The 57671-nt window shown below is 68.5% G+C and carries 46 protein-coding genes and 2 pseudogenes (2 of these 48 only partly in view); 25 read left to right on the top strand and 23 right to left on the bottom strand.

The features are described from left to right. From IPG50_14660 to IPG50_14640, 5 genes are all read left to right on the top strand, one after another. A protein-coding gene (locus IPG50_14660; protein MBK6693430.1) for a hypothetical protein crosses the window boundary here: on the top strand, positions 1-211 show its end. 1502 nt of this gene lie to the left of the window's left edge; the window shows 211 of its 1713 coding nt (coding positions 1503-1713); the start codon falls outside the window, past its left edge; its stop codon occupies positions 209-211. A 7-nt stretch (positions 212-218) separates the two neighbouring features. Continuing rightward, positions 219-1673, top strand: a complete 1455-nt coding sequence (locus tag IPG50_14655) for a hypothetical protein (protein MBK6693429.1) — start codon at positions 219-221, stop codon at positions 1671-1673. 154 nt (positions 1674-1827) lie between these two features. Beyond that, entirely contained in the window at positions 1828-2904 is a 1077-nt protein-coding gene (locus tag IPG50_14650) for a chemotaxis response regulator protein-glutamate methylesterase (GenBank protein ID MBK6693428.1), read from the top strand. Between the two features lie 106 nt (positions 2905-3010). Next, complete coding sequence (locus tag IPG50_14645) at positions 3011-4366, top strand: TldD/PmbA family protein (protein MBK6693427.1); 1356 nt, start codon at positions 3011-3013, stop codon at positions 4364-4366. Beyond that, a complete protein-coding gene (locus tag IPG50_14640) occupies positions 4363-4695 on the top strand; it encodes a helix-turn-helix transcriptional regulator (GenBank protein ID MBK6693426.1) in 333 nt (110 codons plus the stop codon). Before IPG50_14645 ends, IPG50_14640 begins: the two co-directional genes overlap by 4 nt. A gap of 20 nt (positions 4696-4715) precedes the next feature. On the opposite strand, the gene IPG50_14635 is transcribed toward IPG50_14640, so the two are convergent. The 5 genes from IPG50_14635 to IPG50_14615 form a co-directional block, all read right to left on the bottom strand. Next, the gene (locus IPG50_14635) at positions 4716-5690 is read right to left on the bottom strand and encodes a hypothetical protein (protein ID MBK6693425.1); all 975 of its coding nucleotides are present in this window, start codon (positions 5688-5690) and stop codon (positions 4716-4718) included. Continuing rightward, on the bottom strand, positions 5687-7312 hold the full coding sequence (locus tag IPG50_14630; GenBank protein ID MBK6693424.1) for a serine/threonine protein kinase: 1626 nt from the start codon (positions 7310-7312) through the stop codon (positions 5687-5689). Before IPG50_14630 ends, IPG50_14635 begins: the two co-directional genes overlap by 4 nt. Before the next feature lie 14 nt (positions 7313-7326). Beyond that, a complete protein-coding gene (locus tag IPG50_14625; GenBank protein MBK6693423.1) occupies positions 7327-8247 on the bottom strand; it encodes a hypothetical protein in 921 nt (306 codons plus the stop codon). A gap of 111 nt (positions 8248-8358) precedes the next feature. Next, positions 8359-9705 carry an SMC-Scp complex subunit ScpB gene (scpB, locus tag IPG50_14620; protein MBK6693422.1) on the bottom strand — a complete coding sequence of 449 codons (1347 nt, stop codon included), beginning with the start codon at positions 9703-9705 and terminating at the stop codon, positions 8359-8361. Next, complete coding sequence (locus IPG50_14615; protein ID MBK6693421.1) at positions 9702-10685, bottom strand: segregation/condensation protein A; 984 nt, start codon at positions 10683-10685, stop codon at positions 9702-9704. Before IPG50_14615 ends, scpB begins: the two co-directional genes overlap by 4 nt. Positions 10686-10911: 226 nt before the next feature. On the opposite strand from IPG50_14615, the gene IPG50_14610 reads away from it, so the two are divergent. After that, a complete protein-coding gene (locus tag IPG50_14610) occupies positions 10912-13344 on the top strand; it encodes a protein kinase (GenBank protein ID MBK6693420.1) in 2433 nt (810 codons plus the stop codon). Further along, positions 13335-14183, top strand: coding sequence for a hypothetical protein (locus IPG50_14605; protein MBK6693419.1), 849 nt, complete (start codon positions 13335-13337; stop codon positions 14181-14183). The genes IPG50_14610 and IPG50_14605 overlap by 10 nt, the downstream gene beginning before the upstream one ends. Here IPG50_14605 and IPG50_14600 read toward each other — a convergent pair. Both IPG50_14600 and IPG50_14595 read right to left on the bottom strand, forming a co-directional pair. Beyond that, entirely contained in the window at positions 14180-15058 is an 879-nt protein-coding gene (locus IPG50_14600) for a flagellar biosynthetic protein FliR (protein MBK6693418.1), read from the bottom strand. The genes IPG50_14605 and IPG50_14600 overlap by 4 nt on opposite strands. A 68-nt stretch (positions 15059-15126) precedes the next feature. After that, positions 15127-17313, bottom strand: a complete 2187-nt coding sequence (locus tag IPG50_14595; GenBank protein MBK6693417.1) for a hypothetical protein — start codon at positions 17311-17313, stop codon at positions 15127-15129. Between the two features lie 244 nt (positions 17314-17557). On the opposite strand from IPG50_14595, the gene IPG50_14590 reads away from it, so the two are divergent. After that, on the top strand, positions 17558-18496 hold the full coding sequence (locus IPG50_14590; protein MBK6693416.1) for a hypothetical protein: 939 nt from the start codon (positions 17558-17560) through the stop codon (positions 18494-18496). Positions 18497-18530: 34 nt separating this feature from the next. Here IPG50_14590 and IPG50_14585 read toward each other — a convergent pair whose 3' ends face one another. Together IPG50_14585 and IPG50_14580 are read right to left on the bottom strand one after the other, a co-directional pair. After that, entirely contained in the window at positions 18531-19787 is a 1257-nt protein-coding gene (locus tag IPG50_14585; GenBank protein ID MBK6693415.1) for a multicopper oxidase family protein, read from the bottom strand. A 243-nt stretch (positions 19788-20030) separates the two neighbouring features. Continuing rightward, positions 20031-20447 carry a CBS domain-containing protein gene (locus tag IPG50_14580; protein MBK6693414.1) on the bottom strand — a complete coding sequence of 139 codons (417 nt, stop codon included), beginning with the start codon at positions 20445-20447 and terminating at the stop codon, positions 20031-20033. Positions 20448-20740: 293 nt separating this feature from the next. Here IPG50_14580 and IPG50_14575 point away from each other — a divergent pair. Beyond that, positions 20741-21934 (top strand): annotated as a pseudogene (locus tag IPG50_14575) (acetyl-CoA C-acetyltransferase). A 276-nt stretch (positions 21935-22210) separates the two neighbouring features. Beyond that, positions 22211-22918: a hypothetical protein gene (locus IPG50_14570; GenBank protein MBK6693413.1), complete on the top strand. Its 708-nt coding sequence runs from the start codon at positions 22211-22213 to the stop codon at positions 22916-22918. Positions 22919-22930: 12 nt separating this feature from the next. Here the strand turns inward: IPG50_14570 and IPG50_14565 are convergent, their stop codons facing one another. After that, a complete protein-coding gene (locus IPG50_14565) occupies positions 22931-23233 on the bottom strand; it encodes a hypothetical protein (GenBank protein ID MBK6693412.1) in 303 nt (100 codons plus the stop codon). Between the two features lie 216 nt (positions 23234-23449). Here IPG50_14565 and IPG50_14560 point away from each other — a divergent pair, with 216 nt between their 5' ends. The 3 genes from IPG50_14560 (at position 23450) to IPG50_14550 (ending at position 28412) form a co-directional block, all read left to right on the top strand. Beyond that, a complete protein-coding gene (locus IPG50_14560; GenBank protein ID MBK6693411.1) occupies positions 23450-24958 on the top strand; it encodes a HAMP domain-containing histidine kinase in 1509 nt (502 codons plus the stop codon). After that, a complete protein-coding gene (locus IPG50_14555) occupies positions 24955-26820 on the top strand; it encodes a hypothetical protein (protein ID MBK6693410.1) in 1866 nt (621 codons plus the stop codon). The genes IPG50_14560 and IPG50_14555 overlap by 4 nt, the downstream gene beginning before the upstream one ends. Positions 26821-27038: 218 nt before the next feature. Continuing rightward, complete coding sequence (locus IPG50_14550) at positions 27039-28412, top strand: ABC transporter substrate-binding protein (protein MBK6693409.1); 1374 nt, start codon at positions 27039-27041, stop codon at positions 28410-28412. Between the two features lie 10 nt (positions 28413-28422). Here the strand turns inward: IPG50_14550 and IPG50_14545 are convergent, their stop codons facing one another. Together IPG50_14545 and IPG50_14540 are read right to left on the bottom strand one after the other, a co-directional pair. Further along, on the bottom strand, positions 28423-28986 hold the full coding sequence (locus tag IPG50_14545; protein MBK6693408.1) for a hypothetical protein: 564 nt from the start codon (positions 28984-28986) through the stop codon (positions 28423-28425). Between the two features lie 512 nt (positions 28987-29498). Continuing rightward, a complete protein-coding gene (locus tag IPG50_14540; protein ID MBK6693407.1) occupies positions 29499-30767 on the bottom strand; it encodes a 3-keto-5-aminohexanoate cleavage protein in 1269 nt (422 codons plus the stop codon). Between the two features lie 182 nt (positions 30768-30949). Here IPG50_14540 and IPG50_14535 point away from each other — a divergent pair, with 182 nt between their 5' ends. From IPG50_14535 to IPG50_14515, 5 genes and pseudogenes are all read left to right on the top strand, one after another. Continuing rightward, positions 30950-31429, top strand: a complete 480-nt coding sequence (locus tag IPG50_14535) for a DUF2914 domain-containing protein (protein ID MBK6693406.1) — start codon at positions 30950-30952, stop codon at positions 31427-31429. 42 nt (positions 31430-31471) lie between these two features. Beyond that, positions 31472-32251 carry a di-trans,poly-cis-decaprenylcistransferase gene (uppS, locus tag IPG50_14530; protein ID MBK6693405.1) on the top strand — a complete coding sequence of 260 codons (780 nt, stop codon included), beginning with the start codon at positions 31472-31474 and terminating at the stop codon, positions 32249-32251. A gap of 49 nt (positions 32252-32300) precedes the next feature. Continuing rightward, positions 32301-33128 (top strand): phosphatidate cytidylyltransferase, encoded by an 828-nt coding sequence (locus IPG50_14525; protein ID MBK6693404.1) that lies wholly within the window; start codon positions 32301-32303, stop codon positions 33126-33128. Beyond that, positions 33116-33862 carry a single-stranded DNA-binding protein gene (locus tag IPG50_14520; GenBank protein ID MBK6693403.1) on the top strand — a complete coding sequence of 249 codons (747 nt, stop codon included), beginning with the start codon at positions 33116-33118 and terminating at the stop codon, positions 33860-33862. Before IPG50_14525 ends, IPG50_14520 begins: the two co-directional genes overlap by 13 nt. Positions 33863-34191: 329 nt before the next feature. Next, positions 34192-35479: pseudogene (locus tag IPG50_14515) on the top strand (Glu/Leu/Phe/Val dehydrogenase). Between the two features lie 97 nt (positions 35480-35576). Here the strand turns inward: IPG50_14515 and IPG50_14510 are convergent. Beyond that, positions 35577-36356, bottom strand: coding sequence for a glutathione S-transferase (locus IPG50_14510; GenBank protein ID MBK6693402.1), 780 nt, complete (start codon positions 36354-36356; stop codon positions 35577-35579). A 322-nt stretch (positions 36357-36678) separates the two neighbouring features. On the opposite strand from IPG50_14510, the gene IPG50_14505 reads away from it, so the two are divergent. Then, complete coding sequence (locus tag IPG50_14505; protein ID MBK6693401.1) at positions 36679-38211, top strand: DUF1566 domain-containing protein; 1533 nt, start codon at positions 36679-36681, stop codon at positions 38209-38211. 232 nt (positions 38212-38443) lie between these two features. Further along, entirely contained in the window at positions 38444-39208 is a 765-nt protein-coding gene (locus IPG50_14500; GenBank protein ID MBK6693400.1) for a hypothetical protein, read from the top strand. A gap of 21 nt (positions 39209-39229) precedes the next feature. On the opposite strand, the gene IPG50_14495 is transcribed toward IPG50_14500, so the two are convergent. Together IPG50_14495 and IPG50_14490 are read right to left on the bottom strand one after the other, a co-directional pair. Then, entirely contained in the window at positions 39230-40969 is a 1740-nt protein-coding gene (locus tag IPG50_14495; GenBank protein MBK6693399.1) for a hypothetical protein, read from the bottom strand. 86 nt (positions 40970-41055) lie between these two features. Further along, on the bottom strand, positions 41056-41451 hold the full coding sequence (locus IPG50_14490; GenBank protein ID MBK6693398.1) for a DUF393 domain-containing protein: 396 nt from the start codon (positions 41449-41451) through the stop codon (positions 41056-41058). A gap of 127 nt (positions 41452-41578) precedes the next feature. Here IPG50_14490 and IPG50_14485 point away from each other — a divergent pair, with 127 nt between their 5' ends. The 5 genes from IPG50_14485 to IPG50_14465 all read left to right on the top strand — a co-directional run bounded on the left by IPG50_14485 (position 41579) and on the right by IPG50_14465 (position 48320). Further along, a complete protein-coding gene (locus IPG50_14485) occupies positions 41579-42979 on the top strand; it encodes a sigma-54-dependent Fis family transcriptional regulator (GenBank protein ID MBK6693397.1) in 1401 nt (466 codons plus the stop codon). Positions 42980-43168: 189 nt separating this feature from the next. Then, the gene (locus tag IPG50_14480; GenBank protein ID MBK6693396.1) at positions 43169-45025 is read left to right on the top strand and encodes a hypothetical protein; all 1857 of its coding nucleotides are present in this window, start codon (positions 43169-43171) and stop codon (positions 45023-45025) included. Further along, positions 45022-45720 (top strand): hypothetical protein, encoded by a 699-nt coding sequence (locus IPG50_14475; GenBank protein ID MBK6693395.1) that lies wholly within the window; start codon positions 45022-45024, stop codon positions 45718-45720. The genes IPG50_14480 and IPG50_14475 overlap by 4 nt, the downstream gene beginning before the upstream one ends. Before the next feature lie 75 nt (positions 45721-45795). Continuing rightward, positions 45796-47139 carry a DUF1501 domain-containing protein gene (locus IPG50_14470; protein ID MBK6693394.1) on the top strand — a complete coding sequence of 448 codons (1344 nt, stop codon included), beginning with the start codon at positions 45796-45798 and terminating at the stop codon, positions 47137-47139. After that, positions 47136-48320, top strand: a complete 1185-nt coding sequence (locus tag IPG50_14465; GenBank protein ID MBK6693393.1) for a hypothetical protein — start codon at positions 47136-47138, stop codon at positions 48318-48320. Before IPG50_14470 ends, IPG50_14465 begins: the two co-directional genes overlap by 4 nt. Before the next feature lie 360 nt (positions 48321-48680). Here the strand turns inward: IPG50_14465 and IPG50_14460 are convergent, their stop codons facing one another. From IPG50_14460 to IPG50_14425, 8 genes are all read right to left on the bottom strand, one after another. Beyond that, positions 48681-49826: a hypothetical protein gene (locus IPG50_14460; protein ID MBK6693392.1), complete on the bottom strand. Its 1146-nt coding sequence runs from the start codon at positions 49824-49826 to the stop codon at positions 48681-48683. Then, entirely contained in the window at positions 49823-50590 is a 768-nt protein-coding gene (locus IPG50_14455; GenBank protein ID MBK6693391.1) for a hypothetical protein, read from the bottom strand. Before IPG50_14455 ends, IPG50_14460 begins: the two co-directional genes overlap by 4 nt. 26 nt (positions 50591-50616) lie before the next feature. Continuing rightward, positions 50617-51969 carry a serine/threonine protein kinase gene (locus tag IPG50_14450; protein ID MBK6693390.1) on the bottom strand — a complete coding sequence of 451 codons (1353 nt, stop codon included), beginning with the start codon at positions 51967-51969 and terminating at the stop codon, positions 50617-50619. A 107-nt stretch (positions 51970-52076) separates the two neighbouring features. Further along, positions 52077-53141, bottom strand: a complete 1065-nt coding sequence (locus tag IPG50_14445; protein ID MBK6693389.1) for a sterol desaturase family protein — start codon at positions 53139-53141, stop codon at positions 52077-52079. After that, positions 53138-54082, bottom strand: a complete 945-nt coding sequence (locus tag IPG50_14440; protein ID MBK6693388.1) for a hypothetical protein — start codon at positions 54080-54082, stop codon at positions 53138-53140. Before IPG50_14440 ends, IPG50_14445 begins: the two co-directional genes overlap by 4 nt. Positions 54083-54308: 226 nt before the next feature. Beyond that, positions 54309-55724: a hypothetical protein gene (locus tag IPG50_14435; GenBank protein ID MBK6693387.1), complete on the bottom strand. Its 1416-nt coding sequence runs from the start codon at positions 55722-55724 to the stop codon at positions 54309-54311. A 62-nt stretch (positions 55725-55786) separates the two neighbouring features. After that, positions 55787-57175, bottom strand: coding sequence for a hypothetical protein (locus IPG50_14430; protein ID MBK6693386.1), 1389 nt, complete (start codon positions 57173-57175; stop codon positions 55787-55789). A 113-nt stretch (positions 57176-57288) separates the two neighbouring features. After that, on the bottom strand, positions 57289-57671 hold the end of the coding sequence (locus tag IPG50_14425; GenBank protein ID MBK6693385.1) for a hypothetical protein. 601 nt of this gene lie beyond the right edge of the window; the window shows 383 of its 984 coding nt (coding positions 602-984); the start codon falls outside the window, past its right edge; the stop codon is at positions 57289-57291.

Here is a 57671-nt window from a genome sequence, read left to right as displayed (position 1 = left end):
TCCAGCTGCCGCCTCGGGCGCCGCCATCACGGGAGCATCGCATCCTCCGGAGCAGCCAGCGGGCGACGCTTCGGTCCCGCGCCCCACCGTGCCGCGTCGCAGTGGCTGCGCGTGCGCGACGGCGGGCACCTCGACGGAGGGACCTGCCCCAGCGCCCATCGTGGCGGCGCTGCTCGCGTTGCTCCGCCGCCGGCGCGGTCATCGCGTATAGTCCCGCGATGCAGCATCGCGTTGGCGTCTCGCTCCTCAGCCTCGGCGCCCTTGGCCTCACCTATCACCTCGGCTGCGTGGCCGACGACGGCGCTTCCCCGTCGCTGTCTTTCGACGGCGGCACCCTGGACGTCGCCGCGCCGGACGGGACGGCATTGCAACCGGAGGCTGCCGTCGACGCTCCTGCGCCCGACGTGGCGGCGGCGGTCACCGTGGTCGCCCTTCGTGGCGGCGCGCCCGCGGCCAACGTGAACGTGGTCTTCGGCGACCTCCTGACGGGGGCCGTTGTCGAGGCGAAGCAAACCGATGCCGCGGGACGAGCGTCGAGCGCGGTCATCGGCGGCGCCGACGTCACGGTGGTCTTTGGGACGACCGAGCAACCTGAACTGGTGACCATCAAGGCCGTCGAGCCCGGCGACGTGGTCGCCGTGGTCGACCCGACCTTTGTGGCGGCACCGACGCGCATCATGGTGAGCGCCCCCGATGCGGCGCCGCCGACCACGACCAACTACGAGGTCAAGGTTGGGAGCTGTCGCACGTACGCGACGGCGTTGCCGGTCGAGCTGTCGCTCGCTCCAGAATGCGCCCTGGCCGGCTCCTTCCCGGTGCTCGTCGAGGCGCAGCAGTCGTATGTCGGCGTCGCCTTTGTAGCCGAAAAGAACCACGTGCTGAGCGATGCTGGTGCGCCCGACGCCGCTTCGCCGGTCGCCGTCGGTGGTTCCTGGGCGAGCACCGACACGCGCACGATCCAGGTCGTTGGCGCCGGCCCAACGACCAACGGCTCGGCGTCGTTCTCAGAGGTCGTCGGTGGGCAAGCGTTCACCAACACGACCAGCTTCTTCGGGTTGAGCGATGGCGGTCCTTTGACCACGTCGTTCGCAGGGCACCCGGGATTTGCGACGACCTTTCAGCACGAGGTCTCGGTCCGGGCAGTCCAGAACGGCGCGCGCCTGTATCGCTCTTTCGCGACGCGCGGCTCGACGCCGAACAACGTCGCGGTGGACTTGGGGGCCATGCTGCCGGCGATCTCCGAGGTCGGCATCGATGCAGCAGCGTCGCCTTCGCGACCGGTCGTCCAGTGGAAGGCCGAGTCTCCCATCGTCGAAGGCGATGGCATTGTCGTGCGGGTCTCGTGGTCCGAATACCCCGCCGATGGAGGCGCCTCGGTCCTCGGACACTGGACCATCCTCGCGCCGCCGCTGTCTTCCTTGATCGAAGCGCCGGCGCTGCCGCCGGCACTCGCTAGCAAGTTTGCTCCCAACGCCTCCTCCATGTTCCAGACCACGCCGACCGTCATCCTCGTCGAGCTGAGCGCGGTTCCTGGCTACCGCGAATTGCGACAAGCTTCCCACCAAGTGCAACCGACGGAGGCGCTGCTCAACAACTTCGCGGCCGCCGTCGCACCATCACTCCCGGTCGACGGCACGTTGCGGCTGACGGCGGCGACGGAAGCCACGGACTAGAAGTCGCTCACGACGACGCGCTCCGGGGGGAGGCCGCCAACCCCGCGCTCGGACATCGAGCGCACCATTTTCGTCTTCCAAACAAGACCGGCGCGACGCGTCCACCCAAAACCAGATAGCCTGATGTCGCGCTCTGTGGCGCTCGCGGTCTCCCTTGGAAGCTCCCATCCGTCTCCTCATCGTCGACGACTCGGCGTTCAATCGTCGGCTCATCGCGGAGATCTTCGCCGATGATCCGGCGGTGGAGGTCGTCGGAAAGGCCGCCGATGGCGAGGAGGCGTTGCGCCTCGCTTCGACGCTCAAGCCGGACGTCATCACCTGCGATCTCGAGATGCCTCGCATGGACGGGTTCACCTTCCTGCGCATCTTGATGGCCAAGCAGCCGACCCCCGTGCTCGTGGTCTCGTCGTATTCGCAGAAGGAGAACGTCTTCAAGGCGCTCGAGCTCGGCGCGCTCGACTTCATCGCCAAGCCCGATCGACAAATCAGCCCCGACGCGGCCGATCTACGAGAGCAGATCCTGCTCAAGGTGAAGATGATTCGGTCGCTTCGGCCGGGCGCCGTCGGCGGTGCCCCGTCGAGCTTGCCGGGGGCGGGGCAGAGGCCCCTCACGGGCCAATCGATTCGCCCCTCCGAGCCCGCCAAGCCGCCGCTCGCGTCGATTCCGCCGCGACACGTCATCGCCATCGCTAGCTCAACGGGCGGGCCCACCGCGCTCTTGGAGATCTTTGGCAGGCTTCGCGAACGCTCCGCGTCGGCGGTGCTCGTGGCGCAACACATGCCTGACAAGTTCACCAGGAGCTTCGCGGAGCGCCTCGATCGGAAAGGGCCGCTGCGCACCGCCGAGGCGCAAGACGGCGATCGAGTCGTTGCGGCCACCGGCTTCGTGTGTCCCGGTCGTCGGTGCATGGAGCTCGTCGCCAACGGCAATGACCTCTCTCTCCGGGTCGGCACGGCCTCCAGCGAAGACCGCTACGTGCCCAGCGCAGACAAGTTGCTGACGAGCGTGGCCAAAGCCGTCGGACGTCGTGCCGTCGCGGTGATCCTCACGGGCATGGGTGACGACGGCGTCGAGGGGGCCCGCGCCATTCGTGCGGCGGGCGGTTTGGTCATTGCCGAGTCGCAAGAGAGCGCCGTGGTCTTCGGGATGCCCGGCGCCGCGGTCCGCGCGGGCATCGTCGATCGGGTGCTCTCGCTCTCCGACATTGCCGCCACCTTGGCGCACTACTGAGCGGGTCGGGGCCGGCGCTCGCGTCGCCGGCAGGTCTTCGCTCGCTTCCCATCGCCTCCATCGAGTACGCTCGCCGACCATCATGGAAAGCGATCTCAAAGAGCTCGTGGCGTTGGGTGAGCGCGTCGTGGCCATGGCCACCAAAGGGGGCGCCACCGTCGCCGAGGCGCTGATGCGTCGGGGGGCGGAGCTCAGCACGAAGGTTCGCCTCGGCGAGCCGGAGCTTGTGGAGGAGGCGGGCCATCGCTCTATCGGCATGCGCCTCATGAAGGACAAGCGCGTCGCCACGACGTCGACGAGCGATCTCTCCGACGCGGGTCTCGAGCGATTCGTCAAAGATGGCCTCGAGCTCTTGGACCTCGCGCAGGAAGACGCCTTCGCAGGCCCCGCCGACCCTAAGCTCCTGTGCGATCCCGAAAAGCAGCCTGACCTCGATCTCTTCGATCCCGCGGGCAGCCAAGTCAATGCGGCCCAGGCCATCTCCCTCGCCAAGCGCGGCGAGGCCGCTGCCCGCGCCTTTGATGCGCGCATCACCAACAGCGACGGGGCCACCTTTGGGCGAAGCGTCTCCGCCGTCGCCGTCGTCCTCTCAAGCGGCTTTCGCGCCGCATACCGCGGCTCCTACCAGTCGCTCAGCATCGTCTCAGTGGCAGAGGATGAGGGCGGCAAGAAGCGCCGCGGCTACGAATGGACCGCGAGGCGTCACCTCGCGGAGCTCGACGAGCCAGAGCACGTGGGCCGCGAAGCGGCGAAGCGCACCCTTCGGATGCTCGGCGCCAAGACCGTAGCGACCGCTGAGGTCCCCGTCGTCTTCGACAAGGAGGCGGCACGTTCCATGCTGTCGCTCATGGCCGGCTGCATCATGGGCAGCTCCATTTGGCGCAAGTCGAGCTACCTCGTGGGTCGCGAAGGCACGCGCATCGCGAGCGATCTCATCACCGTCGTCGATGATCCGCTCATCTTGCGTGCGCCCGGCTCGCGCCCCTTCGACGGTGAGGGGCTCGCCAGTCGCAAGAACCTCGTCGTCGAGAACGGCATCCTTCGAACCTACCTCTGCGACAGCTACTCGGCGCGCAAGCTCGGACGCGAGAGCACGGCGAGCGCCTCGCGCGGGTCGTCGGCGGGCGTGGGCCCGAGCACCACGAACTTCGTGCTGCAGCCCGGGAAAGATTCCCCCGAATCCATCATCAAGGGCACCAAGCGAGGCCTCTACGTGACGGAGATGATGGGCTACGGCTTCAGCGCCGTGACGGGCGATTTCTCGCGCGGGGCCAGCGGTTTCTGGATCGAAAACGGCGAGCTTACCTACCCCGTCAGCGAGATCACCATCTCGCTCAACGTTGACGACCTGTGGCAGCGCGTCGATGCCGTCGCCAGCGATCTCGATCTGCGAACCTCGACGGCGGCACCCACGTTCCGCGTGTCAAAGATGACGGTCGCCGGTGGAGGAGCCACCACGTGAGCCCGGCGGAGCTCAAGGCGCTTCGCAAAGAGCTCGCGTGCACGGCCAAGGAGCTCGCCGCGGCGCTCGACCTCGAACAAAAGGTCGTGCTCGCGTGGGAGACCGGTGAGCTCTTTCCGACCAAGCAGTATTGCGAGCGCATGGAGGCGCTTCGCGCGAAGGGGCCGTCTGCGATCCCGAAGAAGAGCAAGGGGGGCGACCCCATGAAGACGCTGGCTGATCCGGCGCTGTGGGAGCTCTTGCGCAAGCTCGCCGCCCACAAGAAGCTGCGGGACGAAGTCGCGAAGCTCGCGGCCGCGTATCCTGATCCGGCCGCTTCCGACGAGTGAGTGAGCCGCGCGGGCGTTGCTCAGAAGGAAGCGCGCACGGTCACGGTGCGGCCGCTGCCGAAAACCTCGAGACGTTGCGCACTGGCCTTCGCGGCCGAGGCCTTCGGCGATGAAACGAAGAGGTAGATAGACACTCCCGCCGCCACGAGCGCCGCGCCCGCGAGCACGTCGGCCACGACGGACGCAGTCTGCATGCGCGAGTGCGCGGCATCGAGATCGTCCCGCGAGCCGGGAAACCGCCGCAGTTCGGCGTCGGCGTCGGACTTGGCGCTCAGGGCGACGAGGCCCGTGACGCCGGCGCCTACGGCCAGGACCGCGCTGGTCCCGAGCGCGATCCAAGGGCCCGACGACGCGCGCGTCTCCGGCGGTGGTGACTCGACCACGACCGGCGGCGGAGGCGCCTCGGTTTTGGCTGGGGCGGGAGGCGCTGCTTCGAGTTGGAGCTTCACGGGTTGACCACCGACGACCTCGATGACGCGCGTCACCGCGGCGCCGCCCTCCGGCGCGACGGTGATCTTGCGGCGTCCCGCGGAAACGATGAAGGGATCGCGGAGCGGAAGCCGCGCGACGACGGCGTCGTCCACGAGGACCTCGCCGGCCGTCGCCGAAGTATCGAGGGTGATCTCGGCGACGCGCGTCCGAAGCTTCGCGAGCTCGGTCTCGACGAGCGCGCGGCGCTCTGCGGGGACCTCGGTGCCGCCGTCGCGCAGGTAGCGCTGATAGGCATCGAGCGCTCCCGCATAGTCTTGGAGGCGCATGGAGGCCTGCCCGATGTTGTAGAGGACTGCGAAATGCGGGCGGGTCGCGTAGGCCTGTCGGAATTGAACGCGCGCCGCGTCCACCGCACCTTCGCGAAAGAGGTCGACGCCGCGATTGAAGAAGGCCCGCGCCTCCGTCGTGGACCGATCCTTATCCTTCTCGCCGTCTTGCGCCGTCGCGGAGCCCCCCGCCGCGAGCGCTGCAGCGATGAGGAGAGTGCCCAAAAACGCCTTCATCGGTACGGGTCCTTCTCGTCGATGCCGAGCGCTGCCGGCCTCGTGTTCACGTTGGGCTTTCGGCTGCCGCGCGTCGGCGAGCGGGAGGCGTCGCCCTCTCCGTCGGACCGCGCTTGTGTGGGCGTCGGCGTCGCAGGCCGCAGGGCGAGCTCCATGACGAGGTCTGCCTCGACGCTGAGCGAGCGCTCTTCGACCTCGTAGCCGGGAGCGCTCGCGCGGAGCATGTGCGCTCCCCGCGCAACGGGCCCGTCAAAGGGATTGGCAATGGGCCTCTCATCCAAGACCAGGCTCGCCGAGGGAGGGCTCGTGCTGAGCCGCACGCGTGCGCCCGGCACCTCGGCCGCGGTCGTCGCTGCGATCGACGGCGCCGCCGGCTGCGCCGCTGCTTCCACCGCGCCCTTGGCAGCGGGCGCGCGACTCACCGCAACAGCGCCAGCTACGACGCACAGCACGGCGCCGATTGCGACGACGCCTCGGAGCCGGTGCCGCTTCGGGGTGTCGGCGCGCGTGTGGTCGACCGGCTCGCTTTCGGCCGGTGCCGGTGCCGGGACCGTTGCCGCCGCCGCCGCCGCCGCCGTCGCCGCCGCCGTCGCGACGGCCGCGTCCCTCGACGACCCCGACGCGCTGGCCGGCGCTTCGATCTCGATGAGGGAGACTTCGCGCGCCGTCCCCGCCTGCGCGAGCTGCACCTCCACGAGCTTCTTGAGCTGGCTCCGTTCGCGCTCAAAGGCGCCCTCCACGAGGCGAGCGAGCTTGCGCTCAAGCGCCTGCGCCGGGCGGCCGAGCCACTCGTCGAGGGCCTCACGCATGGCGTCGGCCGTGTCGAACCGCCCCGACGACGATGCGGCCATTGCGCGCTTGCATATCTCGACGAGGACGGTGTCTTCGCTACGGACGCTCGAGGGCGGCGGATCGTTGCCCGCGAGGCGCCGCTGGATCGCCAATGAATCGTCGTCTGTCGGGAGCACCAAGCGCCGCTTCATGAGCGCCTCCCACAGCATGACGCCCGCGGCGAACACGTCCGCTCGACGATCGAGCGGTGAGCCGAACGCCTGCTCCGGCGCCATGTACCCCACTTTGCCTTTGACGACGCCTTGCTTCGTAAAGCTCGCCGAGCTCGACAGCTTCGCGATGCCGAAGTCGAGCAGCTTGACCTGCCCCGCATAGGTCACAAAGACATTCTGCGGGCTCACGTCGCGGTGCACGATCGCGAGCGGTCGACCGTTCAGGTCCGTGGCTTCGTGGGCGTAGTGCAAGGCTCCGAGCATCTGCGCCAGCACGTGGACGTGCAGGTCGACGGGGAATTCGGCGCGCCCCACGCGCACGAGGATCGCGCTCAGCGGCTGCCCCTCGAGGTATTCCATGGCGATGAAGGGACGACCGTTGTCGGAGCCGACCTCGTAGGTCTGCACGATGTTCGGGTGGTTGAGGAGCGCCGCGACGCGAGCTTCCGCGAGAAACATCTCGATGAACTCAGGGTCGGCGGAGAGCTCGGGCTTCAGGGTCTTTAGGACCATGAGCTTCTGGAACCCCTGCATGCCGGAAGCGAGGCCGAGGAACACCTCGGCCATTCCTCCGTGGCCGACCCGCGCGATGAGTTGGTAGTTGCCGAGCTGGCTCATGCTCAGTTGGTCACTCAGTTGGTCAAGGGGGTCGGGCCGAGGACCGCGGCGGTGATCGCTCCCTTTCGGACAGGGACCGTCAAGGAGCCGACGGCCTGACCGGCCTCTCTGGAATAGCGGAGCGTGACCGGCCCCACGGGGAGGTTGATGAAGCCGCCCTCGCCGCGGCTGCTGGTCGAGGTTTGTGTCGTCGCGGGGAGGCGACTCTCGTCGGTGTAGAAGGCGAGGCTCTGCGCCAAGACGGGCGCCGCTTGCAAGACGACGCCGCTCGTAGCCTTCCCCTGGCAATTAACGGCCAAACCAAAGACGTGGCCGGCTTCGGGAACGAGCTCTCGTCCGATGACTTGCAGCAGGCCCTGAAGCTCGCTCTCCGTGGGGACGTGGACCGGTTCGGCGTCGACCGCCTGATCGGCCACTGGCGGCGCCGTGTAGGGCAAGAGGAGCGGCATCACGGAAGCTCCCGCTGCGTGGGTCACCTCCAAGAAGCCGCGGAACGCGAACGGGACCTTGATCGAGTAGATGCCGCGCGCGTCCGTGGTCGCCGTCGCTATGGGCCTCGTGCACAAGAAGTCGATGCCCGCGCAAGCGCGGACCGTGCTGCCGACGATGGGGGCTTCGGAGAAGAGCCCCAGCATCCGGCCTTCGGTTGTCACTTGGCGGGTGTCGTCTTGGGGTGGCCAGCTGACCGAGCCAACGCAGCCCCACGCGGGATCGGACGAACCATCCGAGCCCGCGTCAGTGGCAAGCGCTTGGACGCACATGCCATCGGAGCAAACGGCCGACGCAAAGCCCTTCTGGGTGCAATCGGACGTCGCCGCGCACTGGTCGGCGTCGGCTCGGAGGAGTGCTGAACAGGACGCCACGCCCATAGACAGGCCGACGACGCGCGCGAGGGCCGCGACGGCGCGAACTCTAGAGAAACGTCCCCGGTGCACGGCGCTAGCCTACCATCACGGCTGCTACCAACCCCAAGCGGTCGCGGCAGCGCTCCTTGCGGCGGTTCCAAGCGTCGAAGGGAGCGTTTCTAGGCGGCGAGCCTCTCCGGCTCACTCGTCGCTCTTCTTGTCGCCGTCGTCGCCGTCGTCGTCGTCATCGTCGTCGTCGTCGTCGTCGTCATCGTCGTCGTCGTCGTCGTCATCGTCATCGTCGTCGTCGTCGTCGTCATCGTCGTCGTCGTCGTCGTCGTCATCGTCGTCGTCATCGTCGTCGTCGTCATCGTCGTCGTCATCGTCGTCATCGTCATCGCCGTCGCCGCCGTCGTCGCTTCGCTCGCCGCTCTCGGGAGCGTCCGACTCGTCGTTCGCGGGCGCCGCCTTCCCAACGTCACCGGCCTCCTCTTCGGCCGTCGACTCAAGCTCTTCGCGCAGGGCCTCCGACTCGACGGTTGCGCCATGGATGCCGCCTTCGGGCGCCACGTCATCCAGCTTTGATTCGAGCACGTCGCCGAGCTCGGTCTCTACGACGCGCCGCGAGTCCTCGTTGAGCTCGGTGAACTCTCGCAACGTGGGCAGGTCGCGGAGCGACTTTAGCCCGAAGAACTCCAAGAACGCGTTCGTTGTGCCGTAAAGAATGGGCCGCCCGGGTTCGTCCTTCTTGCCCAAAATGCGTACGAGATCACGCTCCAAGAGCAGCTTCAGAACCGGACCGCAGTCGACGCCGCGAATGTCGTCGATCTCCGGCCGCGTGATCGGTTGCCGATACGCCAAGATCGCCAAGGTCTCCACCTGCGCGCGCGAGAGCCTCACCGGCTTTTGCGTCGACATGTCGCGCACGAAGGGCGCGTAGACAGCGCTTGTGCGGAAGAGGAAGCCGCCGGCGACCTCGTCGAGGTGGATGCCACGCTTCGCGTAGTCGCCCCGTAGCTCCTCGAGGATCGGCCGAACCTCCTTAACCGGTGCCGACGCGGCGCGGGCCAGCTCGCCCGCCTTTTGCGGCTTATCGCTGGCGAAAATGAGCGCCTCGAGGAGCCCCTTCAGGTGGTCGCGCGCGACGTTGCTGTCCGGCAGGGGGCGCGTCGCGGGCGATGGTTCGCCGTCGTCGGTCGCGTCGCCGTCGTCCTCGGCATCGAGGACGGCCGCGAGCGGATCGCTGCTGTCGGCGATGTGTGCTTCCATTTCCTCGCCGCTCAGCGCCACGGTGGCCTCCGCGTCGAAGGCGACTTCGCCCCGCACGGTCTTTGCCGTCGATTCGGCCGGCAAAGGCTCGTCGATCTCGTTGGTCTCCGTCGGCCGCCCCGCGAGGCCGGCATCCTCCGTCGCCTCCGCCGTCGGCTGTTCGGCCGTCGTCGCCGCGACGAGGTCGTCTTGCGGCTCCGCCGCGGGTGCCTTTCGCCCCTTGCCTCCGCGCGACCGGGGCTTCTTCTCCGCGTCGGGCGTCTTGCCTTCCTCGCTCATGACTGAACCTCGACGGCGTCGACGTCGTCGAGGGAGCCGCTGGGAATCTCGATGTAGATGGGGGAGAGCGAATCGGATTGATGGAGGCGGGTCATGCGAAGTCGGGTCATCTCGAGAAGCGCGAGGAAGGTGATGACGAGATCAAATTTGGTCTGAAGGTCGGCGAAGAGATCCGTGAACTCGACGCGCGTTCGGCTCTTCAACATGCCCACGAGCTCGTGGATGCGATCGGTGATCGAGATCCGGTCGGTGACGATGTCGTGGGAGAGCTTCACCTTGGCGCGCGAAAGCACGGCCTGAAACGCCTCCAGCAGCGAATAGAGCGGCACCTCCGCCAGCGGCGGGAGGCCGTTCGACTCGGCGACGTCCATCTCCGCGCCGCGCAAGAATACGTCGCGGCCGGTGACGCCGCGGGCGGCGAGCTCGGCGCCCGCTTGCTTGTACTTCTGGTACTCGAGGAGGCGGCGAATGAGCGCCTCGCGAGGGTCTTCTTCTTCGCCTTGCAGCTCGTCGTCCTCCTGACCCGGCGGCGGTGCCGGCAGGAGCATCTTCGACTTGATGTGCGCGAGCGTGGCCGCCATGACGAGGTACTCGGCGGCGATATCGAGGTTCACCAGCTGCATGAGCGCGAGGTACTCGAGGTACTTCTCGGTCACGAAGCTGATGGGGATGTCGAGGATGTCGAGCTCGTGCTTCTGACAAAGGTGCAAGAGCAGGTCGAGCGGGCCTTCGAAGGTCGGCAGCGAGACCGCCAGACCGCCCTCGTCGCCGGGGCCTGGATCGAGGGTCTTCGTGGGCACCGCCGTGCTCTGAGGCGCCGTATCCTCGGGCGCGAGAGAGCGCCCTTTGGCCGCGTGAAGGCCGGGCCCGCGCTCTTCGTTCTCCGGGACACCCCCAGCCAAGGCCGGGTCTGCCGCGCCTTCGATGGACGGGGGCACGCCTCCGCGTTCCTCCTCGTCCGTTGGGCGTTGTCCGGTCATCGCAAAAGATCCTGTTCGCCCACCTGCGCGGGCGAAAGAGGAACATCGCTAATACGCAAATCGGCCTGGGGGAACAACCCTCGCGGCCGCCTTCTCGCACCTTACGCTTGCCGAGCCGTTGCCGTTGGAGCGGGCGCCATCGGCGGAGCCGTGCCGCGCCCCATATTTCGCTTGCGGGGGCGGGCGCGGGCACGCGGAGGGCGACGGCCTGCGATACCATCGGCCCGTGACGCCGGTCGCCGCTCCGACCATGAAGATCTGTCCCTCCTGTCAGGGGCATTTCCCCGCCGACGGACTTTTCTGTCCCAACGACGGCAGCCGCTTGTTGCCTATCACCGAGATGGGCTCGGTCCCCGGCAGCGGCAACCACGGCCAGGCAAAGGACCCGTACCTCGGGCGCGAGATCCTCGAGCACATCGAGATCAAAGAGCTCGCCGGCATCGGTGCCATGGGACGCGTGTACCGAGCCTTCCAGAAGGGGATCGATCGCGACGTCGCCGTCAAGATCCTTCACCGCGAGCTGAGCGCGAACCCGCAGCTCGTGGGGCGCTTCCTCCGCGAGGCGAAGGTCGCGTCGCGGCTGCAGCACCCCAACGTCGTCCACGTGCTCCTGAGCGGTCAGCTGCCCGATGGCGCGCTCTACATCGTCATGGAGTACCTGAACGGCGAGTCGCTCCACGCTGCGCTCACCGGCGACACGGGTATCTTCGACTTGGCGCGCGCCCTCCACGTGACGCTCCAGCTCTGCGACGCCGTGGGAGAAGCGCACGTGCAAGGCATCGTGCACCGGGACCTGAAGCCCGAGAACGTCATGCTCGTGCGCCGGGGACAGGACGCCGATTTCGTGAAGGTGCTCGACTTCGGGATCGCTCGACTCAACTGGAGCGAGCAGTCGATGGCGACCGCCACGGGGCTTATCTTCGGCACGGCGCGGTACATCTCGCCGGAAGGAGCCCAAGGTGAGAAGGTCGGGCCACCGGGCGACGTCTACTCGATCGCGACCTTGCTCTATCAAATGCTCGCGGGGCGCACGCCCTTCGAAGGGCAGCAGGCCGTCGGACTCCTGATTCAGCAGATCCACGAGCCACCGCCGCCGCTGCGCTCCCATCACGCGGCGCGCGAGGTGCCGCCGGCTATCGCAGACGTCGTCATGCGCGGCCTCGCGAAGGCTCCGGCGGAGCGGCCCGACGGCGCGCGCGCTTTCGGTCGCGCCCTCGTCGATGCGGCCCGCGCCAGCGGCGTCGCCGCCGATGATTATTATGCGCGCTCTCTCTTCGCGTCGCCGTCGACGACCGGCCGTGCCGCGGCGCCACGAAGCGATCCCGCGTTGCCAGCCCTCCCCGCCAACGTGACCCCTCACGCGCCGTCGCAATCGACGCGAGACGTAAACGAAGTGCCTCTCGCTGCGCCGACGGCGAAGTGGACGCCGCCGGCGGCGGTGCAAGCGCAGCTCGCCGCCATTGCACAGGAGCGCAAGGACGCCCGGCCACGCGAGAGCCAGCCGTCGGTCGACCCGACGCTCGACGATGACGACGTGCACCCCGGCATGCGCGCGCGCACCGACTTTGCGACGCCCTCGCCGACGCTGGTCTCACCGACCAACGGCACGGTGCGGCTCGCGTCGTCGCCGGTGCTCCTGCCTTCGTCGGACCGCGCCGGCCCGACAGGGACCGTTCCGCTGAAGAGCGACGACGAAGAGGTCGTGCGAGCGAGAGCGACCATCGCCGAGGGGCGCGGTCGCGACACCGCGTTCGCCTCGGCGCCGTCGTCGGCCGACGTTCAGACGGTCCCTCCCGCTGAGCCACGGGACGTTCGGCGGCGCATGCCGACCTTGGCCATCGTCGTGCTGTGCTTCTTCGTCGGCGTCGGTGGGGCGCTCGCCCTGCACCGCGCCGGTGCGCTGCAGAAGCTTGGCGGAGGCGGGCACGTCGTCACCGCGCCCTTCGAGGAACACGCGGCGCGCATCGAGGCGGCCATGCGCGAGGAGCGGTGGGATGCACCGCCGGGAGAAAATGTGCGGGAGCTCTTTGCCGTCGGCTTCGCCAAGTGGCCCGCCGAGCCGCGCCTCGTTGCGCTACGGGGGCGCGCCACCGATGCGCTCGTGAAGCGAGCCGTCGTTGAGAAGCAGGCGCGAGAGATCGCGAAGGCCGCGCGTCTCGCGGCGCTCGCCAGTGCTCTTGCGCCGGAGAACCCGACGACGCGCGCTCTCGCCGACGAGTACGCGCATGAGCTGGAGGCGGTCGCGCCGCCCCTCGCCACGGTGGTTCCTGCGCCGCCCACGCTCGCGACCGGCAAGGGCCCTACGCCGAGCGCGGCGACGAACGCTGCCAAGGTCGTCCTCGACACGTCCCCCGCGAAGGCCCGCCTCGGCCAGCCGGTGCAGCTCGTTGCGAAGGTTCAGGCAAAAGGAGCCATCACCGATGGCGTGTTTCTCGTGCTCGGCGCGGGGCAAGCGCAAGGCACGAGGCTCGTTCCCATGAGCGACGGCGCCACCTTTCGGACCGCCTTCACCTTCCTCGAGGCGGGTCGCTATGAGATCTCCTTCACCGCCAAGGCGGATGGCTCCGTTGTCCGAACCGCGAAGACGCTCGCCATTGATGCGGCAACGCCCGAAGCGGCGCCGAGCGCCGCGCCGGCGGGGAGCGTGAAATGGCTTTGATCACTCCTCGCCTCGCGCGACCCTTCCTCGCGGCGTTACCCGTCGTGTCGCTCTTCGTGTCGCTCGAGGCGCGCGGCGACGCCGCGTCGAACGCTCCCTCGTCAACCACGACGCCGGCGGCCGGCGCTGACGCGAGCACCACCGGAAGTGCGAGTGCGAGCTCGCCCGACGAGACGTGGATCGGGTCATCGGTGCGACCGAGCTTGCTCGACCAGCCGCACACGGTGGCCGAGTTCGAGCTCGGTGTGATCGCGCTGCCCACGGCGCCGATCTCGCCCTCGCAACGCGGTGGCGACACGCCCATCGGGACCATCGGCAAAGGCGACGCGACGCTGCTTACGGGGTTGCATCTCATCTACCGAGGCAGCCCCGAATGGGCGCTCGGTGCGGGCTTCCTCTTCGCGCCGCGGCCAACCTCTGACGAAGAGAGCGGGGGGCGTTCTCAGATCCCGCGGTCTCATTCGCGGAGCTACCTGGTGGTGGGCACGGAAGGTCGGTATTTCCCCTTTCGGTATCGGCTCGTCGAGGCATGGGTGGGGGTCGCTGGCAGCGCCGTCGTTGTGGCTGACCGCTACGACTGGGATCGGGCCGCGGCGGTGCCGTCGATCATTGGCAGTCGAACGGTGACGATCTCGACGGAGGGCTTCGCCATCGCCGTGCAAGCGGGCGCATCGTGGCTCTTCGCGGAGCGCTGGGCCGCCGGCGTTACGGCGCGCGCGTCGCGGTGGATCTTGCCGCAGGAGCCGAGTTGCTCGCCCGTCGGCGACTGCGCGACCCTCACAGGCACCGTGGAAGCCTTCGAGCTGGGACTCACGCTCGGGTACCGAATTCCGCTTTAGTGGGGCCTGGCCGGCCCCCTCAGCCGCGCTTCGCGGCGGCTGAGCCTCCCCCAGCCGCACCACGCCTCCGGCGGGTGCTCCGCGACGGCCCGCAGGGGGCCGCGCGGATGTTGACTGAAAGGTTGGCTGACCGCCTGCGCTGACGCGCAGCTCCCCACTAAAATAGAACGATCATTCGGTCGAGGGCGAGGGCGGCGATGGCCAAGAGCGCGAGGCTCTTTAGGGGGCCCACGATCGCGTCGATGTGGGCCGGCGAGGCGGCACGCGCGATGAGAGACGCGCCGACCTCCAAAACAAGCGCCGCACAGAGCATCGGAGCGGCCACGGAGATCGCGAGCGCGGAGCCCTGCACGAGGGTGCGCGTCACCGACAACACGATCGAGGGCTCCAGCGGCGCCGTCAGCAGGAGGAGCGCGCGCGCAGGCCCCCGACGCGAGAAAGAGTGACGCCGCCGCCAACGAAAACAAGATCCCGAGCGGGGAGGTTCGACCCTCGACGGTCGGGAACGACAACGTTTCCTGCGCGCCGCGCAGTTGATCAGCGAGCCCGCCGGCCATCGTCATGGCCCAGAGCGGCGTGGCGGTAGCGACGGCAGCGGGCACGCCGCGCAAGAACTCGAGCCACAGCGTGGTGGCCGTCGCATCCATGGCTGCCGTCGTGGTCTCGGCGGCGGCGGCGGCTATCGTTGGGTAAATGACGGCCGCGAAGGAGAGCCCGAGCGTGGCGCGCACGGGCGTGGGCAGCACACGAAGGCCGAAGGCCGGCACCAACGCCACGAGCGGCGTCGCGCGTGCCCAAGCGCGTCCGACGACGGCGAGGTCAAGCCCCGCCTGCGCGAACGCGTCCATGAGCGCCGAGACGACGTCGGGGGCCACGGTTCGTCTCTATAACCCCATCTGTGCGGCGTCCGCGACCCATCATTTCTCGCGCCGGCGCGACCTCGTCACTCGGGATCGTTTCGAACGGTGATGCTCCAGTTGTTGAACTGACCGCCGCCCTTGGGGCATTCATCGCAACGATCGAGCGTTGCGGCGGCGGCGCTTCGGCCCATGTCGACCATCGTCGCGGCCACCAGCCCATGCGCGTCACGCGTCACCACTTTGTTGCCGATGACCTCCCAACCGCCGGCGCGCTGCTCGGCGACGGGGCAGAGCATGTTGCGCTCATCCAAGACCTGGCAGACCTCGGTGAGGTTGAACACGAAGCTTTTGTCGGCAAGGGGGCCGGTGGGCACCGTAGCCTGCGGGTCGAGCACGATGCCGCGACTCGGTGCGCACGAGCCGCGCGTGCCGGCGGCGCGGGCCTCCGCATAGAGGCTCGTGCACTTGTTGTCGTAGGGCATCGTCTCGAGGCTCGAAAGCTCCGTGCCCTTGTACATCTCGGGCGTGTGGAGCAAGAACATCGTGTCGGCGACGTCGACGCTCGTGGCCCGCAGCTTGATCCGCGTGCCGGGGCCGAAGGTGTCGGGGCCCGGCGTCGCATCGAAGCGTCGATGCGTTCGCTCGCCGCCGTTGGGCACCGCGTAGTGCGGATAAGTGCTCGTGTCGGCGCCGCCTTGCGCGAACTCGTCGGTTCCTTGATCGCTTCCGAGGCACGCGTCGGCGTTCGACGCGAGGTCCGACGACGAGAGCATCTCGCAGTTCAAGACCGTGCCCACGTAGACCATGTCCGAATCGGCGCGGTCGGCTTGATCGATCCAGATGCGCGGCGGAACGAACATGTTCTTGACGAACTTGGCTTCGATCTCGCGGAGCACCGCCGCGGGCGTCTTGCCATCGAGCGCGATGCCCGCCTCGGCCACGAGCGCGGCCATGGGCTTGTCGCCGGATGGCGTCGTGAGCTCATGGCTCGCCACGTAGTCCCGCGTTTCGCTTTCGCCCGCGCCGTAAGCGTCGCCCCACGCCTTCATGTTCTTAGGGCTCGCGACGCTCGCCGGCGCTGCGCCGGCAAGGGCGGGCGCGGCTTCTTTGCCCGGCGCGTCGCCGAACTTGAGGGACTTGAGGCCCGCTGCGAGCTGCGCTTGGACGTCGGGGCTCTTGGCGATGCCGCGCCTCGCCTCTAGCGGGAGGTCCCGGTACGTCGCGTCGAGCCACGCGCTCGTCATCTCGCTCGCCGTGTACGGATCGAAGATCATCTTTCCGACGCCGCGAAGGCTCTCTTGCCCTCGCGCAAGCTCGCTCTTGTCGAGCATGCCGTCGTCGCGTCGGTACTCGGTGCGCTGGAAGGTCGCCCAGCTGGCGCCGAGCGACGCCGCGTTGAAGGGGTAGTTCACGCCGAGGTTCAGGCTCGCGTAGGCGAGCCCCGAACAATAGAGCGGCGCGATCTCCTGACCGGCCACGGCCTTCTCGAAGACCTTGGTCGTGAGGTCTTCGCGCGTGCGCACCGTCAGATCGAAGAAGCCCGAGAAGGGGGAGAGGTCATCGTTGATGAAGGCCCAGCCGCGGGCCGCGAGGCCGTAGGCCTTTGAGGTTTCGGCCGACGTGCCCTTCGGCTGGTAGCGAAAGACGTGAAACGGCATGTGCACGCTCGGCGCGTGGTTGTAGCGAGGCCCGTAGTTGTTCGGGTTGTCGACGTGATGGACGTGCGTGCGGCCGTCCTTCTCGTAGTCGTAGTGCATCGCCACATGGCTCGCGCGGCGGTCCATCACGCCCTTCGGATCGGTCGACTCGGGATGAAAGTACGTGAGCACATCGCCGTTCTGCAGCATGCGGCGGAGGTGCACTTGCTTCGACGGGTCGGTGTTCTTGAGCAGCGGGATGATGTGAAGGCGTCGACCTTTGGGCCCGATGATCTTCTTTTGCCCGCCCTCGGTCGTGAGCACCGCGGGCATCTCAGCGTTCGCGGCCACCGGCGAGTGATCGCCCTCGAAGCCGAACGTTTGATCCCAAACGATGCCGGGCACCTTGGGCGAGACCTCGTCGCCGCCGAGGCCGAGGAAGTACTTGGAGGTCTTGCCGTAGAGGCGCGCGGCCTTGTCGAGATCGACGACCCAATCGCCAGCCTTCGCGAAGGGGATGGCGTCGTCGTCGGTCAGCGCATCGCCGGCGCTGTCCACGGCTTCGGAGGAGCTGGAGCAAGCGAGGGCGAGGGGAACCAGGGCGGTCGCCAGCAGGCAGTGGAGGGGGCGCATTTTGCCTACCCATGCACACATTACGCCCGCGCTCGGCACGGTCTTTCTGCGGGCTTTTGACTGCGAGCACGCGTCTCGTGGGGCGCGCGTGCACCGGCTCGCGGGGCCGTAAACGGTTTCGCTTAACGCTCAGTGCTTCCGCGACGGCTGGCCACCTCGACTGACGGATCAGCCCCGTTTGTGGCCTCGCGAGCGTTAACGCTCCCATGGACCGGCCTTTGCGATGGCGCCCCGTGAGGTACCGATGCCCTCGCGTCCGCTCTCGCTCTTGTCCTGGTCGTCGTGTCTCGTAACGGTGCTGCTTGCCGGCTGCGGTGCCTCCGCGCCCACGGAGGAGTGGCCCACGCTGACCGACGAGGTGCCCATCACCGACGCGGCAGGCCGCGCGGAAACGCCACCCATCGCCCGTGGCGACGCCGGCGAGAAGCCGAAGGCGGCCGGCACGGAGACCGCGTGCAACGGCATCGACGACGATCAAAACGGCGTCGTCGACGACGTGGACGTCGGCAAGGATGGGATCTGCGATTGCCTCAAGGTCGGGCTCCTCGGTGCGCCGGGCACGGCCGGCGTCGGCGACGTCTTTCATGCGTGGCTCGCGGCGCGGAGCAGCGCCGGCGTGGCCGAGCTAGGGGCGCAAGTTCTCACACCGGAGCTCCTCGCGCCCCTTCAGATCATCGTTGCCCAGGACGTGCGAAACGGCGGCCGCGTCTACGCGCCGTCGGAGGTCGCGGCGCTCGAGGCTTGGATCAAGAAGGGCGGAGGCTTCATGACGCTCACCGGCTTCGCCGACCCGAGCGAGAACGCCAACGTCAACACGCTGCTCGGGCCGCACGGGATCTCCTACGGGACGCAGCCCATCTTGTACGTGGGCGGCAGCACGATGCCCGTCACCGGTTGGGTCGCGCACCCCGTCACGGAGGGCATCACGCGCATCGGCGCCGACAACGGCTACGCGGTGCTCGGCGCGGGAACTGTCATCGCGCGCGAGGGCGGCCACGACGTGCTCCGCGCCCTCGATGTTGGTGCAGGTCACGTCCTCGTGTGGGGCGACGAGTGGATCACCTTCGACAGCGAATGGAAGGGCCACACCGAATACCAAGTGGAGCGCTTCTGGCTCAACACGCTCAAGTGGCTCACCAAGGCCGGCCAGTGCCAAGTGCCGCTGCCGGGCTCGGTGAAGTGACCGCGTCTGTAGCCGAGGCCCCGCCGCGCTTGCGCTACTCGACGACGATCTCGCTCATCATGCCGAGCTCGGCGTGCTCGAGGTTGTGGCAGTGCGCCATCCAGCGGCCCGGGTTGTCGAAGTAAGCGTCGACCTCGACGGTGCTCACGCCGGGCACGAGCACCACGTCCTTAAGGCCCGGCTTCTTCGGGTCGCGGATCGTGAAGAACTGTCCGTGCAGGTGGAACGGATGTTCGGGGCCGATCTTGTTGGTGAGCTTGATGCGCACCGTGGCGCCGCGCTTGAACGTGAAGAGCGCAGCGTGCGGTTCGGTGTCGCTCATGTTGCCGGTCATGGCCTGGCCGTTGAGCTGCCACTCGATTTGACCGGAGGGCGTCTGCACCGCGTTGATTTCGACGCTCACCGTCTGATCCGGCGCGCGCGCTGGCAGCGGTTCGATGGCCGGATAATCGACGCTGCGCGGCGCGCCGCCGGGGGCGACGTCGACCTGGAAGGCCGGCACCGGATCGTCGACGATGTCTCCCTTCGCGTTCTGCGTCGGGATGTAGTTGGTGAGCTCGGCGATGCCGGCCTGGTCGTAGGTCACCTCGAAGTCGAAGCGCGCGCCCACGGGCAGCTCCAGCTTGTCCGTCACCGTGTAGGGCTGCGCCAAGAGACCGCCGTCGGTGCCGATCACCCGGAACGTCGCTCCCTTGATGCCGAGCACCATGGTGCGCGCGTTGGCCGTGTTGACGAGGCGCCAGCGCTCCACTTGCCCTTGTTTCGCCTCGCCGCGGTAGCTCTTGCCTTCGTGGCCGTTGGTGAGGAGCACATTGCCGTAGCGACCGTGCATGGCGTTAGGGCCAGAACGGAAGGGCTCGACGGCGAGCTGGCCCTTCGTGTCGAGGAGCACGTCGTCCAAGAGCAAGTAGCGCTCTTGATCGTAGGTCGGCTCGTTTTTGCCGCGGATGACGATGGGCGCGTAGAGGCCCGACTCGATCTGCTCGTTGGCGTGAACGTGCGGGTGGTACCAGAAGGAGCCCGCGTCGGGCGCCTTGAAGCGGTACGTGAAGGTCGCGCCCGGCGCGACGGGCTTCTGGATCCGAGGCGACCCGTCCATCTGGTCGGAGATTCGCAGGCCGTGCCAGTGAATCGTCGTGGGCTTCGACGAGCTGTTGGTGAAGTGGACGACGATCTCGTCACCGACGTTGGCTTCGAGGAGCGGGCCGGGCACCGAACCGTTGTAGGCGACGATGTTCGTCGTCTTGCCGTCCTGGTAGCTGATGGTCGTGGGCGCAGCCTCGAGCGCCACTTCGACGATGTTCGGATCGGGGTTGATGTCTTCGAACGTCGTGACGCCCCAAACGGGGGGCTTTGGGGCCCGCGTCGACGGCGGCTGCCGGCGGCGGCGCGTTGGAGGACGACGCGCTCGAACAAGCCGCGAGCCAAACCAAGGCGGCGCCCGCTAGCGACGATCGGAGGTTCATGGCCGTGGGGCTACCACGCCTCTCGGGCGGGTGCACGAGACGGGGGCGGAACGTGCCCCTTTCGGGCCTCAAACGGGGCCGAGCCGGCGCGTCGCGGCCACCGTGTCGATGAGGGCCCTCAAGGCGTCGATGACCGTGAACATCCCCACGACTCGCCCCGCTTCCATCACGACGGCGCAGCCGAATTTGGTGTCCAGCAGGTGACGCGCCACCTCGAGCATGTCGGTCCCTGGTTCGACCGTGTAGAGCTCCTTGGCGAACATCGCGTCGCCGACGCGAACGACGTCGCCGTCGAAGGGGCGAAAGGTCTCGGCGAAGTCGAGATCGCGTAGGGAGACGAGGCCCACGAGGTGGTGCAAGCCATCGACGACGGGGAGGTGCCGAATGCACTCGCGGCGCATGATGCGATGGGCCTCGACGACCGTCGTCTCGGGGCTCACCGTGGTGGGGCTCGTGGTCATGTAGCGGCGCACGTGGAGGTCCATGGGCGAGCGCCGAGCAAGTCTCTCGCCAAGACACGTACTTCTACGAAACTGCGGCGTCTCGCCCCCGCGCCCCTGCAGGCATTGCGCGCGGATGCAGTCGATGCAGAAGCCTTTGGCGCGGGGGCGCCGCTGCGCGCTCCGCCTTCCATCGCGCCCTCGCCCAATTTTCTGCCGCCACCGGCGGGCGCCGCCCCGCCCCCCCTTTACGCGCCGCGAAGAAGACGCCACATTCCCCGCCTCGGCCGCCGCGCACGCCGTTTTCGTGCTTCCCGCGGCCCTCGTAGGAGAGTCTCATGGCGAAAGTATCGAAGTCCCTCGTTGTCCTCGGCGCCAAGCGCACCGCCTTCGGCACCATGCTCGGAGCCTTGAAGGGCATGAGCGCGACGGACCTCGCGGTCCACGCGGCCAAGGCTGCGCTCGCGCAATCCGGCGTCGCCGCCGACAAAGTCGGTCACGTCATCGTCGGCAACGTCATGCAGACGAGCGCCGACGCCATCTACTGCGCGCGACACGTGGGGCTCAAGGCCGGCCTCCCCATCACGACGCCTGCGCTCACCGTGAACCGCCTCTGCGGCTCTGGCTTCCAGGCGATCATCAACGGCGCCGAGCAACTTCTGCTCGGTGAGACCGACGTCGTCCTCGTGGGCGGCACCGAGAACATGACGCAAGCTCCGCACGTGGTTCGCGGCGGTCGCGAGGGCTTTGCCTTTGGCAAGGCGCCGCAGATGGAGGACTCGCTCTGGAGCGCCCTCACCGACAGCTACTGCCAGACGCCCATGGCCGTGACGGCCGAGAACCTCGCGACGAAATACGGCATCACGCGTGAGCAGTGTGACGAGTACGCGATGGCGACTCAGAAGCGTTGGGCGGCGGCCAACGAAGCGGGCCACTTCAAGAACGAGATCGCCGGCATCGAACTCCTGAGCAAGAAGGGGCACCGTCAACTTCGCCACCGATGAGCACCCTCGCCCGCAGACCACCATGGAGACGCTCGCGAAGCTCTCGCCGGTCTTCAAGAAGGACGGCGTCGTGACGGCCGGCAACGCGTCGGGCATCTGCGACGGCGCCGCGATGCTCGTCCTCGCGACGGAAGACTTTGCAAAGGCCAACGGGCTAAAGCCCCTCGCGCGCATCGTTCAATGGGGCGTCGCGGCCGTCGAGCCCAACCTCATGGGCATTGGCCCCGCGCCGGCGATCAAAACGCCCTCAAGCGCGCCGATCTCAAGCTGTCGGACATGGATCTCGTGGAGGTCAACGAGGCCTTCGCGCCGCAATACCTCGCCGTCGAGAAGGAGCTGGGCCTCGACCGGGCCAAGACCAACGTGAACGGCGGCGCCATCGCCCTCGGTCACCCGCTCGGCGCCAGCGGCGCTCGCATCACCACGCACCTCGTCTACGAGCTCGCGCGTCGCGGCGGCAAATACGCCGTGGGCAGCGCCTGCATCGGCGGCGGGCAAGGTCTCGCCGTGCTCATCGAAAAGATGTAAGCGGCGTGTGCGTGGCGGCGGCCTGGCTCGGGCGAATGCCACGGGCCAGGCCGTTGGCGTTTAGGACGTCTATGTCGACGTGTGGTCAGTGTGCGGGGAAGCTTCGCGCCGCGCCGTCGTAGTCGGGGCATGCGCAGCCTCGTCTATCGGATCGTTCCCCTGCTCGCGTGCGTTTCCCTTGGTTGCGCGGGAGCTGATTCGACGGAACAAGAGGAGGCCGCCGCGGAGCTCGGCGCGCGAAGGGCCGGTTCTGGTGGGCCAGGGTCAGGCTTTCCCATGGGAGTCTTTACGGCAGGGACGCCGCCGGGCCCGAAGGCCTACGGCCCCGAGCCCACGGCAGGCCCGGCGCCCGCGTGCACGCTGGTTCCTCCGGCCTCCGGCGCAAACGCTCACCCAAATCTTCCAATGGGCGCCGTCAACGCAACCTTTGCCCTCACGCATGACTTCGTCCCCACCGCGAGCCTGGGGCCGCGCCGCTACGTCTCAACCTGCCGCCTTTGGGGCCAGAACCCGGGCGTCGTAAGCATCGATTGCGACACCGGCGGTCTCAAGATGTCGGGCACCTTGGACGGCGACGAGGTTGCGCTCGAGTACCGCGGCAAGGAGACGCGCAAGACGGTCGATCGAGCGTCGCTCTCGGTGACCTTCTACCGCCGTTGCGACAGCGTCTGGGCGCGTTCCGACTTCTCCCGCGAGAAGCGGAACGCTGGGACGCGCATCGACGACCGCCATCCGTTGCCCCAGGTGGCCACGGTGATTCAAGGCACTACGAACGCCGATCGCCTCTGGGAGACTTCGGGTCAGACGTGCGAGGAGAGCTGCGGCGCGCGGGGGCAACGTTGCCTGCAGGGGAGCGTCCTCGCGAGCCATTGGGGCGCCGCGTGCACGTTTTCGCCGCATGCGCGCCTCAGCTCATGCGGGACTCGCGCGGCCCAGACGAAGGACGCGTGCGCGCCCTTTCTTGAGTGCCTCTGCACGGAGTAGCTCGGCCGTTCGCTACGCCGCTTCCGCCAGCACGAGGCCGCTCGCCCGCGCTAGCTCCACATCGACGTTCGCGTCCGCGCGCTTTCCGGAGACGATGGCCCAGCGGACAGCGTTTTTCATCACGCGCACCGCGAGCATCGCGGCCGTCAGACTCGGAAAGACCCACGCGAGCGTGCCCGGCTCCGCGTTGTTCCAGCCGTAGACGACGAGCGTGACATGCGCTTCTGGCACGCCCGCCGGAGCGGAGCCGCGCCGCGAACGCGAGAGCGCGCTCGGAGCCGCGCTCTCCATCGCCTTCTTCAACCACCCCCGCATGCTCGTCATCGCTCGCTGCCGCCGTTTCGCTTTTTTCGAATGGAGCACGGCCGCCGCCGCACGGAAAGCGAGAAACGCCTACGCACCGTGTCATTGCTGCGAGTTTTCGCGCTCCGCGAGGTGACGCGGCGCGCGCCATTGAAGAATTCCGCTGCATGGAGAACGGCGCGGCGCTCTCAACAGGACTCGGCCCCCCACCTCCCGTAAGATCCCGACGTGTCGACCGGCGCGGACGGGCCCTTCTCGGAGCGATCGACCATCGCCCAGGTGCGTTACCGGCGTACGTGGCAGCTCTTGCCGCTCGCGCCCGCCGTCGTCATCCTCGTCGGGATCCTCGCCGCAGGTCTCGTGGCCTTCGCCGCGGTTCGGCAGCTGCGGCGCGAGAGCGATGAGCGCGCGGCGGAGCGCGCGCAGATCCTCTCCGCCACGGCGGCGGCCCGCTTGCGCGCGTTGCCCGACGGGCTTCGTCTCGACGCCTTGCAGCTCGCCGCGCGGAACACGGGCGCGCTATTCGTCGTCGTCGACGGCCGCGGAGAGCTCATCGTCGACGCCAGCCTCGGCCCGCCGGAGCGCGCCGCGCTCGCTCGCATGACCGACGTGGGGGAAGGGGAGGCCGACACCGCCGTGGGTCGAACGCGCTTCGCGGCTCATTGGCTGGGCGTCGGCTCACCACACGTCGTCATCGCCTTCGTTCGCGCTCCGCCAACGGCGGGTGGCGAGCCGGCGCTGCTCGCGTCGCTGGCGGCGTTCACCACGCTCCTTGTGGGTGCTGCCGCTGTCTTCGCGTACCTCTTGGGGCGCGACGCCGACGTCGACGTGGAGCTCCTGGCGTCGCGCGTTCACGCCATGTCGAAGGTGCGCGCCGAGCCTTCCGGCGAGCAAGCGCCGGTGCGGGCCCTCGACGAAATTGGGGCGCTGACCGTCGCCTTCAATCAGCTCGTGGGCCGCTTCGTGCAGGCCGAGCTCGTGCATCGCGACAACCTCACGCGCGCCGAGAGCGCCGATCGCGACCGGGCCGCGTTTCTCGCGGCCGTGAGCCACGAGCTCCGCAGTCCGCTCAACGCGATCCTGGGCTTCACGGATTTGCTGATGCAGGAGGTGGACGGACCGCTCACCGCGGCGGCGCGCGAAGAGCTCGAGCAAGTCCGCGCTTCGGGGGCGCACTTGGCGGAGCTCATCGCCGACATCCTCGAGCTCTCGGCCCTCGAAGGGGGGCAGCTCAAGTTGTCCGCCAAGCCGCTCGATCTCGCTCCCTTGGTCGCCGAAGTGCTCCGCGAGGCCGGCCCTCTGACCCTCGGAAGACCCGTGCGTCTCGTGCAACGAGGTGAGCCGTCGCTCGTCATTGAGGCCGACGCGAGGCGCGTACGCCAGGTCCTGACGAACCTGGTCGCCAACGCCGTCAAGTTCACTCACCAGGGAGAGGTGTCCATCACCGTCGAGCGCTTTGGTGGTTTTGCGAAGCTCGCCATCGCGGATACAGGCCCGGGCATCTCGGCGGCCGATCGGCAGGTCATCTTCGAAGACTTTCGTCAACCGGAGGACGAGCAGAAGAAGCGACGTGGCTCCGGCCTCGGGCTCGCGATCGCGCGCCGCCTTGTGGAGATGCACGGCGGGACCATTCGCGTCGAGAGCGAGCTGGGGCGTGGGTCGACCTTCGAGGTGCGCATCCCCGTCAAGAGCTCCATTCGCAAGGCGCTCATGGCGTCGCCGAGGAGCGCCGCATGACGGGGCGCGCGCTCTTTGGTCGCGTCGCCACGATTCAGGCGGCGCTGCCGCTCACGGCGTCGGGCCTCACGCTCGCCGTCGCGCCGCGAGCGCTGCTCCTCGAGAGCGCTGATCTCGGGCCCGCTGCCGTCACGCTCCTTCGTAGCGCCGTGGTTGTGGCCCTCCTCCAGGCCTTTGCCACCTATGTGCTCTTGAGGCCCGCTCGGCGAGTCCTCTTGGCGATGTCCGCCGAGGGCGGCGAGCCCTTGGCGACAGACTTGGCCGCGCTTGACGCCATGCCGGCGACGCTCGTCGGCATTCTCATGGCGCTGGCGAGCGTCGAAGCGGCGGCGACCCTTCATCCCGCCTTCTGGTCCGAGGCCCACGGTATCGCGAGCGTCGCGCCGCTCGCCCTCTTCCATTGGGCCGTCGTCGCTTCGGCGGCGCTGCCGCTCTACGTCGTCCTGCGCGCGATGTTCGCCAAGATCTTCGAGCGCGCGCCGGCCCGCGTGGCGGCCGAAGCGCTCGAACTCGAGGAGTCAGCGGCGCGCGGCCTGACGCGCGTTCGCACACGGTTTCTCTTGGCGGCGCTCGCCCCCGTGGCCTTCATCGCCCTCGCCGCATCGCTGCTCGCGTACGCGCATGTCAACGCAGCCGCCGAAGAGGGCGAGCGGCAAACGGCCATCGCCGTCGCTCACGTCGCGCTCGATTCGGTTGCCGGTTCGCGGAGCGGCAGCGACCAAGCGATCTCGGCCGCCGCCGGCTTTGGCGTTCGCATCGCAACAGGCGACGACCCGGCCGGTGGCGCAAAGCGGGTGCGCGCGGCGTTCGACGATCGTGAGGCCTTCGTGGAGATGCAGGAGCGTCCCGTCGTCGCGCGCAGCTTCACCTACGCCATCGTCGTGGCCGTGGCGGCGCTCTTCGCCGGTCTCTTGGGCCTCCGCGTGGGGGCGCTCTACTCAACGGACCTGGCCATGGCCCGCGCGACCATCGATGCCACGGGCGGGCTCGTCGTGGGCGCCAAGGTTCCCCTGGCCGAGCCTCGCTTCGCCTCCGTCTCCCGCCTCCTCTACGCGGTGGGCGAGCTTGGGTTGCGCTTCCGCGAGTTCGCCGCCGCCCACGAGCAAGCCACGTCCGCCAAAGAGAGCACGGAGCGCATGCGCGCTCTCTTCTTGGCGGCCATGAGCCACGACCTGAAGTCTCCGCTCAACTCAATCCTCGGCTTCGCGACGCTCGTCGAGCAGAGTCCGCTCACGGCGGAGCAGCGCCAGAGCCTCCAGATCATCGAGCAGCGCGGCCGCGAGCTCCTCTACCTCATCGGGATCATCCTCGACGCGGCCCGCGCCGAGGCGGGGCAGCTCGAGATCACCCCCGATGCGACCAAGCTCGATGACGTCATCATGAGCGCCGTCCTCGACGCGCGCGACCTCGCGCTCGGCTCCGAGGTGACGATCCAGGTCGAGATCCAGCCCGGGTCGCCCATCGTGGCCGTCGACGCGCATCGGATGGTCCAAGCCCTTGTGGGCGTCATCGGCACGGCGGCGCGCTTCACCGAGAAGGGCACGGTCGCGGTGCGCGCGACCTTCGGTCCCGGCGTCACCATCGGCGTGGAGACGGCAGGCCGCGGTCTCCATCCCGGCGAACGCGAGAAGATCTTCGAGGCCTTCAAGTATCCCGATCGCGCCCGCCGCCTCGGTAGCCTCGGCCTCGAGCTCTCGCTCGCGCGGTCCATCGTGGAGCGGCACCGCGGGGTGATCGACGTCGACGTTCCGCAGGGGGGCGGCATCGTGTTCCAGATTCGCCTGCCCGGCGCGAGCGACGAAGCGCCCGCGTCGGTGCCGCGGCCGAGCGTTCGGCCCAGCATGTTGACGCGGCCCGAATAGGTCGCGAGTTAACACCCGCGGTCACCGGCTGGGGGATGGAGGCCTCCGCTCCGGAACGCGTGTCATGGCGAGGACTTCGGGCCGTGTCGAGCGGCGTAGTCAGTCACCACGTGTAGGCTGCATGTTAAATCTCGGTTTCTACCCGTGGTGAGCCTGAGTGACTCGTTCCAAAGGGAGCGCGCGCCGCTTGTCGAGCGCCAGAGTTTGGAGCCCCCATCATGAACGTTCGCCTCGCTACCGTTACCGTCATGTCGCTCCTCGTCATCACCGGGTGCGGCAAGCGCAAGCGCTCCGTGTCGCCCGAGCCCGTCGAGACGACCAGCGCGCGTGTTGCCATCGATGGCGCCCCGGGCGTCTACGAAGACGCCGTCGTCATCGGCACGACCGGCTCGTACACCGGTGCGGCCGCCGGTCAGGCCACGGAAGGGTACCGCGGCGCCATGGCCTACTTCCTCGAAGTGAACGCCTCCGGCGGCGTACACGGACGAAAGATCGAGCTCCTCCCCAAGGACGACGCGTACGCCCCCGAGGCCGGCGCAGAGAACGTCAAGAAGCTCCTCAAAGAGGACGGCGTGTTCTGCATCTTCGGAGGAAACGGCTCGAGCGTGATCAAAGCGACGACGCAGGTGCTCCAGGAGAACAAGGCCAGCGGCGCGTTCGGCTTTGGCACGACCAACGGCGCGCCGTTCACCCGCGAAGCGCCCGGCTCAGACGTTTGGTACCACGTGCACTCGTCCTATCGACAAGAAGGCGCCGCGCTCGTCGAAGGTCTCGTGAAGGCGAACTTCAAGCGCATCGGCATCTTCTATCAAGACGACGCCTTTGGGCAGGCGGGCCTCGCCGGTGTGCAGGCGGCCATGGAGGAGAAGGGCCTAACGCTCGTGGCCGCCACCACGCACCCGGCGAACCAGAAGGTCGAGGTGTCGACGTCCACGCAGGTCGATACGCTGAAGAGGGCCAACGTCGATGCCGTCATCAGCTTCACGCTGTATCAGCCGGCGGCCGCGTTCGTTCGCGACATGCGCGACGCGGGGCTCAACGTTCCCATCGCCAACTCGTCCATCGCCAACGACACGTGGCTGAGGCTGCTTGTGGCCCAAGAGAAGAAGGCGCGCGAGAAGAACCCTTCGGCTTCGTACCTCGAGAAGCCTCTTCTGGGAATCCATAGCGTGCCCAACTGGGACGACCTGACGATCCCGGTGGTCGCCGAGTTTCGGTCGCTCATGGACAAGCGGAACCCTCAAGTGCCCAACGAGATTCGCGACGCGAACTACCGAACGCTCCCGTATCAGACGATCTCGCTCCTCTCGTTCGTCAACGCGAAGGTCTTTACGGAAGTGCTGCGTCGCACGGGGCCTGTGCTCACGCGGCGTGCCTTCCGCGACAACATCGAACGCATGAGCGGCTACGACCCCGGCCTCGGCGGAACGACCTTGACCTTCAGTGCGTCGCGTCATCAAGGCACGGACCGCGTGTTCTTCGTCGGCGTTCGCGACCACAAGTGGCTCTCGCTCTCCGATCCGGCGGCGTACCTGCGCCCGAAGGCCGAGCCGGGCGTGGCAAGTCCGGCTGCGTTGCGCGCCGGTCGGTAGTGCGCGCTCGTTACCGGGCTACGTGCATGACGGTGCCGTCCTTGCGGTTGAGCCAGTAGACGCCGCTGTCATCTGCGAGGATCTCCGCGGGGCGGCCTTGTCCCGTCGCGATGCGGCGCTCCGGCGCAGCGCCCGTCTTGTTGAACGCCCACACCTCTCCCGCGTCGGAGAAGGTGATGAAGAGGTCGTCGCCGAAGTGTGCGAGCCCCGAAGGCTTCGCCGGGAGCTGGGCCCGAACCGTCGGCGCGCCGCCGCTCACTGGGCTGCCCATGAGGCTGCTCGTGGCGTCGAGCCAGTAGACCGTTGCTTCGTCGGCGACGAGCTGTCGAACCGGCGACGTGATGGGCGCGAAGGTGCTCGCCACGCCCGGCTTGGTCACCGAGGCGATCTTGCTGCTGTCCGCGAGGTACACCATGCTCGGCGTAGAGAACACGGCGGTCGCCGCTGGGAAGCCAGCGATCTTGACGACGTTGGTGCTCGGCACGGCGACGCGTAGCAGATCCGCGCCGGCTTCAACGGCCACGACGAGCATGAGATCGCGAGGTCCCGTCGGGCCCGCCGCGTCCATCGCCATGAGCGGGACCCCGCCGCAGGCCGAGACGGCGACCTGTGTGAACTTGGTGCCGTCGAGGCGCCATAGCTGGACCGGCGTGCCGCACGCACCGCCTCGAGTGTGACCAGGTACGTTCCCCCATCGTAGGCCGCGAGACCTTCGAGACTCAGAGGCGCCACGAAGCCTGCCGTTGGCGTCTCAAGCTCCAGCGTACGCTGGCCGTCTTTCTGCACACGGTAGACCGAGCTTGCGTCGGAGCCGTCGCCGCGCCGGGCCGTCGTGAAGACGTATTGGCCGTTGGTCGCCAACCAACGCGCTCCCGAACCCAGTGTCGCGAGGGTGACCGCATCGGAATCGGCCGGCGCATCGGTGGCGGCCTCTCGGGCCTCCGTCGTAGCGTCCGCGGCGGCTCCCGCCTCAACGCTCGCAGTCGTCGAAGCGGACGGGCCCGAGTCGAACTCGAGCAGCGCTTGGCAACCCAAGAGAAGCGCCAGCGCCGCGATGGAACTCGGTCGCCACGGCATCTGCGCAGTCTACCCAACTTTTCGAGAAGCGAGCCCCAGGTGCTTCCGCGCTTGCTCCGGCTCGAGCAACACGCGGCCGACACTCTTCGCGTACGCCGCCGCCCGCGCCACGAGCGGCGCGCTGCCCTCGGAGAGCACGCCCTTCGAGAGGTAGATGTTGTCCTCGAGGCCCACGCGCGCGTGACCGCCGGTGCGCATGGCGAGCTCGGTCATCGGTTGCTGATGACGTCCCACGGCCGCCACGGCCCAGGTGGCACCGGCCGGCAGGAGTGAACGCAAATACGACACGTGCTCCTCGCGCGCACCGATGCCGCCGGGAATCCCAAGGACGAACTGGAAGTGAAGCGGCGCGCCGATGGCGCCCTCTTCGAGGAGACGAACCGCTTCCTCCACGTGGCCGACGTCGTAACACTCGAGCTCAGCGACGCTCCCGGCGGCCTTGATGCGCGCGGCGAGGTCTCGAATTTGCGGACGCGTGTTGACGAAGACGTCCTCGCCAAAATTGATGGTGCCGCAGTTGAGCGTCGCCATCTCGGGTTTGCAGGCGAGGGGGCCCGCGCGCTCGGCGATGCTCATGCCGACGGCGCCGCCCGTTGAGGTTTGGATGATGCAGTCGGTCTTCTTGCGGATCGCCTCGAGGGTCTCGGCGAAGCGCTCCGCCGATTGCGTCGGCGAGCCGTCGTCGTTGCGGACGTGCAAGTGAATGACCGCGGCGCCGGCCTCGCGGCAACGCGCGGCCTCATCGGCGATCTCGCTCGGCGTGATGGGAAGATGCGGCGTTTGCGCCCGCGTCACCTCGGCGCCCACGATGGCCGCCGTCAGCACCAAGGGCAAACCCGCGAGCGGGGCCGGCGTCACGATGGGCTCGGCGCCGGGGGCGGGACCTGCCGGCAAGGCCGGCATGTAGAGGCCCTTGCTCCCGCGCTGGAACTCCTTGGGGACCACGCAGGTCCCGACGGCGCGCGTGACAACGACCGCCGGTTCGAGCACATCAGCGGCGCTCGGCGCGAAGCCGGCTTGCCTTAGGTTGGAGACGACCTTGCGCGCTTCGAAGCGCATCTTCCGGCTGGTCTTGCCCAAGGCGATGAGCTCGGCCGTCGCCTCGATGTAGTCGCCGGCGTAGACCGGCGCGAGGAACTCGACCTCCTCGTAGGCGCGGAAGAGACCTTCGTCGCCGTCGAGTCGAATCAAGAGCTCCGTCGCGAGATCGCCGAAGAGCGCGAGCATGCGCGCGCCGTCGACCAACTCGCCGGCGTAGTGAGCGTCGTGGGCGGACATGCGGAGGCGGAGCGTGACCCGAGTGCCGATCATGTTTCGCTCTTACCACGCGAAGAGGCTCGACGCGGAGCGGCCTCGCGACCCGTCTCCCCGCCGACCCCAACCTGGCACCCAGGGGCGCGCCGCGTTGGCCACGGGGCGTGTCACGGGGCCCACGAAGGCGACGGCCAAATGGGCCACAAATGGCCGAAAAGCCGCTGCCCGGCCGCTGGTACGGAGGCTGCACGAGCGTGGCCTCGGAGGTCATCCGAAACATGAACGTCAGCCGCGCTTGTCTTCTCTCGTCCTTCTTCGCCCTCTTCGTCGCCGCGCCGGCGTTCGGCGCCGATCCCATTCCCGTGCCCGAAGGCGAAGCCACCCTCTCCGTCGTGGGCGCCCAGTTCGGCGACAAAGTCGAGGGCGGCAAGCCCGTCGGGGACGGCAAGGGGAGCGCCCTCGTGACCTACTTCGTGGAGGTGAAGAATCCCGGCGCCGAGGCTGCCGTCACCCTCGTGTGGAGCCACGACGGCAAGGAGACGGCGCGTCAGTCTCTCGACATCGGCCGGTCGCCAAAGTGGCGCACGTGGGGCATGGCCACGGTCCGGGGCGCAAAGACCATCGAGGTGCGTGTCCTTTCCCCCTCCGGTCAGGAGCTTCGAAAAGACGTGCTCGACCGCGGGTGACGTCGCGCCCAGCCCGTGATAGTTCGCGGGGAAAGTAGCCTCATGGTCCTCGTCGAAGCACGCAATTTGCCGTCCCACGTCGGCATCATCATGGATGGCAACGGCCGCTGGGCGCAGCAGCGCGGGCTGCCGCGCGTGCGCGGGCACAAGGAAGGCGCTCAATCGGTGCGCCGCGTGGTGCGCGCCGCGCGCCGCTTGGGCCTCCGTGCGCTTACGCTCTACGCCTTCAGCGAACAGAACTGGGCGCGCCCGGAAGAAGAAGTCGACGCGCTCATGGAGCTCTTGCGCGAGTTCTTGCTCTCCGAGCGCGACGAGCTCTTGGACAACGGCATTCGGCTGAACGCCGTCGGCAACTTGGGGCGCCTTCCCGCCATCGTGCGCGCGGCCCTCGATCCGCTCCGCAGCGACACGAAGTCCCACAAGCAGATGACGCTCACGCTTGCGCTGAGCTATGGCGGTCGCGAAGAAATCGCCGACGCTGCGCGCGAGCTGGCGCGCCGCGTCGCGAACGGCTCGATGCGCTGGGAAGACGTCAACGTGGGCGAGCTGCGCAGCGTGATCCCCAGCGTCTCGGTTGGCGATCCGGATCTCGTCATTCGCACCGGGGGTGAGCGCCGCATCTCCAACTTCATGCTCTTCGGCCTCGCCTATTCAGAGCTCTTCTTCTCCGACGCCTTGTGGCCCGAGTTCTCCTCCGACGACCTCTACGCGGCCGTCGCCAGCTTTCAGGCCCGCGAGCGTCGCTTCGGTCTCGTCGGCAAGCCGGCCTCCGTCGTCGCAAACCAGTCGAGCCCCGAGGAGAGCCGCGGGGCCGTCGCGTGAAGCTCACGGGAGTGTGCACGCGGACGTCGCTGCGTCGGGAGTCGCGGCCTTGAGCTCGAAGGCCTCGAACCTCGTCGTTCGCGTCCTCACGGCGCTCGTGGGCGCGCCGGTCATTCTCGGCCTCTTGTATTACGGGCCACCCGTCGCTTTCTTTGTCCTCGTGCTCGCGGCGGCGGCCGTTGGCGCTTGGGAGCTCTTCGGCATGAGCCACCCGGACGACGCGCCCAGCCGAGCGGTCGGGGTGCTGCTCACGGTGGCCACAGCGCTTGTCGTGTACGAGTCGGGCAAAGATCCCAGGGCGCTCCTCACGCTCATCGCGGCGCTCCCCGTCCTGGCGCTCTTCATCACCTTGACGCGCCTCGGCGCTGTCGCGACGGCCGCCCTTCGTTCCATGGCGCTGGCCTTCGGCCCGCTCTACGTCGGCGTGCCGCTCGCGCTCCTGGCGGTCATGCGGCGCGATCAGCCAGGCAACGACGGTCCTGGCTACGTGGTCCTGTGCCTGTTGTTCGCCTGGTTCGCGGATACCGGCGGCTACTTCGCCGGACGTTTTCTGGGCCGTCACAAACTCTACGAAGCCGTCTCGCCGAAGAAGACCGTCGAGGGCGCCGTCGGTGGCCTCGCGGCCGCGATGCTCGGCGGTGCGCTGGCGCACGCGTGGTTCCTGCCGTCGTTGTCGCTCGCGCACGCCCTGCCGCTCGCCGCCGTGGCCGCCGCCGCGGGGCAAGCGGGCGATCTCGGCGAGTCGCTCCTGAAGCGCGCGACGGGCGTGAAGGACTCGGGCGGCATTCTGCCAGGGCACGGTGGCATCCTCGATCGCATCGACGCGCTCCTCGTGACGGCCACCGTGACGTCGCTCTATCTCTTGTGGGCCAAGTGACCGGCGGGGCGCGTCAGGCGACGACCCTCGAGAGCGTCCACAAGGACCTCGCGAAGGCCACGCGCGCGCTTCGCTTCAGCGCGCCGGTCGCGCACGTGTACCGGCCGCTCGAATACGCCGCCGACTTCGTCGCGGGCTACCTCTCGCGCTTCGGCCAGGGAAAAAAAGAAGTCCTTCTGCTCGGCATGAACCCCGGTCCCTTCGGCATGGGGCAGACGGGCATCCCCTTCGGCGACGTGCCAACGGTGCGTGACTACCTCGGCCTCACGGGCAAGATTCGACCGCCCAAGAATGTTCACGCAAAGCGGCCTGTGATGGGCCTTCTGTGCCCTCGTGTCGAGGTCTCGGGGCAACGTCTCTGGGGTGCCATCGCGAAGCGTCACCCGTCGCCGGCCACCTTCTTCAAGCGAGCCTTCGTCCTCAACTACTGCCCGCTGCTCTTCCTCGACGAGCGCGGCGCCAACGTCACGCCCGACAAAATCGCGCGCCCCGAGCGCGCGGCCATGGAGGCCGTCTGCGACGAGGCGCTCTCGAAGGCCGTCGTGGTCTTGGGTGCGAAGCACCTAGTCGGCGTCGGGCTCTACGCAAAAAAGCGCCTGGAGGCCGTCGCGCCGCCGGGCGCCTTTGTCAGTCAGATCCCGCACCCGAGTCCGGCGAGCCCTCTGGCGAACCGCGGCTGGGAGCCGCTCGCTTCGCAGGCCTTGGAGGACGCGGGGATTCGCGGCCTTTTCTGAGCTGGCCGGCACCGCGTCAAAGGCGATGCGCCCTCCACGACTCACTGCGTCAAGCTCGTGCGCTGCTCGCCAGTTTCGATGCGAAGCATGGTTCGCAAGCATTGTGCGTTGCACAAACGTCGCTCTTTCCGCACTGAAACGCGCGCGCGTCTCTTGCACCCTCCTTCGCGGCGAGACTAGAGTCCGCCGCGCTTCGGGAGCCTTTTTCGGAGCGTTGTCCGTACCAAAGAGCGACGCGAACCACGCGTCGAGGAGTCGCCGTGAAGCCCTCTGATCCGAGCATGAAAGCCGCTTCCGAAGTCCCCGTGCCCGCGCCTTCACGTCCGTCGATGACGTCTTTGCCGGCTGCCAAGCCCGAGAAGCACTACCCGTTCTTCCAGGTCGTGCAGCAATACCTCGACATGGCCGCCAAGGCGTCCAACGTCGAGCCCTTCGTGCAGACGATCCTTTCGCAGCCGAAGAACGAGATCATCGTCAACTTCCCCGTCCGCATGGACAACGGCGAAGTGAAGCTCTTCAAGGGCTACCGCGTGCAGCACAACAACCTGCTTGGGCCCTTCAAGGGCGGCATGCGCTACCACCCCGAGCGTCTCGCTCGACGACGTCAAGGCGCTTGCCGCCATGATGACCTGGAAGAGCGCGCTCATGCGGCTCCCCTACGGCGGCGGCAAGGGCGGCATCAAGTTCGACCCGAAGAGCGTCTCGCGCCACGAGCTTCAGAAGATCACGCGCCGCTTCACGCACGCGCTCGGCTCGAACATCGGCCCTGACTACGACATCCCGGCGCCGGACGTGGGCACCAACAGCCAGACGATGGCGTGGATGATGGACACCTACGCCAACATGGTCGGCAGCTTTCAGAAGCAGAGCGTCAAGGGCATCGTCACCGGCAAGCCCGTCGCCTCCGGCGGAACGCTCGGTCGCGAGAAGGCCACGGGCCAGGGTGCGGTCTTCTGCCTCATTCAGTGGGCGAAAGACGCGAACTTCGACTTCCGCGGCTCCACCATGGCCGTGCAAGGCTTCGGCAACGTCGGCTCTAACCTCGGCGTCATCTTGTCGCGTCTCGGCGTGTCGACCATCGCCGTGGGTGATCACTCGGGCTACATGTTCAACCCCGAGGGTTTCAACGCTCACAAGCTCCAGGAGTACGTGAAGCAGAACGGCAGCATCGCCGGCTATCCCGGCGGCAAGGCCATCACGCGCGAGGAGTTCTTCGCGACGAAGTGCGACATCTTCGCGCCCTGCGCCCTCGAGAACCAGATCGGCGAAGCCGAGGCGAAGGCCATCAACGCGAAGGTCATCGTCGAAGGCGCCAACGGTCCGTGCACGCCCGACGGCGAGCGCGTCCTGCTCGAGAAGGGCATCGCGGTGCTCCCCGACGTCCTCGCCAACTCCGGCGGCGTCACCGTCAGCTACTACGAGTGGGTCCAGAACAAGAACTCGGAGAGCTGGACCGAAGAAGAGGTCGACGCGAAGCTCGAGCGCGCCATGAACCGCGCGTACCGCGAGGTCGCCGACTGGGCTCGTCACAAGAAGACGGACCTTCGCGTCGCCGCCTACGGCATCGCGCTCCAGCGCATCGAGGCTGTCTACAAGGAGCGCGAGATCTTCCCCTGAGATGGGACGCTCGCGTCTTTGAGCCGAGGCGCCGCCGACCGCGAGGTCGCGCGGCGCTTCGCGCTTTTGGGGCTCCGTGAGCCTGCGAAGTGCGCCCCTAGACCGACGTCTTCGCGTCCGCCGGCGGGCGCGGTCGGTAGCGCTCATAGAGCGCGTCGCGCCACGTCACGAGGTCCGCGAAGCGCGCCAGAAGCGCCGGATCAGTGAAGGTGCGACGTGTCGCTTTTCCCATGCGAAGGCCGAAGGCCGGCGGCGAGACGAACGCGAGGACCTGCGCCATCGCTATGTCGGCGAAGGAGAACGTGCCCAAGAGCAGCCGCGGGCCGCCATCGCCTTGCACCTTGGCGAGGGCGACCTGCAATGTTTCGAGCACCCGGCCGAGCTCGCCCTCGAGTTCGGCGTTGCTCCGATCAGCGGCTCCATATTTCGCCAGCGTGCGGCGGACGCCGAAGGCGGCGATGGCCCTTGCGGCGCCGCCGAGTGACCGCAGTTTGCGCGGCACCATCTCGAAGAGACCTTCGTCGTCGGTCAAGAGGCGGCGCAGCGACAGCCCGCGCCCCGCCGAGAGGCCACGCTCAGAGAGCGCGACCCACTCGGCGATGCGGGCGTCCTGCCCCTCCGGAAAGAGGCGCGGTCCTTCGCCTCGCGCGTCAGCCCAGCGCGCGATATCGGACGAGTCCGCGTAGACGCGTCCGTCGTCGTCGGTGAGGACCGGGACGGAGACGGGGCCGGAAAGGCGTCGGAGCTTCAATCGCAGCGCTGGCTCACCGAGCAACGGTGAATACGTGCGATGCGTGTAGGACACACTCCTCGCGGCGAGAGCCCAGCGCGCCTTCTCGGACCAAGGCGAATAGCGGAGGCAAAGGAGTTCGGGCACGAAGTCACCGTAGTGGAGCGCGCTTCAAATGGGGAGTGAGGGCGCTCGCGCCGAGCGCATGGGCCGCACGGGGGCCGGCTGCGGTCCGCGAAATGGGGCTGTCGCAGCTTCCGTGCGAGCAAGAGTGCCATCGGCCGGCTCCTCGAACAAAGTCGTCACCATTGGCGGGCCGTCTCTAAAGCGCCCTGGAAGGACTCCGCCACTCTCGGCCAGCGTTCGGTGCGGCGCCTGCGCGGTAGGCGCGCCTTGTCAGGCGAGGTGGGCGCGTCGACTCAGTCGAATCCGAGATCCAAAGGCGATGGTGCCGGCATGGATGCGGCACATGCCCACCTACCGCACCCGCGTCGTGATCCCGTTCTTGTGTGCCTTCGGTACGGTCTTCGCGTGCTCCGGCGCGGAGCCGGCTGGCTCCGGGCCAGGCGCCGAAAACCCCACCGCCAAGAGCGACTCAGCGGGGGACGTGCCGGATGCCACCTCCGCTGAAGGCGGTGGCTCTCCCGACGTTGCGGCGCCGGACGCCTTCTCCGATTCAACAAGCTTGGATGCGACGAGCCTCGGCGACGCACAAGTCGTCGGCGACGCGACGCTCGATGCCGACGGCGCCGGAGCGACCGATGGTGCAGCCGTGGACGCGGCGAAGGATTCGGCGCTCGCTGACGCTGGTGACGCAGGGCCCCAGTGCGCCGACGCCGGGCAGAAGGTATGCGGCAACCAATGTGTGCCGCTCGATGATCCGTCCACGGGCTGTAGCGCCAACACGTGTACGCCGTGCGCACTTCCCAACGCCACCGCCGCCTGCAGCGCTGGCGCGTGTCGACGCGATGCATGTGTCGACAAGTTTCTAGACTGCAACACGCTGGCGAACGACGGCTGCGAAGTCGACAGTTTGACGAGCCTCGCGCATTGTGGTGACTGCGACCAGCTCTGCCGCACGTTCTGCAAGGAGGGGTCGTGTGCCCCCGAGTCGCCCACGGCGCACTTGCCCGATTCGCAGAGTGCACTCTGCACGAACGGGGCGGCATTCGTCGCGTGCCCGGCGGCGGGACAACCTTACGCGGGGCAAGACGGAAACTTCACCGCGAACAAGCCGACGTACGCGAAGATCGGGGGCACCGTCTACGACCCGGTGAGCGGCCTCATGTGGGAGCAGGCCTTCGCCGCGGGGCCGTTCACGCGCGACGAAGCGAAGGCTCGGTGCGACGAATTGAACAAGGCTCCCTTCGCGGGGTACAGCGACTGGCGCTTCCCGACGCCCTTCGAGGCGCTCACGCTCGTCGACTCGAGTCGCAATCTGGGGTTGTCACCGGCGGTCTTCTCGGGTCAGCAGCAGAACACGGGCATCTGGACGAGCGGCGTCGAGCCGGGCCTCGGCTTGGGGTACATGCTGGGCCTGAACTGGAACGTGATGATCTTGAGGTCCATCACGCAGAGCTCGCCGGCCTCATCGCTCTGCGTGCGCGGCAGCCTGGTCAACGGTGGCTTCACGGTGGCGGCGAGCGGCAACGTCGTCGTCGATAGTCGGACGAGCCTCAAGTGGCAACGAGCCATGGCCCCGTCGACGTACACGTGGGCGCAGGCGCTGGCCTACTGCAGCGGACTCGCGATCGACGGCGCCGGTGGTTACCGCCTTCCTAGCTACAAGGAGCTCTGGTCCATCGTTGACACGACCAAGGCGAGCCCTGCCGTCGACACCGCGCTCTTCCCCGGAACCCCAACCGGTTCGATGTGGACCTCGAGCCCCGTCACCGGCAATCCGAACAAGGCCCAGGTGGTCGAGACGGAGAACGGTCGCGCCAATCTCTTTGACCAACTGCAGACGGCAAGCTTTCCGATTCGCTGCGTCAGCGGCGGCTAGTGCCTGACACTTGAAGTCGACAGGTTCGAGTTCGCCCCGCGACGAGCGAGGCCTGCGGTTCCGTCCCCAGCGTTCGAACCCCGCCTTCCTCCGCCCGAAGGCATGGATCGGCGGAGCCCCCTCGGTCGGGCGTAGCCTCATGGCAAGCGCTGGTTCCACCGGATTTCGCCCCGGACGTTCCCCCACCGCGCTCTGGCGACGGTTCGGCACGTTCGGTGCTTAGTCGCGAGGCATGTCGGGTCCTCCCTCGCGCCGCTCGTCGCCGCCCGCCGCCCTCGCCCGAACGATCGCCCCTCACCCCTTCGCGCCGCGGTTCTCGGCGCGTTGGGCCCGCTTCGCCGAACGACTCGTCTCTCAGATGGCCAGCGTGACCAGCGCTGGCATCGAGCGCCACGACATCGCGCTTCTCGAGGGCGACATCGCGCGACTGCCGCGCGTCGGTCGCGGCGGACTCTCCGTCGTCGAGCACGACGACGTCCGCGCCGTGGCGGGCGTCTACGGACGAGTCTCGCGCACGACCTCGACGCAGCGGACGCTCTCGCGCCTGCGCTATGGGTATCGCTTCTTTGAGCTCGTGGACCGAGGCGTGACGGCTGGCTACGGGTGGTTTGCGGCGGGCAAGGTTCGTTACCTCGACGAGCTCGCCATCGAGCTCGCGCTTCCCGACGACGCGTTGTGGGTTCGCGACGTCTTCATCCCGCCGTCGCGTCGCGGTCAGGGCCTCTTTGGCTCCCTGCTCTCGCTTGTGGCGAGCCAGTCCCCGGAGCGCCGCCGGTTCTTCTCCGACGTCTCGTGGACCAACGTGGCCTCGCTCCGAGCCCACGCGAACGTTGGCTTCGCGCTTCGAGGTCGCGTGCGCGGGTGGAACCTCGGCCGCCTCATCGTGCGCACCAAGCTCGCGCAGGAGGTGTGCCCCGGCGCCGGCATCGCGGACGAACGCCGCGTGCTCTATCTCGGTGCCAGCGAATCCTCGCTGCATCGCGAGCGCATCGCGTGACACCACGTCCTATCGGCGCGCTCACCGGCGCACGATGACCCTGACGCGCTCGACCCGCGCTGTCGCGTGTTGATCCCCCTCGAAACGAAGCTGATAGAAGAGCGACGCCCCCACGGGGACGTCGAGCGGAACCGTCGTGGTGCCGTCCTCCAGCGTGTCGGCGTTTGGCGGCATCGCGCCGTACCAAGATGTACCGTCGGTGCTGACCGATACCTTGACCTTCGTTGCAGACGGTCGGTGGGCGACGTCGACCGCTAAGCTCACCAACGCTTGCACGGCCTTCCGCCCAAGGAGCAGATCCTTCGAAACGACCGTGCTCGCTGCGGGATAGACGCCGCCGATGGTCGCCGTGGGAACGGTCGTGCCGGTGAGCGTTTCGGCGGCGATCGTCACCCGACCGGCGCCGCCCACGCCGCCGTTGTTGCCGACGCCGATGCCAGCGCTGCCGCCGCTGGCGCGCACGAGAGCGCTGCCCGCGTGAACCGTCGTGCCGCGGAGCCAGATGGCGCCACCGGCGCCGCCGCCGCCGGGGCCGGAGAAGTCCCAACACATCGCGGTCGAACTCGACGTTCCGGGGCATGGCGGCGCGTCGCCTTGGCCGGCGGTGCCGTTGGCCAAGACGAGCCCCGTGAAGGTAACTGTGTCGGCTTCGAGAAAGATCGCGCCGCCGCCCCTGCCGCCGGCTCCGCCCACGGGATTGTTTCCGAGTGTGTTGTCGTTGCCGCCGGAGCCGCCGCCACCGCCAAGCGAGAGCCTGTCGGCGCCCCCGAAGACCGCGCCGCCTTGGCCTCCGCACGCGACGTCGCCGCCCGTCCCACCGACGGTGCCGTGGCCGCCGCCGCCGGCCCCGACGCCACGACCGCCGCATGGATCGCCGCGACCGGCGCCGCCGCCGCCGCCGTTGGGTGCGGCCGTCCGCAGCGAGCCGAAGCCGGGGAGCGCCGACTCGCCCACGAAGCCGTCGGCGTTGGTGTTGTTGCCCGGTCGCGCCCCGCCCCGATAGCCGGCGCCGCTGGCGTCGAGGGCGCCCGCGATCGTCGCCGCGTCTCGAACGCGAACAACGAGCGCGCCGCCACGCGTTCCGTCCCACGCGGGTGCAACGACGCGGCCGCCGCCAGCGACGGCGAACGACGCGTAGTTCGGGACTCGTTGCACGGCGGGGCGGTCGGCCGCACCGTGAGGAAAGGACAGGGGAGTTGTCGTTGAAAGGCCCACGCTCGTGACGCTCGCGACGCGACGAAATTCAGCGCGGCCCGCCGTGGGGCCTTGCATGTCGAGGATCACGATCTCGTCACCGGCTGCGAGGCCCGCGGTCATGCCGCCGATGGAGATCGTGTCCGCTTGTGCGGCGATGGGTTGGCTCGCAGCGTAGATGATCACGTCGGGACCCGGGCGACCGACGCAAGTCGTCGCAGTCAGATCGATGGTGCCCGTGACGACGCATGCGCCATCGGCGCCCGTGCCCCGTTCGATGGAACTCTTCATGGCGAGCGCGCCGCCGGCTACGACATACCCGACCGACTTGGTGTCATCGACGAGCGCCGGGTCGTCGAACTCGTCGACGATGAGCTCCTCCGCGCCCCCGTCCCCGCCCGCATCGACCGCGGGAGCTTCTTTGGGTGAAGCCGTGTCTTGGGACTCTGCGTTCGGTCCCGTGACGCTGGCGTCAAGGACAGCTACGTCGCCCTCGCCCCCCAGTTCGTACGAGCACGCCGCGAGGGCCGCGAGAACGGCGCCGCTGATCCACCCCGCCCGGCGCATCCACGAAACGTAGAACGAAGCGCACCGTTCGTCACGCCAGGGCAGGCTGGAGAGGGCGGGCCGGAGGCGAGGCCGTCACGGGACTTCTAGGTGACGCGAGCCGGCGGCGTGCAGGCGTCCGCCTCGCAGCGTCCCGTCAGGCGTAGACGGTTCTTCGCGAACGCTTCGTAGGCGATCTCCGCCAACGTCGCCACGCCGGGCCACTCGCTGAGCGCCACCAGTCGGCGGAAGCCAACGGCCCGGTAGAGGTGACGGAAGACGTCGACGCCCTCCAGCCAGCGGCCTTCCGCATCGCGCCCCCGAATCCTCGCCATGAAGTCGGCTTGCGTGAGGCCGTACACGAGCGCGTCGAAGTCGGGCGCCGCGATGTCGGTGAATCGGATCGCCCGCCGCGCGTCGCGCCGCTTCAGCATGCGGATCTCGCGCATGCAGAGCGGGCAATCCCCGTCGTAGAAGACCTCCACCTCTGCCTCGTGCGCCATGAGGCGACTATGGGGCGTACCGAAGGGGCGGCGAACCGAGTGAGCGTTTCGAACGGGACCTTGCGTCGCAGGGCGCACAACGTCGCGTACTTGCTTCGAAGGGCGCAACCTCGCACACTCAGGGCTTATGCCCCGCGACGGTGACGATAAGCGCTTTCCGTCGTTTTCCGACGAACCGGAGGATCTTTCAACCGCCTTCCAGACGCGCCTGCAAGGGTTGCCCGACGAGGCCGACGCGACGTTCACCATCCACGTGGTGAGCGGTATCGACGCGGGCAAGCGGTTCGTCGTGAGCGGCTCGGCGGCCCGCGTCCTCATCGGCACCGGCCCCGCGTGCGAGCTCCGGCTCACCGATCGGCAAGTCTCCAGGCGACACGCCGCCGCGGAGGTCGTCGGACCGGCCCTGGAGCTGAGCGATCTCGCGTCGAAGAACGGCACCTGGCTCGGGACCGCGCGCCTTCGCGAGGTCTCCGTCTACGGCGGAGAGCACCTTCGCATGGGCGACACCGTGCTCTTCGTCGAGCGCGGCGCTCCGAGCGCGCAGCCGCTACCGGCCGTCACGCACTTCGGAACGACCCTCGGCATCAGTCGGGAGATGAGGCGCCTCTTCCCGTTGCTCGAGCGCCTCGCTCGCGCCCAGGTTCCAGTCGTGATCGAAGGCGAGACTGGCACCGGCAAGGAGGTGCTCGCCGAGTCCATCCATGCGGAGAGCCCGCGCAAGACAGGACCGTTCATCGTCTTCGATTGCACCGCCGTCCCGCCGAACCTCGTCGAGTCGGAGCTCTTCGGTCACGAGCGCGGTGCCTTCACGGGCGCCGTCGCGCTGCGCCGAGGCGTCTTCGAGCAGGCTCACGGAGGTACCTTGCTGATCGACGAGATTGGCGATCTCGACCTTACGATGCAGCCGAAGCTCCTTCGAGCCATCGAGCGCTCCGAGGTGCGGCGCGTCGGCGGTGACAAGTGGCTCAAAGTTGACGTGCGCCTTCTATGCGCCACGCGCCGCGACCTCGATCGCGAGGTGCAAGCGGGGCGCTTTCGCGACGATCTGTTCCACCGGCTCGCGGTGGCTCGCGTCGAGCTGCCACCGCTCCGCAAGCGACGCGGTGACATTCCGCTGCTCGTGCATCGCTTCTGCACCGAGCTCGGCGGCGACATGTCGAAGGTGCCGGCGCCGTTGCTCGCGGCGTGGGAGGAGGAGCGCTGGCCCGGCAACGTTCGTGAGCTGCGCAACGTCGTCGCGAGGCAGCTTGCGCTTGGTGAGCTGGCGACGCTGAGCTTCCACGACGAGACCGCCGGACCCGGCGAGAAGGCGCCGGCGGTGCAGCAGGCCGAGTGGCTCGAGCTCATCTTGGCCAGGAACCTGCCGCTCATCGAGGCACGCGAGCAGGTCCTCGCGGCGTTCGAGCGGCGGTACATCGAGCACATGCTCGCGTACACCGGGGGCAACGTCGCGCGGGCGGCGGCCCACGCCGGCGTCGCGCGCCGTTACTTTCAGATTCTCAAGGCGCGTCGCGTGGGCGGCCAATAGGCTGCGGTCGATAGACGCGCGGAGCGCCGACATCGGCGGGTGGCCCGTCTGAGCCCCATGATCGGCAGGTGCGATCCCGGAGATCGCGCCCCCGCTGACGGATCGCACCGCGCTCGGCGATTTTCAGAGAACGGGGCCCCAATCGGCGTGGGCACGGCGCTCGCTTGACGGTGTCCATTGGAGGCTACCTTGGGGAAAGCTCGACGCACCGTCCTCTTCGCGCTCGCGGGGCTGCTCGCTCCGACCGTCGCCCACGCGGCCAAGACCACGGACGAGTATCGCTACTTTCGCGCCCTCAGCATCGACCTCAAGGGGCGCATTCCCACACGCTCGGAGATCCTGGCGTTCGAGGCGCCGAGCTTCGACGAAGACGCGTTTGTCGAACAGCACCTCTCGGGCGCTGCGTACAGCGAGCGACTCCAGCGCATCTACATGGACGCGCTGCGGCTTGAGGTCCCCGACGCGTTCCTCTTTCGGCCGGAGCCGACGATGCTCCGTCGGTACTCGATCCTCGTGCGCGAGGTCGACGGCGCGACGAAGCCCGTTTGGGTCTATTGGCGCTCTGCGCAGCGCCGCGACACGCCGACGTTCGACCGGCGTTTCTGCTTTGGCGAGGCCGACACGGGGCAAGTCTTCACCCGTGGACGCGCTCCCGAGCCCCTCGAACCGAAGACGGCTGTACCCCGCGCGACCTTCAACGGCCGCGTCCAGAAGGTTCGCCCTTGGTGGCTCTATCGTGATTACCGCGTCGCCGCGCCGCGGGAGCACTACGCCTCGTGGCAAGGGAGCGAGAGGCGATACCTGTTGGCCCTGCCGACAGACAAGGTGGGGCCCGCGACGGCGGCCAATGATCCGCGCTTGCTCGTCGACGCTGACGGCACGGCGACGACCGAGGTCTACGTCTGCAAAGAGGAGGCGAGTCGCGCCGAGAGCGCCGTCGTCACGGTCAATGGCGCTCCGGTCACGGTGGCCTGCTCGTCGGAGACGGGAGCGCGGCTCGCGTCGACCTGCGGCTGCGGTACGGGGCTGGAGCGTTGTACGCCCGGTGCGGGCCACTCCCTTGACCCCGCCGGCGCAGTCCTTCCATCGGTCGCGCCCCTTGGGCCAGCAGAGCCCTTCGAGGTCTCGCGCGCGCCGCAAAGCGACTGGTGGAAGAGCGCGTGGGCCGAGGAGGCGCGTCGGTACTTCGACGTCATCTTCACCGAGGACCGCGACTTTCGCGAGGTGCTGACGGGTCGCTTTGGCGAGATCAATGGGCCCCTCGCGCAATTCTACCGAGGCGTCGCCGGCTCCGACTGCTGCACCGAGCAGAGCGCCGTCGCGCCCGGGACTTCGCTCGCGACGCCGACGTTCCTCGTCGAGCCCGAGCGCGTTCCGGCCGATCTGTTGCCGCACGAAATGGACCGCTGGGTTCGCGTGGCCGATCGGGGCCCGAGGGCCGCGGGGATCCTCACGATGCCGGTCTTCCTGGCGAAGTTTGCGTCTCGGCGCGGTCGAGCCAACGCGGTCTACAACGCGTTTCTTTGCAAGGACTTCATCGCCGACAAGGTCGCGCTGGTGCCCAGTGACGAGCCAAACCTGATGATTCGACCGGGCTGCGCCACGTGTCACGCGAAGCTCGAGCCGCTGTCGGCCTTCTTCGCACGGACGCGCGAGTCCGCCGTCTCTTGGTTGGCCGCACCCGTGGACAACCCAGCCTGCGCTTTGGCGCCCGGTGGCGTCATGTCGCCGGCCTGCGCAAAGTTCTACGACCCCGCGTTCTCCACCGCCCAATCGGGACAGCTCCGCGGCGCCTACGGCTCGCCGACCAACGTCGCCAAGGGCCCTCAAGGCCTCGCCGCTGAGGTCGTCGCTGCACCGGAATTCGCAGCCTGTGTGGCCCGTACCGTCAGTGAAGGGCTTGTGGGGCGACGGCTCGCCGCCGCCGAAGAAGCGGCCCTCGGCGCGAGTGTCGCTCAAGGAGGCTTCCGCTTGAAGGCCCTCGTGCGCGCCATCGTTAAGTCCCGCGCCTACAAGAACGCCAATGCCACGGGAGGTGCACAATGAAACGCTCCTTCTTCTTCTTGGGGGCCTGGCTGACGCTTAGCGCCTGTTACCAGGCGCCGGGCACGGACGGTGCGGCGCCGCAGCCGCCTACCGTCAAACTCACCGACGTGCCCGGTCACGAAGGCCTCGTCGACGGCCGGCACAAGGACGGGCCCCGCATGCTCGCGGGCGAATCGTACCTGCGGTCGTACATGATGCTGTTCGGCGACATCTCCCCGGCGGAGGTGGCGCGCGCCGCGCGCGGCGCCGAGGGCAACGAGCTGTTTGTTTCTTGGAAGAGCCACCTGGGCGCCCTCGGCCTTCCCGACTATGGCGCGGACATTGCGCGCGGCGCGGAGTCGAACACGATCATGCTCGCGACCTACGAGCGGCTCGGCGTTGCGCTGTGCGATCGCGCCGCGGAACGAGATCTGAAAAGCGCCCGCGATCGCAGGGTCTTTGACTTCGAGCTCGCGAAGGACCCGATGGATCGCGCCGCCTTCGATGCGGGGTTCGACGTCCTCCATCGCACCTTCCTTGGATACCCAGCCTCCCTGGCGAGCGGCCGCGGCGACCGCTTCTTTCGCCTCTACAGCGACGTCCTCGCGCGTCATGCGGCGCCGGGCGCCGCGCCGTCGAAGCTCACGCCGCCGGAGGCCGGGTGGAGCGTCGTTTGCTACGGCCTCGTTCGCCATCCGGAGTTCCACCTGTACTGACCGACGGGCCGCTCCCAGGTTCACCTCGAGGCGCCGCACGCGTCAGCGGCGCGCCGCAACCCCCAAGGAATCACCATGAACCGACGTTCGTTTCTCAAGCTGTTCGCCGCGACCGGCGCCGCCTCGACGGCGTCGCTACCGGTGCTTCGCGCGCTCGCGAACCCGAGCGGCGTCGAGGAGAGCTTCATCGTGATCCACGCCTCGGGCGGCTGGGACGTCTCGCTCTGGGCGGATCCACGAAACGCTCGTGTTGGTCTCGTCGACCCGGCCACCGACGAGGTCGTCGAGACGGCCGGCATTCGGCACTGGACACCGAAGCCCCTCGGGGACGGCACGTCGAGCTTCGAACTCGTGCGGCGCGGCGCCCTGACGCTCGGCCCGGTGATGGGCAACCTCACCGATCGCGCCGATCGACTCACCCTCGTGAACGGCATCGCGATGGACACCGTCTCCCATCGGGACGGCGCCTTCTATTCCGCTACGGGGCGCCACCTCGCCGGCGGTCGAGCGGTTCAAACCTCGGTTGACAGCGTTCTCGCCAGTGAGCTCGGCGCCGCAGACCTTCTGCCCCTCGTCAGCGTCGAGTTCCCCTCGACCTTCGTCTCGCGAACGCTCGACCCGCGTGGCATGCCGCTGCGGATGAGCCGCGTCACCACGGCCGGCGATTCGGTGGCGCGAAGCGACGCGTGGACGACGGCGCAAGATCGCGACGCGGTCACCGCCGTGCTGGCCGAAGAAGCCGCCGACTTGGCCGCGAGCTCCTACGACCCCGTGCCTGCGGAGCGCATGAAGCTTCAGTACGAGGCGCTGCGCCGGCTGTTGGCTGACAAGGGGACGGGGCAACTCTTCGATGAGAACAAGCTCCGCACCGTGGCCCAGCCGCGCTTCTTCGTCGACGGCGCGGGCCAGCGCGTCGTTCGCCGCTTCCAAGACACCATGGCACTGAACGCGGCCTTCGCCGTCGAAGCCATCAAGAAACGCGTCGTTCGCTGCGTGAGCTTCGCCGTCCGCGGCTTCGACACGCACAGCGCCGACTACGCCGACGCGCCGCTCAAGTACCAGGAGTTCTTCGACGTCATCGCGACGCTGATCGACCGACTCGACGCCGAAGGGCTCTCGGACCGCGTTCACATCCTGGTCGTGAGCGACTTCTGCCGGACGCCGCAGATTAACCTGCGCGGCGGGCGAGACCACCACCCCAACAACTCCGCGCTGATCGTCTCGCCCCGCTTCAAGGGGGGGCGCGCGTTTGGAGGCACCGACGCTGGCCAGCTCTTGTCGACGAACTACATCCAAGAAGCCACCGGTGCGAGACCCATTCAGCCCGGCGACGTCATCGCCACCTTGCTCGCGGCGATGGGCATCGACCCGCGCGCGCACCTTCGCGACGGTGTCGTGATGCCGGAGGTGCTCGCGTGAAGCTGGGCCTCCTCGCTTTGGCGCTCCTTGCCGTCGCGGGCTGCTTCTCGGCGGCAGATGCCATCGGCGAGACGGCCGCGGTGGCGAGCACGTCGACCCTCTCGCGCGGCCCCGACCTCACGCTCCACGCTTTGCCGACGGCCGATCCGAAGGCGCTCGGCGATGTCGTCGCCGTCGCGGAGGCGGCCGATGACTACGTCGCCTTTGGCGACCACGGTGCGGTGCTTGTGCGCGCTGGCGCCGTCGTGCAGTCGCAGGGTGACGTGCGCGCTTGGCGCGGTGCCGCCGCTATCCCCGCCCTCGACGGGGAGGGGACGTGGCTCGTGGGACTCTCCGCCGACGGTCGCTTGCTTCGCTTGCTTGAGTCCGGTCGCTTCGAGAACGTCGGACGTCGCTTGCCCATCGCCAGCGGGGAGCACGTTCGCGGCGTCGCGGTGACGTCGGACGCGGCCTTCGCGCTCGCCCTCGACGGCGCCGTCCTCCTCGTCAACGTCGCGAAGCAAACGAGCGTTCGCCTCGACGTGCCGAGTCTCGATGGCGTTGCGGCGACCGAGTCTCGCATCGCCGGTCTGCGCGGCGACGAGCTCGTCGTCGTGGACGTGGCGAGTCGCAAGGCCACGAGTCGCGCCGTGCCTGGCGCGCGCGGCGCCGCCTTCGACGCCGCCGGACGCCTCCTCGTTTTGACACCGCACGCGCTGCTCCGCGAGGACGGCACCAGCGGCGGAACGCTCTCGCGAATCGTCGAACGCGACGACGTGGAGCTCCGCGCCCTTGGCGCCGGCGGCGGCCGGGTCTGGTTCGTTGCCGGCGCCGAGCCGTGGAACCTCGACGGCGAATCGCTGCGTCGCGGCTCGGTGGCGACGTTCGACGCGGCGAGTTCGATGCTCGTCTCGCGGAGCGGCGACGTGTGGCGCGCCGGGCCCGCTCTCGCGCGCCATAGGGTCGAGCTCTCAGCGGAGGAGGCCAATTGGAATGCGCGCGTCCTTCCCGTGGCGGCGCGCGCCTGCGGCGAGTGCCACGGCGCCGGTCGTGCCGGCCTGGCGCTCTCGTCCTATTCCGCGTGGAACGCGAACCGCGAGCCGATTAAGGAGCGCGTCTTGCGCGCTCGCACCATGCCGCCATTGCTGCGCACGCTGTCGACCGAAGACACGAGGGCGCTCGAGAGCTTCTTGGGGCCTTGACCGGCCGACGTGCCGTTCGTTGCGTCGAGCGCTAACTCTCGTACCCCGACACTGTGAAATCGGCAGGTTCGAGGAGGCCCCCGACGAGCGAGGGGCCAACTCGAACCTGCCTCGTTTCCACGGGTTTGTGTCTGGGAGTTTCGTTCTCGTTTGCCGTACTCGACCCATCAAAATCAATGGGTCGAGGTACTAGACCATGCCGACTTCACAGTGTCGGGGGCTAGTGTGGTGAATCAGAGATTCACCACACGTCGAACGAGGACAGGAACCGAGTACACCTGTGACTTTGACCGACGAATTCGCGCCCCTCGCTCGACGAGGGGGCGCGACATTCGGCGAGCGAACTTCTGACTCAGGACACTAGGGCACCGTGGTCGCCAGGTGGTAGAGGGCCGGCGGCGCGAGGAAGTAGACGTCGTCGCCCGCGAAGGCCGCCATCACGCCACCGAGATCGGCGGTCGAGCCACCGTCGAGCAGAGCCCTCGCGCAGGCAGGGCTGGCGGTGTCGACCCACTGCAATCGAACGCGCGTAGCTTCGCGAATGAAGACGAACTTGGGATTGGCGGTGAGGCCGTAGGTTGGCGACGAGAAGATCTCGACGTTGCCCCCGGCGTCGCAGGCGTCGAGCGGTGTCCGTTGAACGTTGCGGTTGAGATCGACCCAGAAGAGCCCCTCGGGGCACACCGAGAGGTGCGTCGCGCTCTTGTTGCTGACGAGGTTGCAGGGCCCAGCGTCGGCGCGCGCCCAGTCGGAGATGGCCAAGCTCTGCAGTCGCCCCACGGTCTCTGTCGCGTAGTAGATGCGCGAATCGTCGGCCCGTATGCGATAGGCGCGCCCCGCGACGGACCGCTGCTGCAAGACGCCGCTGTCCCACGGGTAGTACCACGCGGCGTTGGTGTTGCTGCCGAGGACCAAGCCGTCAGGACCTTCGTCGAAGTCGGTGATCTCCTGGGCCACCGGCGCGAGCGTCGTCGTCCCGCCGTCGGCGAGGACCCGCGCGATGCGTTTGCCGAGTCCGCAAATCACCTCGCCCGAGTGTTCGACGCATCCTTCGACCACCTCGGCTGTTTCGAGGACAACCTTGGGGGTGCCGCCGGTCTTGGGGAGCCGGTACACCGTGCTGCCGTCGGAGCCCCCGTCGACGCGCGATCCCGTGACGACGTAGATGGCGGCGTCAGACAAGGAGAGCGCGTTCGGGTAATCCGCCGATGCGGGGGTCGAACCGAACGTTGCGAGCCTGGTCAGCGCACAGGTGACCGGCGGATGCGTGGCGTCGCCCGTCGCGTCGCCCAGGGCGCTGTCCGTCGCGCCATCGAGGCCCGTCGCGTCACCGGTCGCGGTGGCGTCGCTCGGTGAGCTGTCGGCAGTCGCAGCGTCGCCTTCTGGCGCTGAGTCGGCGTAGTCTCCCGCGTCGACGCCATCGCCGAAGCCGTCGAACGAGCGCACGAGGGAGCACCCGGCAGCGATGCCAACGCAGGTGAACGTGGCGAGCGACCGAAGCCTCACGGTCGCCTCCGCTGCGCCAGCGCTGCCCGCGGCGCCTCGCCTGTGGGCCACAAGAAGTAGGTCGCGACGGCGGCACCAAGACTCACGATGGCGACGGCCAGCGAGACGTCTGCCACCAGGTACGTCGCCTTCGTCGCCTCGATGTCTGTCGTCGTGCACCGCGGTCGGCAGGCCTCCAAGTCGCGGTAACGGCTCTCGCCATAGAGGGCGAAGCCGGCAAAGCCGGCGACGCCACCCGCCGCCACGCCGCCTAGGACCCAGGAAGCGAGAGGGATCGTGCGCGCGGAAGGTTCGTGCGGGGGCGGTTCGCGCGGCGCCGCGCTCGCGGCTGGCGCCATCGGCGCTGGGGGCAGGCTCAGCACAACGTGGCGGCCGCGCTCGCCTTCGCGAAGAACGATTTCTTGCGTCAGCCGTTGACCCTCTGCGTCGACCTCGATGCGGTGCGTGCCCGGGTTGAGCTCCGTCGCGCGCCCGTCTGCGCTGACGCTCCGCTGGTTGACGGCGATTTGCGGCAGCTTCACGTCGCTGCCGTCGGCGCGCTTCACGGCGATCACGATCGACGGCAGCGCTTCTTCGACTTCAGCGAGCCAGCGGGCGCATTCGGGGCGCACGATCTCGGCACACTCCCGCAAGCAGACGCCGAGCTCCTCCCGCGATTCGAGCAGCGAGCCCTGGCGCTGGAGCCGTTGAGCGCTCTCATACGCGCTCGCGCAGCGCTCCTTGTCTCCGGCTGCGCAAAGGCTGGAGACCCAGAATGCCGCCAAACCACACAGCGCACCGACGGCCCGCCTCAGCGGCAGTCGGGCTTCAGCGTCTTGATGCCGTCGGGGCCGAGAATCCACGGAGGGTCACAGTTTCGCGTCTTGGTAGGGGTACGCAAGCGCCGTGTGGCCGAGGGTTCATTTTCCAGGTCGACGAAGGGCGTTTCCACTGAAGCGGACGGCTCTGCGGGGACCGGCACGCTTGGAGAGGGCAGCGCGCTCGCTTGAGCGAACGCCGCGAAGGTGGGGGTCGAAACGGCCGGCGGAATCTCCGCGGTCATGCGCCCCCGGAGGACGATGGATGTCCCCACGATGAGCGAGAGAACCGCGGCGCCGGCGATCCAGCGACGCCGAACGCGACGCGCTTCGGGGCGTGCACCGACGTCTTCCGTCGGCGGGGCGGTCGGCGTCGACGGTGGTTGGGGGAGGCCTGGCGTCGCCCGGGCGGCCGCCTCCATCGCCGCCTCAAGCGCGGCGAGTCGTTCACCGAGCGTCGACTGGACCCAACGCGCCACCGTCCGCGGCGACGCGGGCGCCATGGTGCGCTCGATCGCATCGGCGAATTCGCGCGCCGACCCGTACCGCTCGTCTGCGCCCTTGGCGAGGGCGCGCATGACCAGCGCATCGACCTCCGGCGGCACGGACACGAAGCGGCTCGGCGGCGGCGGCGTCTCCTCGCAGACGCGCAACATGATCGTCATCGGCTCGTCGGCGGTGAAAAGGCGCCGGCCCGTCAACGCCTCCCACAAGACGACGCCTGCGGCGTAGACGTCGGCGCGGCGATCCAACGGTCTGCCGCGGACCTGCTCCGGAGGCATGTACGACGCCTTGCCTTTGAGCTCACCGTCGCGCGTCTCCTGCGAACGTCCGCGCGCTTTGGCGATGCCGAAGTCGACGAGGCGCGCGCCCCCATCGACGCCGACAAGGACGTTCTGCGGCGATACGTCGCGGTGCACGAGGCCGAGCGGCACTCCGTCGTCTCCGCGCGCTTCGTGCGCCGCGTGCAGTCCCTCGAGCGCGTCGATCACGATGGCCGCAGCGATGTCCGGCGGCGTGGGCGCACCGGCCGCACGCAAGAGCTCTGCGAAGCTCTGGCCGAGGACGTATTCCATCACGATGAGCACCTCGCCAGCGGCGCTCACGACATCCAAGATCGGGACGACCTTGCTGTGGCGAATGCGTGCTGCGAGGCGCGCTTCATCGAGAAACATCGCAGCGAAGTTCGGCTCGCGCGCGAGATGCGGATGCAGTCGCTTGATGGCCACGACCCTGGCGAAGCCGTCGGGACCCAACATGCGGCCAAGGTGGACCGTCGCCATGCCCCCCGACGCCACCTGCGAACACAGGAGGTAGCGTCCAAGGGTAAGGCCCGACGCGGTCATGGGAACATAAGACTACCCCCCGCGCTGCATCTCGTCCTTGGCGGAAGCGACCCGATTCTCACGAACGCCATCGGGGCGAGCCTTCGGTCCTTCCGCCTGCCGGTGGTTCACAGCGGGCGACGCGTAAACGGCGCGAACATCTGGTGCAGAAGGCCCCGCTCGCCGATGGGCTCGACGCCGATGCGCACGCCTTCCCGGGGCGCCTTGAGGCTGCCGAAGACCCAGTCCCAGAAGAGGAGGCGACAGCCGTAGTTGGAGCGGCTCTCGAGCTCGTCGGCCGAGTGATGCACCCGGTGGTAGTCCGCCGTCGCAAAGAGCCACGAGAAGCCTCGACTTCGGACTGGAACGTTGGCGTGAGACAGGACGTTGACGACCGACTGGATGAGCGCGGCCCACATGAGATCGCGCCCTCGCGCGCCCAGCGCCACGAGCGGGAGATACCCGACGACGCTGAGCATCAAGAGGTCAACAGGGTGATTGCGCGCGGCCTTTAGCGCCGACAGGCGCGTAGGCACATGGTGCGTCGCGTGGAATCGCCACAAGAGCGGCACGGTGTGCTGCAGCCGATGGCCCCAATACCAAAAGAGCTCGCCGACCAGGAGGAGGATGGCGACGCGCGCCGGTGAGGGAAGACCGGCGAGCGCGCCGTAAATGCCGAGCTTCTTTCCAAAGAGCTTCGCCGTCGGAACGACGTAGGGCAGCACCGTGGGGAGCAACCACGTGTGAATCCTCGTGATGAACAGCGCGAAGAGGAGGTCGACCCCGAGCTCTCGCAGCGCCGCGCGAGGCGCCTCGCGAAAGGGATAGTTCCAATCGCGTCGATAGGGCCTGAGCCACTCAAAGAGCGTGATGATCGCCAGCGGTGCCGCCGACGACACGAAGAGTGTGGTCACCCACGTCAGGCCCGCGCGCCTCGCGAAGTAGGTCGCGACGACGCACCCAATTAGCACAGCGGGACAGAAGGCGACCTCGAACACGGCCCAGAGCCGCTCGGCGAGCGGCGTCGATGGCGCCGGCGTGGTCGCCGGCGTGGTCGGCGGCGTGGTCGGCGGCGTGGTCGGCGGCGTGGTCGGCGGGGCGAGGGCGGGAGCGACGCCAGGTCGCTCCACCCACTCCCGCGCCACGGGCCATGCGCCCGGCCCGCGGCCTTTGCCGAGGGCCTTCGCGTTCAATTGATGGTCTCACACGTGGCGGCCACGCATGCGCATGCGCTCGCGCATTGCGAGGTCTGCGCGCAGGAGCTTCCGGCGGGCTTCGGCGGCTCCGGCTTGGCGGTCGGCGGAGGCTTGTTCGCCAAGGGGCACGCCCTCTGGTCGCCGTACCCGCCCTTCGACTTGCGCTCCTTGTGGCCCTTGTCGGCGCACTCGGCGCCTACCGGTTTCGAGGGCTCGAGCTCGGTCTCCTTGGCGCCCGCGCAGACGTCGCACTTCTTGTCGCCGTCATCGTCGTCGTCATCGCTGTCGGCACCACCGTGGCCGCCGCGTCCGCTGCTGCCGCCGCCACCGCCGTAGCCGCTGCCCTCGTTGGCGCTGCTCCCGCCGCCGTAGCCGGAGCTCGACTCGCTCTCGTCATGGCAGTCCTTGTCGTCGTCGTGCTCCGACTTGTCATCGTCCTCATCGTCGTCCGCGCCTCCGCCGTAGCCGCCGCGCCCGCTCCCGCTGTTGTCGCCGCAAGCGTCGCAGCCGCCATATCCTCCGCGGCTTAGCGTGCCGACCGTGGCCGTCGCGCTGGCGGCGCCACTGACGCGGAGCCTTCCGAGATCGACTCGCGTCGCCTCGTTGGCACCGAGCCATTCGGTCTTGGAAGCCCCGTCGGGGAGCACGACGCGACCGACGGTCTCTTGCGTGCCGTCGGCACGCTGGTTGGCCACGACGATGCGGTAGTTGCGCCCGGTCTTCAGCTTGAGGGTGAACTCACGATCGAGATCGAGGTACGTCCACACGCGGTAACCGAGGTCGTCGGTCGCGACGACGCGCGGGTTATCGAGCGCCAGCTTCGAGGTGACGGTTCCCGTCACGACCATCTTTCCGTCGGTATCCGACTTTGCGTCGCTGCCGCAGGCCGCGAGGAATCCGAACAGCATCGCCCCAGAAAAGAACCGAATTCGGCTCATGTGAAACCTCCGATTTGGGCGAGGCCCGCCGGCGCCGCCATGAGGGCTCCTCAGCAGGGAGCGTGCCGCCGCTCGCACGGCCTCAAGTGAGCGTGATCACGCTCGGCCGCACTCGCGTCGGATCGAAGCGATCCTCGCTTAGCGCGTGGGACGCCGCGACGAGCACCCAGCCGGATCGGATTGATCCGCCGAGTCGATGCGTCGAGGACGCAAAGATATGTGGCCTCTAGAACGAGCCTACGAAGCCGCCGCCGAGGGCCGGCGACGACGCACCCGGGACGGCGAGCGTGGGGAGAACGCGAAGGCCGGTCGAGCCCACGATGGTCTCGCGCTTCGTGCTGCCGCGCGTCACGAAGAGCGCGATGCCGGCGCCGGCGACGGCGCCGCCGGCTGTGCTCGCGAGGAACCCGCGAGCCTTGCCGGCGGTGACGTCCTCGAACACCAGCGGGCTGGCGGCGGCGGCGCCGGCCAGGGCGCCCAGCCCCGCACCGATATCCATGAGCAAGACGCGCGACGCAGGCACCTGCACGAGGGAGGCGAGCGCTCCGGCGCCGGCGAGCCCGATGCCGGCGCCGTAACCGGCGCCGAGCGCCGGCTTGGCCGTCGTGGACCCTTCGACAAACATCTCCGTCAGCGCACCAAGCCCGAGTCCCAGGCCCGCACCCGAATGAAGGAGCGCCGCGTCCCCTTCGTCCATGCGCGAACGCGTCAGCGCAACGGTCGAGAGGCCCAGCCCGATGAAGCCCGCGCCAGCGCCGTAGTTGTATCGGTCCGAGAGCGGCTTCACCTCGTAGCCGTTGCTGAGCAGGATGCCCGACGCAACGCCCCACCAGGTGCCGCCGGTGAGAAACCACGCGTCGCCAGCGGTGAGGTCCCACTCTTCGGCGGCGAGCAAGCTGCCGCCGAGTCCCACGCCCGCGCCCACCGCGAGAAGCGGGTAGAGTACACGTGGATCCTCGTTGCCGCTGGCGCGCTGGAGGCTGTAAGCGGTGAAGCCGCCGAAGATGGTGGAGCTCGTCGCGAGGACGGCGCGGCCCGCGGAGCGCACCGGCTGAACAACGCCGTAGCCAGCCGTGTCGTCGACGCGGTCGCGCTCCCGTGCGCCGGCCGCCGCCTGCGCCGCTGCCACCGGCGACATGAGCTCGCGCAACATCACCAGGCCCCGCACGGCGACGTCGGCGCCCTTCACGCGCTCGACGCGCGTTCGCAGGATGTTTCCCCGCGGCGGCACAGCCACGATGCGAACGATGAACGCGTCACCGGAGGCCGGCTCGATGCGCGGGCTAATGACCCAAGCGCCCTTGGGGCCGCTCGGGCCATCGGCCGCGGCCCGCGCCAAGACGTCAAGGTCGCTCGTGTGATCGCGCAGCGGGCCCGCGTCGGTGACGGCCAGCACGAAGCCGAGATCCTGGACCGCGTCGCGCAGCGTGGCGTCGAGCTCCTGGGCTCTCGTTAGCGTCGCCGGATCGCGCGCCGCAGACGGCGGTCTGTGCGCGCCGTCATCGCCGCGAGCCAGCGTCGGCCAGACGACGACGAGGTCTTGGCTGGCATCCGCTTTCGCCAATCCGGACCCGGAAGCGGCGGTCGCCGGCGTTGGCGTCCCGTCGGCGTCGGCCGCCGCGACGCGGGGCACCACGAGCATTGCCGCGATCCATGCTGCGTGCCGCCCTGCACAAGCCCGACGCGGAACCATGGCCCGCCTCGTCAGAACATGACCATACCGTTCAGGAAGATCTGAACGATCGCGCCGTCGTCGACGGAGAATCGGCGGCCCGGCAGGTCGATGACGGGCCGGTGGTACGGGTTGGGCAGGCCCGTGATCGGCTGCGGTCCGACGCCGCCGTTGACCACCGAGTGGCACGGACCGGCCACGGCCGGATCGGTGCGCGTGCTCGGGTTGCACGCGTCGGCGCCGCTGATGAGGTACGACTGCACCCAGGTGTACGCGCCGCCAGCGTTGAACTTGACGTATTCACCGGCCTGGTAGGTCACGCTCCCGGCGAGCGTGATGCGGCCGTGGCCCTGCGTCTCGGTGATGCCGTTGAAGAACACGCGCTGCGACGACGGGTCTTGCACGCTCGTCGCGTTGTCTTCCGCGAAACGATACGCGCTCGGGTTGGGCGTCGTGAGCGACTTCGACGACGTCGTGCCGAGGGCGTCGAAGAGCGGGCTGTAGTCGCGCCCCACTGAGTGGTAGGCGCCGGCGACGCGGCCGTCGACGACGACGCGCTGGAACTGCTCCTTGCGCTCGTAAGGCACGTATTCAATGCCCGCCATGATGGTGCCGACGAGCGGCGGATTGTGAACCAGCGCACCGCGCGGCTTGGTTCCGCCGAACTCGCTGCCCTCTTTCGCGAACTCCGCCAAGAAGGAGAAGCCCGAGTAGGGCTCCACCTGACCGTAACGGCGAGAGAACGTCGTGTGCGCGAAGATCGCGTTGGTGCCGCGGCTCGAGCCCGGATCGCGATCAACCGACGGGGTGACCGGGTCGGGACACTTGGCCTGCCCCGCCGCGGGGGCGTCGGTGCAGGCGTGCATCGGTGTGCCCACGCCGAAGCGTCCTTCGAGGCCGACGGTCCAGCTCGGCTTCGTGCGATCGCGAGCCTGGTTCAAGATGCCGAAGTCGGCGCCCACGGCGATGTAGTCGAGGCCGCTTCGTGACGGGCTCTTGTGGGGAACGCTGAAGAGCTGACCGCCGGCCGGATCGCCGAGGCGCTGCGGGTTTTGCGACGAGCCGTCCAAGTCGCTCAGCTCGCGCGCGTTCGACATGATGAAGGGCAGGCGGAGCGTCAGCGCGAGATCGCGGTAGATGCCGACCTGCGCGCCCATCTTGAGCAGCGACGTCGTCTCCCTGAAGGCCGCGACGTTCTCGGTCCGGGCCACGAACTCGCCGGTGGAGAGGCCCGGCTGGAAGAGGGAGCTTTCGCGGCGGATGTTCGCGCTGTGCCACCTTTGCTCGAAGCCGAGCATGAACGTGGCGTCGAACGGGTCGTCCTCGTCGAAGGCATCGATGACGGAGGTGATTTCCCCCGTTTCGCGCATCATTTTGGGTTCGCGGGGCGCTTTGGGATCTTCCGCCCACGCTCGCGCCATTCCGGCGAACGTGGAGAGGCCCCCCGCGAGCACCGCAACTGTTAGTGGCGATAGGTTTTTCCGGCCCATCCGCATCGACGCTCGCCGGACGCTACGGGCCCCCCCAATGGGTGTCAACGAGAACCCGAAGGCGGTGGGGCCGGAAGCGCATTTCGTTCGGGCTCGCGCGCCACGTTCCCGGCGTCGCTCGTCGCGCCTCCTTGGCCGTCCCGTTGGCCCGTGGGGTCGGCGGCGGGTCGCCCAAGGGGCAGGTCCCGGTACAGCGCCTCGGCGCTCGCGAGGTCAGCGAAGGCTGCGCCCTTCGCGCCGCGACGTTCCAGGTCGACGCGCGCCACGGCGCACGCGATCCGCGCGGAGCGTCGTCCCTCCGCGTGGGCGACCACGGCGCCCGCGTCGACGGTCGCCCGCTGCCACCAAGCCCTCGCGTCTTCCGCGAGCCGGCGGCAGCGCTCCGTTGGCGACTCGCCCGCGGTGGCGGCGGCCTTGACGGCGCCCA

The organism is Myxococcales bacterium (assembly GCA_016703425.1).
GTDB lineage: Bacteria > Myxococcota_A > Polyangia > Polyangiales > Polyangiaceae > JADJCA01.
This window is presented reverse-complemented; position numbering and strand designations above follow the sequence as displayed.

Bases quoted from the DNA above. Each gene is read 5' to 3' on its own strand.
- IPG50_14655 (MBK6693429.1), top strand. From the start codon at position 219: ATGCAGCATCGCGTTGGCGTCTCGCTCCTCAGCCTCGGCGCCCTTGGC.
- IPG50_14635 (MBK6693425.1), bottom strand. From the start codon at position 5,690: ATGAAGGCGTTTTTGGGCACTCTCCTCATCGCTGCAGCGCTCGCGGCG.
- IPG50_14630 (MBK6693424.1), bottom strand. From the start codon at position 7,312: ATGAGCCAGCTCGGCAACTACCAACTCATCGCGCGGGTCGGCCACGGA.
- scpB (MBK6693422.1), bottom strand. From the start codon at position 9,705: ATGAGCGAGGAAGGCAAGACGCCCGACGCGGAGAAGAAGCCCCGGTCG.
- IPG50_14615 (MBK6693421.1), bottom strand. From the start codon at position 10,685: ATGACCGGACAACGCCCAACGGACGAGGAGGAACGCGGAGGCGTGCCC.
- IPG50_14605 (MBK6693419.1), top strand. From the start codon at position 13,335: ATGGCTTTGATCACTCCTCGCCTCGCGCGACCCTTCCTCGCGGCGTTA.
- IPG50_14595 (MBK6693417.1), bottom strand. From the start codon at position 17,313: ATGCGCCCCCTCCACTGCCTGCTGGCGACCGCCCTGGTTCCCCTCGCC.
- IPG50_14590 (MBK6693416.1), top strand. From the start codon at position 17,558: ATGCCCTCGCGTCCGCTCTCGCTCTTGTCCTGGTCGTCGTGTCTCGTA.
- IPG50_14580 (MBK6693414.1), bottom strand. From the start codon at position 20,447: ATGGACCTCCACGTGCGCCGCTACATGACCACGAGCCCCACCACGGTG.
- IPG50_14570 (MBK6693413.1), top strand. From the start codon at position 22,211: ATGGGAGTCTTTACGGCAGGGACGCCGCCGGGCCCGAAGGCCTACGGC.
- IPG50_14565 (MBK6693412.1), bottom strand. From the start codon at position 23,233: ATGCGGGGGTGGTTGAAGAAGGCGATGGAGAGCGCGGCTCCGAGCGCG.
- IPG50_14555 (MBK6693410.1), top strand. From the start codon at position 24,955: ATGACGGGGCGCGCGCTCTTTGGTCGCGTCGCCACGATTCAGGCGGCG.
- IPG50_14550 (MBK6693409.1), top strand. From the start codon at position 27,039: ATGAACGTTCGCCTCGCTACCGTTACCGTCATGTCGCTCCTCGTCATC.
- IPG50_14545 (MBK6693408.1), bottom strand. From the start codon at position 28,986: ATGGCGATGGACGCGGCGGGCCCGACGGGACCTCGCGATCTCATGCTC.
- IPG50_14540 (MBK6693407.1), bottom strand. From the start codon at position 30,767: ATGTCCGCCCACGACGCTCACTACGCCGGCGAGTTGGTCGACGGCGCG.
- IPG50_14535 (MBK6693406.1), top strand. From the start codon at position 30,950: ATGGCCGAAAAGCCGCTGCCCGGCCGCTGGTACGGAGGCTGCACGAGC.
- uppS (MBK6693405.1), top strand. From the start codon at position 31,472: ATGGTCCTCGTCGAAGCACGCAATTTGCCGTCCCACGTCGGCATCATC.
- IPG50_14505 (MBK6693401.1), top strand. From the start codon at position 36,679: ATGCCCACCTACCGCACCCGCGTCGTGATCCCGTTCTTGTGTGCCTTC.
- IPG50_14500 (MBK6693400.1), top strand. From the start codon at position 38,444: ATGTCGGGTCCTCCCTCGCGCCGCTCGTCGCCGCCCGCCGCCCTCGCC.
- IPG50_14495 (MBK6693399.1), bottom strand. From the start codon at position 40,969: ATGCGCCGGGCGGGGTGGATCAGCGGCGCCGTTCTCGCGGCCCTCGCG.
- IPG50_14490 (MBK6693398.1), bottom strand. From the start codon at position 41,451: ATGGCGCACGAGGCAGAGGTGGAGGTCTTCTACGACGGGGATTGCCCG.
- IPG50_14485 (MBK6693397.1), top strand. From the start codon at position 41,579: ATGCCCCGCGACGGTGACGATAAGCGCTTTCCGTCGTTTTCCGACGAA.
- IPG50_14475 (MBK6693395.1), top strand. From the start codon at position 45,022: ATGAAACGCTCCTTCTTCTTCTTGGGGGCCTGGCTGACGCTTAGCGCC.
- IPG50_14470 (MBK6693394.1), top strand. From the start codon at position 45,796: ATGAACCGACGTTCGTTTCTCAAGCTGTTCGCCGCGACCGGCGCCGCC.
- IPG50_14450 (MBK6693390.1), bottom strand. From the start codon at position 51,969: ATGACCGCGTCGGGCCTTACCCTTGGACGCTACCTCCTGTGTTCGCAG.
- IPG50_14440 (MBK6693388.1), bottom strand. From the start codon at position 54,082: ATGAGCCGAATTCGGTTCTTTTCTGGGGCGATGCTGTTCGGATTCCTC.
- IPG50_14435 (MBK6693387.1), bottom strand. From the start codon at position 55,724: ATGCTCGTGGTGCCCCGCGTCGCGGCGGCCGACGCCGACGGGACGCCA.
- IPG50_14430 (MBK6693386.1), bottom strand. From the start codon at position 57,175: ATGGCGCGAGCGTGGGCGGAAGATCCCAAAGCGCCCCGCGAACCCAAA.